A 56,734-nucleotide genomic window follows, 5' to 3' on the forward strand; every position below is an offset into this window, starting at 1 on the left:
ACCGACGCGGGATGAACGTCCGCTGGCTCCTGCGTGGAGAAATGCCAGGAAAAGCAGCGACAGGCCTCAATTCAGCGAGGCGAAGTCCCGGACGCTGACCGGGCGGTTCGAGTGATCACGCGTAAGGGTGATACGCACTCCGACAGGCAGCTTTTCTTCGGACCAAGCGGCGCGCACAGCACCGTCGGCATCGACATAAGAGAATTCCGCGCCGTCGAGTCCTTCGATCACCACCACCTCTGCGACGATGCTGGCACCGCCGGGGCGAGCAGGACGCAAGATCTCGATCAATGACAGCTCACCGCCGGCTCGCCGTGAGGCAATGGTGACCTCGCTCAGGCCATTCGTGCTGAAGCCGCGAGGTGTCACGGCGACGAAGCGCAGACCAGCGCCCTCGCCTACGAGGGCGGGCTGCCCGCGCGAGTTGGTGTCGGTTCCGGCACGGGCTTCCGGGGCGGAGAGAGGCATCGCACGCGCTGCCGAGATTGTCCGCGCCAGATGGTCGGCCGCTGCCGACAGTTCAGCGCGGATAGCTACCTCGTCACCGACACGTCCCACCGTGCGCAGCTGGCCAAGGAAGCCTGCCATAACCGCGGACATGATCGCCACGATCGATAGTGCCACAAGGAGCTCGATCAGAACCACGCCACTCTCCGACGTATCGTCTGATGGCGTCATGGCGTCGCCTCGCCGACAACAAAGCTGCGAAACACGTAGGATTGCGTCGCCCGTGGCGGCCACACTTCGATGGTTACGGCGAAAAGCGGGACAGGGTTGTCGTCAGGCAGTTCACGCGCGCTGAGCTGCCACGTTGCGCCACCTGGTGCTTGGCCGGAGAATTCCCCCTCCGCGGCCACCGCTCCGCCGTGTACCGCCGCAACCTCGCGGGCGACATGTGTGGCGGCGGTGGCCTCTCCAGCCCTGCGCATCGCGAGCGTTGCCTGGGAGACGGCGGCGATAGCAGCAGCCAGAGCTACGGACAGAACCACAAAGGCGACGAGGGTCTCCAGGAGAACGAAGCCGTCTTCTCCCTCCACTTTACCGACCGTCATGGCGCCCGCGCCGAGATCACGCGTGGCAAGCCGGTGAGCCAGCTGACCTCGAGCCGAGCTGAAGACCCTTCGGAGGAAAGTTCCAGCTCGGCTCCGGACGAGCTGCCGTCGGCGCGGAACACCAGGGCTGCCGTGCTGCCACCGGTGGCGGGCCGCGCAAGGCTTCCCTTGAAGCTCATTCCCGGCGGTAGACGCAGCGGAGTGGCGCCCGGCGGATAGGCAAACGTGCGCGCCTGCAGGTCGATCGCCACCGACGTGTCCCGGCCAGTCCGCAACGCGTCGGACCTGGCCTCGAGGATGATTGCCTGCAATTGCTCTGCGACCAATCGGGGCGCGGGGGTGGGGTCACGACGCCCCAGAGCGCCTGCGGCGAGACCAGCAATCACGGCGAGGATAGTCAGCGTGACGAGCATCTCGACGAGCGTGAATCCCGCCTCTCCGCTCCCGTCGTTCCTGGGCGGACTCGTCTTCATTGAATCGCGATCTCGTTGATGCTGAGCAGTGCGGTCATTACCGAAACCACCAAACCTCCCACCAGGCCACCCATCAGAAGGGTGATCACCGGGGTCAGGAAGGTCAGAAGCCGGGCCACCCGCCGTTGCAGCAGGCCGTCGATCATCAGGCCCGACCGCCCCAGCATTGCCGCCAGAATGTTCGATTTCTCTCCCAGTCTGAGAAGGGCAACGATGGGATCAGGAAACTGCCCGGTCGCGCCTATGGCCTGCCAGAACGGAGCGCCCTCGGAAACGCGCGTCCGCGCCGCCAGCAGAGTGCCATGCTGCGACGCCGTCGCCGCCGTTGCCGCCGCCAGGCGCATTGCCTCGAGCATCGGGACGCCGTTGTCCAAGAGCAGCGACATGGTCGTCAGATAACGTGCATTGACGCTGCTGCGGATTCCCGTGGAGAGGCCGGGAACGCGCAGCAGGGCCTCGGTCGCCGCATCCCGGCCGGCAGGCGTCATGAACCACAACAGCATCGGCAGCATTGCCGCCCCGGCTGCAGCGAAAAGCAACGGTCCGGGGCCGCCGACAAAGGCCCCGAAGGCGAGGAGCACGCGGACAACTGCCGGTGCTGGAACCCCGGCATTCTCAAAGACCGGCTTCAGTGCCGGTGCCAGGTAGAGCGACAGCAGAAGGAAGGCGAAGATCATCACGACCATGAGGAAGGCCGGGTACATCAGCGCCTCCGTCACCTCGCGTCGTCGGGCCGCGCGACGCATGAAGGTGTCTGCCAGGGTTCGCACCACCACATCGAGGCGACCACTGGACTCGCCGCTGGCGAGCAGGGCGGCGACGTCGTCGGTAATCTCCGGCGCGGCGGCAAAGGCCTGGGAGACTGAAAGGCCTTCGGTGAGCCTGCCATGGATCTCGGCCGCGCGGCGTTTCTGCGGGCGGCTCGTCTCGGCGTCAGCGACGGCCTTGATCGCCACGTCGATCGTGAAGCCAGCCTCGAGCATCACCGAGAGTTCGGTGAAGAACCGGCCCAGGTCGAGTCGCGTTTCCAGGGTGAAGCCGCGTGCTGCCACGCCATCTTTCGCAGGAGCCGGAATGGTGCGGCGCCCACCTGTGCCCCCGCTACCCAGTTCGAAGGGAATGCGACCGGACTGTCGCAGCTGGCGCACCGCATCTGCCTCATCGACGGCTTCCAGGGTGCCGGTCTCGATTTCGCCGTCCGGCCTGTAGGCCTTGAACCGGATGCGGCTAGTCGCGCGCATCGAGGCTCTCCCGAACCTGGTCGAGCACACGCCTGACTTCTGCTGGCGTCGTGATGCCTGCTGCGGTGAGTCCAGCAGCGTGATCGACCATTCGCACGAAGCCCTGTGCGACGCTGCGATCAAGCACCTCACTCTCAGCGGCCCCGGCGTTGATCGCCCCGGCAGTCTCGCGGGTGACGTCGAGGATCTCGTAGGTGACGGTCCGCCCCGAGTAGCCTGTGTCATGGCAGAGGTCGCAGCCCGCTCCGCGACACGAGAGGCAGGTCTTGCGCAGCAGGCGCTGCGCGATCACGGCCCTGATCGTGGCGCCGATCAGGTAGCTGTCGACCCCCATGTCGGTCAGCCGGGCGAGTGCGCCGGAGGCGCTGTTCGTGTGCAGGGTGGAAAACACCAGGTGTCCGGTGAGTGCCGCCTGTATGGCGATCTGGGCCGTCTCGCGGTCGCGGATCTCGCCGACGAGGATAACGTCGGGGTCATGGCGCAGAACAGAGCGCAGCGCGCGGGCGAAGGTGAGGTCGATGGAGGGGTCGACCTGGAGCTGGGTGATTCCGTCGAGGCGATATTCGACCGGATCCTCGACGGTGAAGATCTTGACCTGCTCGGACTGCCTCTCACGCAGAATGGAGTAAAGCGTCGTGGTCTTGCCGCTGCCCGTCGGGCCAGTCACCAGAATGATCCCGTTTGGTGTCTGGGCGAGGGCGCGCAAGTGTCCGATCGCGTCGGGCGCATAGCCGAGCGCTTCGAGGCTGAGCGTCACGCCGGAACGGTCGAGAATGCGCAGGACGAAAGACTCGCCATGCACGCTCGGCAGGACCGAGACGCGCAGGTCGATTTCCTGGCCGCGCACGGCGACCCGCATCCGCCCGTCCTGCGGCAGTCGGCGCTCGGCGATGTTGAGCTGAGAGAGGATCTTGATGCGCGTGGCGATACCCGCCAACATTGACCGCGACGTGGTTTCGACGAGGTCCAGCATGCCGTCGCACCGCATCCTGATGCAGACATGATCCGAGCGCGGCTCGATATGGAGATCGGTCGCGCCACGGTCCACCGCGCTCTGGATGATATAGTTGACGAACCGGATCACCGGTGCCTCTCGGGCAACGTCGCGCAAGCGCTCTACATCGTCGAAATCCTCGTTTTCGACCACGGCGGTCGCAGGTCGGTCCGTAAGCTCCGGTGCCGCGCCTGCATCGCCGCGCAAGGTCCGCAGCGTCTCGAGGATATGACTGCGGGTGCAGACGCGGAGTTCGACCGGGCGGTCCAGGCAATATCCGACAGCTTCCGCCGCGTTTGCCGAGAAGGGATCGGCCACGGCCACGACGACCGCTGCGCCGGCGAGTTCGATTGGCAGAACCTGGTTGGCCTCAAGGTAGGCCAGACCCACGCTGTCGAGGAGCGCGCGGTCGATGGCATCTGCGGCGACAGCCGTGGTGGAGAGGGATAGGTACTCGGCCATGTGCCTCGCCAGGTCGACCTCCCGCGTCAGGCCGAGTTCGATCAGCACGACGTCTGCGGCATGATCCGTCGAGGCGCGGGCGTTGCGCGCCCGCTTCGCCGCCTCGGGCGTCAACAGTCCGTGCACCTGGAGGAAGGACAGGAAGCCGTCGAAGTCGCGAGTCGGCGCCAGGTGTTGCTCCAGGGTGCTCATGCCGACAGACCTCGCAGATGCGCTGTTGCCCCGGCCCCGAAGAGCGTTTCGCAGGATGTCGCAATCGCGGCGGGCGCACGCTCCATCTGTCTGGCAGGTGCGATCCTGCGTTCAAGGCTTCGCAAGCGTCCGTCCTCCACGGCGAGGACGCGTTCCGAGAAGCCAAGCGTGCCCTCACCGCCACGTACCGAGACCTCGATACGGAAGGTAGTCGCGGCCGGTGCGTCGGCCGTGATGAACGGACGGAGCGGCGTCGGCTGTCGTGGCAGCACCGTCGCCAGTCCCGCAGGCATGTGTGGCCCCGCGATCTGAGCCTGTCGGGACTGCACGGTGAAGGTTTGGGTCAGGCGCAGCGGAGAAAGATCCTTCAGCGCCGCGAAGGCGTATAGCTCTTCGACGGCGGCGAAGGGTGCGCCGCTGAAGTCATCGAGCAGCAGCAGCGACGACAAGGCTGACGCAGCCACGCTGTCGGTCTCTGCTGTGCGGTAGGCCAGTATCGCGTCGGCATGCTTGCGGGCCACTGCGGCCGAGAGGCCAAGGGAACGCAGCGCCACGTCCAGAAGTTCGGCTTCGGCGGCATTGAGATCGACGAGGCCGTGTTGATCCTGCACCCTGACAAGGATCGAGAGGTCGCCCGCGCGGCACGCAGCGGGAGAAGCGTCAAGCGCGAAGGCCGGCACGGTCTCGCCTTGCCCCACCCGCGCGAGAGTGCGGCCCGTGACGGTCACCAGCCCGTCAGCGAGTAGGTCTAGCCTCTCTTCGGCGAAGCGATCCGACGCTAGGTCGAGGCTGGATCTTGCGGCAAGCGTGAAGCCGCTAACCAGAGTGGTGACCACCAACAGGAACCCTACCACAGCCAGCAGGGCGAAGCCGTCCTCCTCGGCAAGCTCCTGGCGGAGGTGAGGGGCCGGGCATCTCATCCGCCCGCGCTGTCCGGATAGAGGTTGAGCGGGACGACGTTCTCGGCGTTCTCTACCGTCACCGAGTTCCCATCGATCTCGCGCACCACCCAGGCCCAAGCGGTCTCGCCTTCGCTTACCCAGACCGTCTCGTAGCCGCCCGGATCGCCGAGAAGCGCTCTTTCCCGGCCGCTCGCGACCCCGATCCCAACGAGACGCGGGGCAGGGGGCGCCGGCTCCTGAATCGGCGCCGCGTTTGCGATGAGGGGGAGCACGACGGGTGCGGGCTCCGGCGGCGGCTGCCAGGCTCGCCGCGTCTCGGTAAAGAGCGGCCGGGCCAGGACGTGGTTGCGATCGAGAATCGGCAGATCAATCGGTCGCCCCGCCGAAGCAGCGGTATCGGGACCGGCATCGGCGGCGGCAACGGCCCGCGGAGGGGCTATCGGCGTCACCTCGAGCGGCCTGGTGCCCACGGCCCAGATCTCGGCGGCAACGACCGTGGCAAGGGTGAGAGCCAGAACGAGGCGAAGGGCCAACATCACAGCGCCCCCTCGTCACCGGGGCGAAGCGCCCCCTCGATCTGAAGCTGCATCAGGAGCTGCACGGGGTCGGCACTGCCGTCCGCATCTGCCGAGGGGCTGCTTGTGTCGATCCGCGCCGTGCGAATGGTCAGGTAGGGCACGGCGCTCTCGATGGCGAAGATGGTTTCGACGATCTCGCTGTTGGTTCCCGTCATGCTGACATCGAGCCTGGCGAACCGGGTCCCATCGCGCTCGACGACGGGAGAACTGCCGACCGAGAGGAGATTGACGCCGCTCGCCTCGGCAATCTCTCCGACACGACTCTGAAAGGCGGCCTGGATCAGAGAGGTGCTGGCGCCGGTAAGGAACTCGGGGCCACCTTGGGTCGGATCGGATGCAATGGCCGGACCGGGGGCCGCGGCGATGAGCAGGTTCAGGTTCCCCAGCTTCTGCCGCTCGGATGCGATCCGCTCTGCCTTGGCCTCGAACGCAGCGCCAACGACGTTCATCCCGCCGAACGCGAGACCGAAGACCAGCAGGGGCGCAACGACAGCTGCAATTTTCCGGCCGAGGCGCGGGGCATTCAGCAGGGTGGTGCGGCTATCCATCGGCACTCTCCGCCTGGAGCGCAATCGTGAAGCGTTCGCCTGCCTCTCCCGATGTGCGAAGTACAGGTTGAGTAAAGGTCGCCTCGCCGAACACGGGCGAGGCTTCGAGCAGGGGGATCAGGCCGGCGGCGGTTGTCGAGGTGCCCGTGAGCAGGACCGTGCTCTCGTCAACGTCGACACGGTTCAGCCAAGTCCCGTCCGGCAGGGTCAGCGCAAGTTCTTCCAGCACCCGTACCAAGGGCAGGGCTCCGGATTTGGCGCCGCGCACTGCCGCGATGCGGACGATCTCCTCGGCACGGGCATGCATGTCGGCACGCACCTGCGCCGCTTCGATCTCGGCGCGCGCGATCTCGCGGTCGAGCGCCGCCAAGGCTTGTTCTTGACGCCATGCCCACGTGGCGCCGAGGCCAAGAAGGCCGATCAAGGCCAGAACCGCCGCCATGCGAGCGCCACCACGCAGAAGGCGCTCCCGGCGGGGCCTGTTTCCGAGCGCTGCAAGGCTTGGCCCGTCGGCGCGGACGAGCCCGCGCGGCGTCGCCAGTGCAAGGCCGCACAAAGCAATGCGCGCCGAGGCGAGGCTTTCCACGAGGGGAGCGACATGGTCGCGCCGCAGGATGGCGTAGATGCTTTCAGGATCGTCGACGCGATAGGACGGCTTGACCAGGATGCACTCGTCCATCCGGAAGGGGGTCGCTGTCGCGAAGTCGAGCCGCGCCATGGCGTCTCGCCGACTCGCGGGGAGGCGCAGCGGCGAGAGCCTGCGCAAAAGGTAGCGGTCGGGTTCTACGACAAGATACACCATGCGGCGTCGACCGGAACGCAGGGCCTTTCCGGTTTCGGAGGGAGCAACGTGGATTGGTGGTCCGTCGCCCGTTTCGACGGTCACGCCGGATCGAGACAGGCGAAGTAGGGTCTGCGACTTTGCCGCGCAAATTGGCCGCTCCCGGAAAACGAGCGCCCCCGCTTCCCACGACCACCACCGGATCAAGTCCGTGACATACGGGATCAAACTTATACCCATGCCAGGTTCCGCCCCCCCGGAAACAACCCCTGGCGCCAGTATAGCCGATTTTTCAGCGCGGCTATCACCTAGTTTTGCCAATTAGGGCACGGATTGGTGATCTCCGACTAACATCGGCTGCAAGCGCCAGCCGCAAATTCCATAGCAGGCTGGGTCCTGCAGCTGACCGGGCGCAAAGGCAGGCGCTGCCATGACGCTCGTCTGCTAATCCGCCGTCATATGAATTCATGTCAGAATTTCGGACATTGGAGGGAGGCCCGTGAACGCTTCTGGTTCGGGACCCGGACCGGAAAAGCTTCACGGCTTCGTCTGGAACGACCTTCCTGTGCAATTTGGCCTCACTGCAGTCCAGTCATCTGCGTGCTGGTCCATTTGGAGTGACAGAATGCCCGCTTCTGTTACTCTGATGCAGAAAGATGCGGCAGAGATACTTGAAAAATAAGACAAAGCGTTCCGCAGCAAGGTTGAGGTAGGGCAACCTGCAAGGCAGGCTGAACTTTGAGTCGAGGATGGTGCATGCGTACAATGCCATCGCACGGAGTGACCCGCTGGCCGTGCGCCGTGTGCCGGGTCGGTTCCGGGCCGATTATAGTGAGAGCGGAATGAGTGTCTCGGTAGCGCGGAACGTGGCTCTTGCGGGTCTTGCCGCCGTCATTCTGCATGGTTGTGCAGCCGACAAGCCGAGGGATAGCCGCTTCGATTCTCTTCTGAGTCGCCTCGACTTGCGGAGCAGTGGCAGTGACACTGGCAGTGCCGGCTGGGGAGGGTTTCTTCCTGGCACGCGCAATCCAGTGATCCAGCAGGGCACCGGTGAGTTCCTCGATCCCGGCGTGCCGCCAATCAAGGTCGAGCCCACGCTGGCCGGAGACGAAGGCTACCAACTGAACCTCGTGGACGCACCAATACCGGCCGCGGCGCAATACGTTCTCGGCGACACGTTGAACCTCAACTACGTGGTCGATCCGAATCTGGCGGGGACGATAACGCTGCAGACCAGTTCGCCCGTGAGCCAAGAGGCCCTGGTCGACATCTTCGAAGCCGCGCTGGCAGCGAACGGCTATGCCATCGTGCAGAATGCAGGTGTATACAGGATCGTTCAGTCGAGCGCGGCGATCTCGGGCACGCCGCCCGTCAGCGTTCCCTCCGCATCTCCGAATGCACCCGGTATACGGGTCCTCGCGGTGCCGCTTTCCTACATCGCGGCCGAGGAGATGCGCGACATCCTCACCCCGATCAGCCCGCCCGGTTCCATACTGCGCTTCGATCCGGTGCGAAATTACCTTCTTCTCGCCGGGACCAGCTCGGACCTTTCAGCAATGCTCGACTCGATCTCGGTGTTCGACGTGGATTGGATGAGCGGCAAGTCGGTAGCCCTTTTCCCGCTCAACGACGCGTCACCCCAGGCGGTAGCGTCGCAGCTCGAGGAGATCTTTCGCGGTAATGACGCCGGCTCGGACGTGATCCGCTTCATCCCCAACGAGCAGCTCCGGTCGATCCTCGTGGTCACCTCTCAGCCTAGCTACCTTTCGCGTGCGGCCACATGGGTCCGCAAGCTCGACACCATCGGCGGGGCAGGACAGAAGCGCCTCTTCGTCTACTCCGTGCAGAACCGCGCTGCCGAAGAACTCGCCGAGGTGCTGCAGTCTGTTCTGAACGGAGGCGGAAGCCAGGTTGCGCCGGACCTCGGTGAAGTGCAGGTGATCACGGACGGTGAGATAGAGCCGACCCTTGCGGAGTTCGGTGCGGAGCCCACTTTCACCGCCAACGAGAACTCGAGCGTGGTCGCCGACAGCGAAAACAACGCCCTCTTGATCAGTTCCACCGCAGATGAATACCGCCGTCTCGAGCCGGTTCTGCGGCGCCTCGACACGATTGCCACCCAAGTCATGCTTGAGGCGATAATCGTGGAGGTCACACTCAATGACGAGCTGCGCTTCGGCGTGCGGTGGTTCCTTCAGAACGGCTCGGCGAGTTTGCGCCTCTCGGATGTCGCCTCCGGCGCCGTCGGCCCCAATTTCCCCGGCTTCTCCTGGAACAGCAGCTCCAGCGACTTCCAGATTACGCTCAACGCGTTGTCGAGCGTGACCGATGTGCGGGTGATTTCGTCGCCGACATTGATGGCCCTCAACAACCAGGAGGCCGTGCTGCAGATCGGTGACCAGGTGCCGATCATAACTCGCACTGCGGAAAGCGTGGATGATGCAGACGCGCCGGTGGTGAGTTCGGTGGAGTTGCGGGACACCGGCATCATCCTCAACGTCATACCTCGCGTGAATGCGGTCGGCGGTGTGCTGCTCGACATCGAGCAGGAGGCGAGCCGTGTGGTCGAGACGACCACATCGGGAATCGATTCCCCGACGATCCAGCAAAGACGTCTACGTACCAGGGTCTCTCTCACCGACGGTGAGGCGCTGGTACTTGGCGGCCTGATCCAAGAGGGGACGCAGCGCAATTCGGATGGCGTGCCGATCCTGAGCAAGGTTCCCGTCGTGGGCGGCCTCTTCCGTGACCGTAGAGATCGCCTCGATCGAACCGAACTGCTGATTTTCGTGCGTCCGCACGTTTTGCGCGACGCCCGCGAGGCGCGTTCGGTGAACGACGAGTTCCGCCGGCGTCTCGACCTCGGCGGCGAAACCGCCGGCCAGCGTATCGGCCGAGATCTTCAACGCTTGCGCTGAAACCGCCCGGAGATGATCGTCGCCTCAGGCCTTTCCGGACTAGTGCTTCTGGCAATCCTCGTCGCGATCACGGTGGCCGATATCAGGCACCGGCGAATCCCCGACCTCTTGAACCTGCTTTTGGGCGTCGCCGGAATGGCTACCAGAATCGTCGCCGAGGGACGCGTTCCTTTCGCTTCCGTGGTCGCAGGACTTGTGGCCGCGGGGCTGCTCTGGGCTGTCGCGGCGACCTTCCGGCATCTTCGAGGTATGGTGGGGCTGGGGATGGGCGACGTGAAGATGATTGGTGTGGCTGCGATCTGGATCAGCCCCTGGAACCTGCCTCTGCTGCTCGCAATTGCTTGTCTCACGGCGCTTCTGGGTGTCGCTGTGGCAGCCTTGTCGGGGCAGGGCCCGAACAAGCACACGCGAATTCCATTTGGCCCGTTTCTCGGACTGGGATTGATGTTAACATGGGGATTGGAGGTGTCGGGAGGACCGACTCTCGAATTGTCGGGTATGTGATCCATGAAGTACGAGCATGATCGGCGCAGCCGCCGGACTAATCCGCGACCGTCCGAGGAGGCCGCAGATGCGGGATTCACGCTTGTGGAACTTCTGGTGGTACTCTCGATCATTGTGCTTCTAGGGGGAATCGTGGCCCCGCAGGTGCTCCGCTACCTGGGGTCTGCCAGAAGCGACGCGGCCGCGACCCAGATCCAGAACATCGAAAGCGCGCTGGAGTTGTTCCTGATCGACAACTTCAGGTATCCGACCACAGAAGAAGGCCTTGCCGTCCTGTCCGAGCCGAATGCCCAACTTTCCGAGCGGTGGAACGGACCCTACCTGCAGAACGCCGCAGCTCTCACCGATCCATGGGGCACGCCCTATGTCTATCGCAACGAGGACGGCGAGGTGCAGATCATGTCATTCGGGCGCGACGGCAGCCCCGGCGGCACCGGCGAGGACCGCGATCTTTCCAATTCATGACCCGGAACGTGTCGCAGTCCCAAACTGTCTAGTCCGACTGGCCGATAGTCTGCTGCGGTCTCTACTGTAAGATTGTTCCAGTTGGGGAAAGACGTCGCGGCATGTGCTGCGGACGCCTGCATAACTGGGGGCCAGGGACATGTACCTTCCAAGAGATGCATCACGCACGCGAGTACGTGAGGCGGAGCACGCGCGGAGAAATCGGGCTGAAATCGTCAGGAGCCTGTCCAGCGGCGAGATCACTCGGCGCGACCTGTTCCGATGGGGGACGTTCACGTCCCTGGGGATGCTGGCGCATGTGAACGGGTTGAGCCCGTTCGCGTCCAGCGCCTTCGCACAGGATGTTCCGACCGGCACGCCGCGCAGTCCGCTGTTCGGGGCGCTGCCCTTTTCCCAGCCGATGCCAAGGCTCGATCTGCAGAAGCCGCGCCACCTCAAGGCGGTTGCGCGCGGCGCCGAAACGGACGTGCATTTCCCCGACGGGATGAAGCAGCCGCCGGGGCACCGGCTTTCCTATCACACCGACTTCACGGAATCCGGCGGCACAGCGTTCCGCAACCCGTATCATAATGTCGGGCCGATGGAAGGGCGTCCACCCGGCGAGTATTTCGCCCATCAGCGATGGGAGGAGTACCTGCCCGAGGTCGGCTACGTGATGACGCTTGGCCGCTGCGGGACGGGGGTGAAGTTCCACCCCGCAATGCCGGATCAGGGCATCGACCAGGTCTGGTCGCTGTCGCCCAACATGCGCGGCCGCTGCACCTTGCCGCCGCCGCTCATCAAGCTGCGCTATGGTGAACCCGCGCTGTTCAGGCTCTACAACCGCCTGCACCCCAACCCGACGAAGAATGGCGGGTTCGGCTCCAACAGCCAGTCCACACATAACCACAACGCCCACAACGCCTCGGGCAGCGACGGCGCGGCGAACACCCATTTCTATCCCGGCCAGTTCTACGATTATCACTGGACGACGACGCTTGCTCGCGCCGACCTGATCAACCAGGCCGCGACAGACCGGCGAGCCTCGGGGCCGGCGAAACGCGGCACCGGACTCGAACGCGTTCCCGGCGATTTCCGCGAGTTGCAGGGCACGCTGTGGTTCCACGATCATCGGTTCTTCTACACCGCCGAGAACGTGTACAAGGGCCATGTGGGGATGCTGAACTATTACAGCGGACCCGACCGCGGGCACGAGGGCCTCAGTGACGGCATCAACCTGCGACTGCCGTCGGGCACCGAGCTCGACTGGGGCAACATCGACTTCGACGTGAACCTGATCATCTCGGACGGGGCGACCGACCAGGACGGGCAGTATTTCTTCGACATCTTCGACACCCGCGGCTTCTGCGGCGACATGATGCTGGTGAACTTCGCCTACAAGCCGTACTTCGAAGTGCTGCCGCGCAAGTACCGCTTCCGGGTCCTTTCGGCGGGAATGTCGCGTTTCGTCGAGTTGGGCCTGCTTAACCCGCAAGGCAATCCGATGCCGTTCCAGGTGATCGCCACCGACGGCAATCTGCTCGTCAACCCGGTGACGGTCACCCGGCTCGACCCGATGGGGCCGGGGGAGCGGTTCGACATCGTTGTCGATTTCTCGGTATTCCAGCGCGGGTCCCGGATCACGATGATCAACACCTTGGAACACGCCAACGGGATGAAGCCCAAGGGCAGCGTCTCCATCGCCGACGCGCTGCGCGGCGTCCCAGACGACCCGGCCGTTGGCGGCGTGATGGAGTTCCGGATCGTCGACGCTGTGGAGAGCGTCGACAATCCCGGCAAGATCCACCGCCGCGGCGATCCGGACCGCAGCCGGGTACCCGGCCAGCTTACCCAGCCGATCCCGATCGTGCAGCCGATCCGCACCCGTGTGATCGAGTGGAAGGGCGAAGCGGACGTGGGAGTTGGCCAGACGGGCGAATGCTTCCCCGATTGTGGCGAGAAGGAAGTCTTCCCCTGGACAGTCCGGATCAACGGCGTGTCGCAGCACTTCCTCAATGCCAACCGCTCCTCGCTGCTGGTCCCACGGCCGGGAGAAGTCGAGCACTGGACGCTGGTCAATACCAGCGGAAGCTGGTCGCACCCCGTCCACCTGCATCTGGAGGAGGGGGTCACGATCGACCGCGCAGGCGGCCCGATGACCGCCATCGAGCGCGCGAACCCGCGCAAGGATGTCTGGCGGCTGGGCCCGGATGGGGGCACCACGGTGAACGTGCAGGTACGCTTCGGCGAGTTTGGCGGCGCCTATGTCAGCCATTGCCACAACACGGTCCACGAGGACTTCGGGATGCTGTTCCGCTTCGACGTATTGACGGATCCAGCCAACCCCGAGAATTCCCAGGTGCATGTGAATGTGATCCCGACGCCGAAGCCGTCGCCGGAAGGCGTTACCTACGTCACGCCCGAGATCCTGCCCGAGGGGAACCCCTTCGATCCGACCTTCAACCCGTTCCCCGGCCGCCCGGTATGAGCGCGGGAAGCATCCGGTCTGCGCTCGCGGCCAGCGCCGCGAGCCTCGCGCTGATCCTCGGCCCTGCCATCGGGATGGCAAGGCCTTGGGACGAAAGCTATTTTCCGAACGTGCCCCTTCTCACCCAGGATGGCGAGACGGTGAATTTTTACGACGACCTGATCGATGGCCGCATCGTGGTCGTCAATTTCGTCTATACCGACTGCCCGGACATCTGCGGCTTGTCGACGGCGCGCCTGGCGCAGGTGGTGGACTGGCTTGGCGACAGAGTCGGGCGCGACATCTTCGTCTACTCGATCAGTCTGGATCCGGAAACCGATACGCCGAGCCGGCTGAAGGCATATGCCGCAGCGTTCGGCGCACCGTCGGGATGGACCTTCCTGACCGGTACGCGAGAGAACATCGACCAGGTGCGCTTCAAGCTGGGCGAGCGCAGCGAGAGCTTGTCCGATCATCGCAGCGACATGGTGATCGGCAACGCTGCCACCGGCGAATGGCGGCGCACCTCGCTGATGGGCAGCCTCGTCGTGGCGACGACGGACGTCCTCGAACTCGATCCGGCCTGGACGCCACCCCCCCAGCAGGCATTACTTGACCACGCGCCGATGACCGTGACCGATGAGAAGGGCGAAAGCCTGTTCATAACCGGCTGCGCAGCGTGTCATACGATAGGCCGGGGGGTGCGGGTCGGCCCCGATCTCGCCGGCGTCACCTTGAGGCGCGAGCGCGGGTGGCTCGAGACGTACCTGGCCGACCCGAGCCTGATGCTGGATCGCGGTGATCCGGTCGCGGTGGAGCTCGACACGTCGTTTCCAGATGTGCGCATGCCCGATCTGGGGCTGGGGACCGAAGACATCGCCGATCTGCTCCATTATCTCGAGTCGCAAACGTCTCGCTTGGGCTCGCCGCTGTCGGACGTGGAATCGGCGGCGCATGATCATGCCGGACATCATGGCCATTCAGAGGACCAGGCGCATGATCATGAACACGAGCACGAGCATGATCATGGCTCGCCGGCCTCGGGTGAGGACCGCGATGCGCGGGTCACCCCGGATGGCCACGGCCATACGCATCACGCCGGAGCCGGTGCTGCCGCAACCAACTGAATATGTCCGGGTGCGCGCCCGCTTTGGCGGATCGCGCACCTGAGCGACATCCAAGCCAATCACAAGACGACTTGAATGCGTTCGGACAATCCAGGCCGAGTGCCCATTGATTGCCGACGCCTGTCGTGATTCAGGCTCCTCTAGCAGACTGCATGCGTGGGCAACCTGTTCTGGCTGAGAGAGGCTCAGATGGCGCGCCTCCGTCCGGATTTCCCGAAGAGCCATGGCCACTACCGCGCGACGGTGACAGACGGGTGCAGAGGGCCATAATCTTCATCAACGGCAACGGGTAAGTGACGGTCCGGGCCAAAAGGGCCGGTTAAACGTCCAGTGGACGTTTCACGGCATGAACGGGCGGAGCTCAGTCCAAGCTGGTGCGGTATCCCTAGCGATTACAGCCCGCCGAAGACGCTCTACAACCGATGCAAGCGGTGGGGCGACGTGGCTGTGTTTCGTATGATGGTTTGCTGCTCGGAGCGCCCGAACTGCGATGCGCACTCGCGCTCTACAATCGCCGCTCTCGGGAGGGGTAAATGGACGCAAAAGAAGAGCCGCAGAGGAAATCTCTGCGGCTCTTCTCCCTTCTGCGTATATCGGGACTAGGGGAACGGGTTGGTAAGCTCGCCCACCCGGGACGGGGAGGGGGCGGACGAGCGCCCGAGCTCTACGCGAAGTCTGATGCCGTGAGCGTGTGTTCCCCTAGCAGGAGTATCTGCGCCTCTGGACCGCGGTCGTCGTCGATATCGAACAGCACCACGGTGTACTCGCCGTCGAATTCGAACCGGATCTGGTTGGCGGCGCCAATGCCGAAGGCGGTCGCCGCGCCCAGGTATTCGAAGGCGTTGCCGACCAGACCCGACACATCGAGCACGTCACCTCCGGCTACACCTGCTCCCTCGAAGTCGAGGATCACATCCGACACCGCGCCGCGTGAGTCGCGGACATCGGTGAAGACGAAGGTGTCGTTGCCAGCTCCACCGGTCAGCACATCGGCTCCGCGTCCACCGATGATGACATCGTCACCATCGCCGCCCTGCAAATCGTTGGCGTTGCCCCGGCCGATGATCGTGTCGTTGCCCGCGCTGCCGATGGCGTTCCAGATGCCGGACAACGTGTCAGACGTCGCCGCGGTGGTGCCGGATCCAACGACGACCGCGTCAACGACCGACAGGTCGATGTTGAGGCCGGTCGTATAGGCAGAGTAGTCGACGGTGTCGATGCCGCCGCCGCCGCTGAAGCTGTCCCTGGCATCGTCGGGCAAGGCGATGAAGATGTCGTCCCCCCGACCGCCGCGCAGGACGTTGGCCCCGGCATCACCGGTCAGGATATCGGCGAAGTCGCTGCCATCGACGTTCTCCACTCCCGAAATGGCAGCGAAGCCTGATCCGGTGCCGGCGGTCAGATCCACCTCCACCCCGGTGCTCGAGTCGCGGTAGGAGAGCGTGTCGACACCGCCGCCAAGATCGAGTTCGAAGCGCTCGACATTGGCGGTCTCGCCCGCGCCGGCGACGGCGATCCCGGATCCGTCGAAGTTCACGAACAACAAGTGATTGCCGCCGTTGGCGATCACCCGCATCGTGTCGTTTCCGGCACCGCCGTCGACGATGTCTTCGCCGTCGCCGAAGTTCCAGACGATCGTGTCATCGCCCGCACCGCCCAGCACCATGTCGAAGCCGCGGCCGCCGGCCAGCAGATCGTTGCCCGTCTCGCCTACGAGCCGGTCGTTGTCGTTGCCGCCGAAGAGGACGTCGTCACCCGCCCCGCCGATCAGGATGTCGTTCCCGCCAAGTCCGTAAAGGGCATCGTCGAGCGATGTGCCGGTGATGTCCTCGCCCACGGAATATCGGCCGATGCGGATGTTGACCGCCTCGGTGGAGGTGCCGGAGGGGGTGGTCAGCTCGACCTGGAGCAGGTGGGTGGACGCCTGCCGCAGCGCACCGCTGACAGTGAGTTCCCCGTTGGCAGCGAGAGCGAATGCCGTGCTGCTTCCGGCTGCGAGCGCGAAAGTGCCCGCGGCGCCAGAACTCATCCGACCCATCAGTTCGCCGACTCCGGGCAAGACGTTGCCCGTGTTGACTTCTGCGGCGAAGGCAATGTCGGAAGCTACCACCTCGTTGACGACATCGTTGAGCAGAATGGTGAACGCGCGGCTCTCTTCGACCACGCCGCCTAGCGAGGGATCGAGGTCATAGGTGTCGATCACGATCTGGTACTGGTTGTCGATCACCTGTGCCGCGTCCTGCACCTCGTAATCGAGCGGCCCGCCCGCGACCACCAGCTGGAACAGCGGGTTGCCGAAGGTATCGATACCGCTCTGGACCACGTCGAACCTGCCGCCGGCATCGAAGCCGGCGCGGATCTGGTGGTACTGACCTTCCGACTCGTGACTCGGCGGGATCTGAGTGGCGATGACGGTGCCTGGAACCGCATTCTCGTCGACCTCGAACGGTGCCGTGGGCGTCGCCGTGGCGGTTGAATACAGCCGCTCGGTAATCCCGTTTTCGTCTTTGAAGGTCGCGACTGCGCGCAGGCCACCTTCCACGTCCGCGTCCCGCACCGTGTACTGGGTCTGGTTGACGGCGACGGTGGTCCATCCGACCTGGCCGCCGAACTGGGTCTGCCATTCAATCTGGAGTCCCACCGGCTGGCCGTTGGAGTCGAGCGGCACACCGTCGGCATCGGCGAAGGAGTCGAGCGTGGCGCTCAGCACCTGGCCCACGAACGGTGTGACCTGGCCATCGAACGGCGTTGGATCGGCGATGGTCACGGTGCCCGTGGCTTGCTGGTTGTTGCTGTTGCTGGCGACCCGGATGTCCACGGTCTGATCCGAGAACTGCAGCATCTCGATGTTCTTCAGCAGATCCGTGTTGTCCGTGAGCGCTCTGCGGCTGTCGAGCTGCACGCCGCCGACGATCGCCCCGTCCACGCCGTTGTCGCGGTCGGTGACGGAAATGAAGCCGTCGCCGTTCACGTCGAAGGCCGTCTGGGCGAGATCCTCGCCTGCGTCGTCGAAGTCACCGTCCTCGTTGAAGTCGACGAAGACGCCGGCACCCTCGATGTTGTATTCCGCGAAGGTGCCGCGGAACACCGCTGTGTCGATGTTGTCCTGCGGAGTCTGGTCGTACCTGATCTCGCGCACGATGCTCATCTCGCCAGGCCGGATGGTCCGGTCGAGCAGCAGCGAGGTGAGGGCGCGGCCCTCGAAGGCCACCTCACCGGTCTCGAAGTTGTAGACCTTGCCGGCACGGGGCCCCGCCTGGGTCGGATCCGAACTGAGCGATTCCGCAGTGTACTCGACTCCGTCGACCACGATGCGGATCCGCACGTTGAGCCATGCATCGCCATCGATCAGATCGAAGCCGCCGCGGCCCATGATGGTGTCGTTTCCGTTGCCGCCCATCAGGATGTTGCCGTCCCGGAAGCTGCTGATATCCGCGCCCGGGACCGAGCCGAACAGCGTCACAAGGGCACCGTCGAGCCATTCCTCCAGACCCTCGATCCGGTCGATCCCTTCCTTGGTAAGGATGTGGTCGGCGAACCGGGCCTCAGCTTCCGCGCCTGGCCCTCCGCCGCCGAGAAGCTGGCCGCGGTCGTCGCCGGAGAGCGTGTCGTCAAATGTCCACCCTGACAGCGCCTCGATCTGATCGAAGCGGTCGCGCAGGATCTCCTGCTGATCGGTGGTGAAGAACGGGATCTCCATGTCGTGGTTGACCCCGGCCACGTCGTACTTGGCCGAGCTCCAGTCGAAACCGAACATGCCCTCCATCCGCTGGACGCCGATCCCCGACAGGGCAATGTCGTCGCCCGATTCCATGTCGTAATCCTGGTCGTTGCCCTGACCCCAGAGGACATCGTGGCCGATGACGGTGGAGTTGAAGAACAGCTCGGAGTTGTCGCCCGAGATGACATCGAAACCTTCGCCGCCTTCGATCCAGTCATTGCCTTCGTTACCGTTCAGCAAGTCGGGTCCGGAGCTGCCCAGCATGAAGTCGTTGCCTTCGCCGCCGAAGCCTTCGGACCCGTCCTGTCCGAACAGGATCACGTCGCTGCCGTCGCCACCGAAAGACAGGGTGAAGCCGCGAGCGGACGAGATGACGTCGTTGCCGTTCTGCCCGCGCAGGAAGTCGGCGCCGAGGCCAAACGGGTCTTCGATGATGTCGTCGCCATCGCCGCCGAAGACCTCGTCGGATTCCTGTCCGCCGTTGAGGTAGTCGTCGCCGTCGTCGCCCCAGAGAACGTCCATGCCGAGATCGCCGATCAGCGTGTCGTTGCCCTCGGTTCCGCCGAGAACCACGTGCTCGCCGCCACGGAACTTGAGGTAACCGCCGAAATCATGGTTGCCGTCCACCGTGGTGCTTTGGGAATAGTCGCGCACCACCTTGGGGTTGATCAACTCGAGCATCGGGTCGTCCCAGACGGGGTCGGATCCGGTGCGGGTGCTGGACGTGTCGTCGGCGTTATAATCCTCCTGCGCGATGCCCCGGTCGAGTTCCAGGATCAGGTCGGGCGTCCCGAAGAGGTGCCCGCTCAGGTGCGTTGCGTACTGGTCGCTGAGATCGGTGTTGCGCATCACGATGTCGGTGAAGGTGTTCTGCTCGAGTTGGTCGAGCATGTTCAGACCCTGCGTCCGGGACAGGTAGTAGAACCGGTCGCCGTTCTGCAGGCGCTCCATCTGGTATTCGAAGATGAAGTTGAAGGTCGAGCCGAGCATGCCGCCGAATTCGTTCAGTCTCTCCGCCAGGCCGCCGATCCAGAGGTCGACATTGTCGAGACCGCCCTTCTCTTCGGCATACGCGCCTTGGGCGCGCAGGAAGGCGAGCCGGTCGGTTGGCCCGGTTTCGGCGACACCGTCGCCGTCGATGTCGACGTTACCGAGTACCAGCAAGGTCGCCGCGTTGCGCTTCGCGTCCAGCGTATCGGCGCCGGTGACCGAGTCGTGGGTGCCGTAGGCCGCGATGAAGTTGATGACGGAAAGCGGGTTCTTGATGTTCTGGACGAAATCGTTCCAGCTCTCGTAGGGCTTCAGATCCGCAAGGTTGAAGTCGTTGTAGAGCTGGGCGCGGGTTTCGTTCAGCGAGGGCACCCCTGTCTCGCGGCCACGCGCGATGTTGATCGCGGCGAGGTCGAGCGGCAGGCCCAGAAGGTTCGATTGAAGCGCCGGTACGACGAACTCGTCGATTTCGTTGCCGACATCACGCGACATGCCGCGCAACAGCGCGCCCTGGATGGAGGCGATGTCGCTCCCGCCCTCGAGGTACTCCGCCGGATTGAGGAAGGCCTCGATCAGCGATAGCTGATCCCCGCCGCCGGCGACGTTGAGATCGTTGTCGAGCCGGTCGACCGAGCCGTTCAACATCGAATGGCCGAACCGGTACACGGTGTGCGCGAACTCGGCGATGATCGATCCGTCGATGTCGGCGGTGTGGGTGAAAACGAAGGGATCCACCATGGGCTGGATGCTCCGGGCGAACTCCTCGAACACCATGTGCTGATACTGCATTTCGGTCGAGAACCGGCCCGCCTGGAACAGCCGCGCGCCGTCCCAGACGACGTCGTTGATACCGGGGATCGGGTCGTTCGCCCCGAGATCCACCAACAACCATTCGTTGATGAAGGCGCGATCGCCGCTGGCCAGGATGGTCTCCTTGTTAGCCTCGATGACGCGGTTGTGCTCTGAATGAAATATGGTGTGGATCGCGGTCAGTCCGATATTCTCGTTGCCGCGGCCGTCGCCCGAGATGAAGTGCGCGTTGAGCAGTTCGTCATCGTACAGCGTGATCTGGCCGCGATTGTCGACCGGCACTGGATTCCCGCTGATATTGTCGCCGTCGGCCGCGATCGCCGTCACAGGAATTTCGGGGGTGCCGGGATTGCGGTCATGATCGACAGTGCGAACCTGCCCGTTCGCGTCGAGCAGATCCGTGGGCACGGCGGAATGGGCGATGTCCACCAGGAAGGCGGTGCCGCTGGCCAGGCTGCCTTCAGTCGTGATGCCGGCTGCGGTGCCTTCCTTCAGCCAGTTCTCGTCATGCGAGCCGTCGGGCGCCATGACCATCTGAGCGTAGCCGTTCGGTCCCAGAACCAGGTTGCCGTACTGGTCGGTGAGCAGCAGAGGTATGCGGTGCACGTCGGTGTCCTGAAGGCGGATGCCGAGCATTTCCAGCGCTTGTGCCTTCACCTCGCCCCAGTTGGCGAGGGCGCCGTCCTTGGATCCGGAAGCCGCCTTGCCGTCGAGAAGATGGCCCGTGGAGTACGTTCGCTCGCCGTCGCCGATATCCTGGCGCACGTATTCGCGCATGAACACCTGCTGCGAGGAGTGCGAGCCATAAGTCTGGTTCTGGTCGATCCAGGGCGTGGTCAGGTTCGTGTGCTGCGCGGTACCGTTGGCGTCGAAAGTCGGGGTCGCGCGGGTGACCACCATGAACCGGAGATGCGAGGGCAGATCGTCGCTGGTGCCGAAAATCTTGTCGGCGCCTGCGATCAATGGGTCATCCGCCTCGAGCGGAATGTAAACGGTGCCGTTGCCGCCCTTGTTGACGAGGTCGAGCCCGTGGTCGAAGAACTGCCCGAAGATCGTCATCGCGGTGTTGAACGACGGCGACAGACCGATATCGGGAGACACGTTCTCGATGATGAGGCCACCATCCTCGCCAACCTCGAGACCGTAATCGGCCAATGTTTCAGCAAGGAAAGCAGCGGCCTGCGCCGGAGTGCCGGAGGTCCCGGCAAACAAAACCGCTCTGTCGTAGGCGACTTGGGCCGCTTGGACCTCCTCGCGGGTCGGCTCCGCAGCGTCGATTGCGGCGGCCTGGGCCGCTTTGGCGACCGACTGGCCGACCGTCGATGCCGCGATGCTGGCATCGGCGGCGATCACCGCGTCCGTTGTCAGGTAGTTGCCATCGCCCACGAAGGCGCGCCGGGCTTCCACTGCCGCGGTCAGATCGGACCGGGTCAATCCGTCGTCATCCAAGGGGTTCAGCGCCGCCACCAGGTTTTCGGTCATGGTCGCGAGCGCGGTCGCCTGCGTGGTGTTGTAGCCACCGAGCGCGGTCTGGACCGCGCCGGCGGCATCGTCGGCGGCCTGCGCGGCGTTGAGAGCGGTGACATAGGCCTCCTGCGCCGCCGCGACAGCATCAAAGTATGGATGTTGTTGGTAAGCAGTGAGGGCATTCTCGTAGGCCAGGTTCGCTGCCTGCCAATCATCGATCGCCTGCTGCTCCTGGGGCGTCGGGCTGCCCGGTATGGCGGCGGTCGGCTGGGGGTCAGTAAACGGCGCCGGTTCGACAGGCACCGTATGCGGAATCGCCCGCAACGCCTGGTTCAGCAGGTTGGCAGTGAGCTGCGCCTCCAGGATCAGCGGTCGCACCGCAATCGCGGCATCAAGTCCGGAGGTGAAATTCGCGACCTTCGCGTTCTCGGCCACCACCACATCGACGAAGGGCTGGTGAGCCTCCATGGCCGCGGTAAGGGCGGACTGCGCGTTCTGCACATGCATGTTGGCGCCGTTCGCGTTCAGCGTCGCTCGGTAGGCCGAGGTGATCGCGTTGACCGCGGTGGTCTGATCCACGCCCTCTATGCCTTCGGCCTTCAGCGCTGCGCGGATTGCGGCAGGGTTGGAGACGTCCTGGGTTACGATGAGGTTCGAGATGGTGCGCGGGTCGGCGTCAACGACGGAGCCGGTGCCGACGTTGCCGTTGCCGTCCACGACACCGTAATTGGTATTTGTGATCGCGGGACTCGGGCCGGCCCCGTCAAAGTCGATCGAATCGCCGTCGGCGTCGTCGGTATAGACCGGATCGAGCAGGCGCGGAAAATCGGTCTGAGCGGCCCCGGAATCCTGGCGACCGGGCAGCAGGTTGTTGTAGGTGCCATCTACGGTGCGCAGCCCCGCAGGCAGCAGGGCCGCATCCTGGGCATCGATTTCATAGACCTTACGGATCGCCTCGATCAGATCCGTTCCCGAGGCGTGATCTTCGGAAATCTTGATCTGCTGAAGAATGAATTCGAGATCATGCTTGTTGACATGAAAATTAGTCGTCATCGGTTATCCCCCCGATAATGCGGACAGAAAAATATCGGACCCCGGAATAATCTCCGTGGCATCTGTCCCGCTGTCCCACTCGCGCAAAGCGCTACCCACAAGTGCGGTCACATTATGCGACGGGGGCGGAAGAACTACTCGGCCGTACGGATTAGACCGGACCGCTCAGACAAGGCTCCTGAAGGACCTTGCGGGTGTACCGCATCCCAGCGGCATCCTTCGTCCCACGATGGATCAGCGGCGTTTCACTGTCGGAGTGGTCATGGTGGAGGTTCGCCGCCGGTTATCGAGTTGGTTCTCATGGAGGCCCGGCAGGTAGAGGGCGGCTCTATCGGCAATTTCGATTGATCCCGACCGGCACGAGGCGCGGGATCGGTTTTGGACCCCCGGCGTGTTCAGGGGTTCGGGCCGAAGTTCGGAAAGATCAGCAAAGGCGGCTTCGTCGGATGGGCGCAGGAACTGGCCAGCGGCAATCCGACGTTCGAGCGGGTAAGGGCGGCGATGCTGCGCGCTCGCAACGCACTGCGGGCGGAGATGACGGCGCAAGACAAGAGGGTGCGCAACCTTGCCAAGGGTGAGGTAATTTGCCGCCAGCTGATGACGGTGCCGGGCGTCGGTCCGCAAACGGCGCTTACCTTCACGTCCGCGTGGACGGCCTCGGCCGCTTCCGCTCATCGAGGCGGGTTGCAGCCCATTTTGGCCTGACGCCGAAGAAGCACCAGTTTGGCGAGATGGCCATCACCGGCGGGATCAACAAAGCCGGAGCCGGGATGGTGCGCTCGATGCTCTACGAGGCCGCGCTGGTGATCTTGATCCGGAAGCGGGCGCAACCGGGCGATGATTGCCGTTGCGCGGGATCTGGCCACCGTGCTCCATCGCATGAGGCTCGACGGAATGACATTCCGCTTCGGAAAGGGGATGCGCGGGCAGCCTGAGCAATCCGTCTCGAGTTCGTGCCGGCGCACGGCCGCCGGCTCGGAGGACCTGTCGACGCGACGGGCACCCGGATGACACCGGCCGAGTGCTTGTGAGCCGTTCTCGGACTTGCAGCACGCCCTCCTGAACGGTGCTCGGGGGGCACTGGACGGTGTGATGCGGCCGAACGCCGCTAACCGTCGGAAGCAATGAAGCCGGCGACGTGTGACACTGGGGATGTTCTGCCGCCGCCCCTCAGGATATTACGCGACCCCTTGTTTCTCCTCTATGTGCTGCTGGAATCCAGACCGAAGCGAAGGGACTGGATATGAAGCGAAGCAGGTTCAGCGAAGAGCAGATCATCGGGATCTTGCGAGCGAACGACGCCGGGGCGACCGTCGCGAATCTTTGCCGCAGGCACGGGATGTCGTCCGTTGCCCGGCAGGCGATTGCGAAGCAATCTGCCGAGAGGGGACGACGTTTTTCGCCTGGAAGGCGAAGTATGGCGGCATGGACGTGTCTGACGCGCGCCGCCTGAGGGTTCTGGAAGACGAGAACGCAAAGCTGAGGCGGCTTTATGCGGACGCGATGCTCGACAATGCCGGGCTGAAGGATCTGCTGTCAGCAAAGTGGTGACGCCACCGCCAAGCGGAACGCGTTCGCACATTTGAGGACGAGCCTCGATGTGAGCGAACGGCGGGCGTTCGCCGTGATCGCCGTGGATCGGAGCTCGATCCGCTATCGCGGCAGCAGGCTCGATGACGCGGACCTGCGGGCGCGGCTGCGGGAGCTGGCCGATCAACGGCGACGGTTCGGAGACCGCCGCCTGCATGTCCTTCTGCGCCAGAAAGGGCATACCGTGAACCGCAAGAAGATCCAGCGGCTTTATCGCGAGGAAGGGCTTACGGTTCGGCGACGAAAGTCCCGCCGACGGATCGCGGTGGCGCGAACACCGATCCCGCTGGCGACGGGTCCGAACAGCCGCTGACTTTTGATTTCGTCCACGGCCAGCTCGCCGACGGCCGACGATTTCGAGTGCTGAACGTGATCGAAGACGTAACGAAAGAATGCCTGGCCGCCATCCCGGATACGTTGATCTCGGGCAGGCGCGTCGTGCGCGAAATGCGAGCGATCATCGAACGTCGCGGTATGCCAGGCGCAATTGTCAGCGACAACGGAACGGAGTTCACGCATACCGCCATGCGAGCCTTCAGGCAGGAGCTCAGGCTTGACTGGCGCTACATCGCACCCGGTAAGCCAACCCAGAACGCCATGGCCAAGAGCTTTCAGGGCCAGATGCGAGACGAATGCCTAAATGAGCACCTGTTCTTCGCGATGGATCATGTCCGAGCAGTGATTGCTGCCTGGCGTGCCGACTTCAACACCGCACTACCGCATTCGTCGCTCGGCGACATGACCCCGGCCTCCCTGAACCGCAATGGCCATCGACGCTACACTCGATGGATGGCTCCGCGCCGATGGGCATTGCCCACGTCGCGCAAAGGCGCAAATCTCACCCCGCGATTCCGGTCGCAGGTGGATGAGCGACGGGGGTCACGTCAGATATCACCCTGTCACGTCGCCAGAAGATCCGTATTGAACATATTCTATCGCGGCTCCAGAGGCCCGCTGCACTTTCCGGTCGACAGCACGAGCATCGAGCTCCTCGGCGAGTGCGAATGGCAGACCAGCAAGCACGAGCCTCAAGACCCGCCGCCAATGGCACAAGGTGCATCTCGCCACGGATATGGCCACCTCGGTGAACATCGATGAGATGCCGGGAAGCCCAAGCCGTTCTAACCCGCTGAAGCAACATCGACAGGTATCCACTCTCGTGCACTATCAGACTTGGTGATAGCGAAATTGCCCGGAACCAGCTCGCCACTCTCTCAGGATCGGCGGGGGACACGCCTCCGGCAACGGTCTTGCCGTCTGGATAAGCAATGCAGATCGAGGTTTCTTTCATTGAAACGTCCCAAATCAGAATAGTAGTAGATGGTCGTCCCCCTCACGGCAGTTTCTCAACGGGTCCATTATATCAAACCTCGTGCTCCACCCGAGAGCGGCCGCCGCAATCAGAACGTGTATGGAATAGCGTGCCACAACTTATACGCAGTACTGCAAAGCCGATAGGATGGCACAGGCGGTCACGGGCGCAGCCTTGATAGGTTCTTTCCGTGAGCCAACGTTGATTGCCCGGTCGTTCGACGACTACGCGGAGTCCGGAAGATTTCAAAATCTCCTCAACGACTTATCCGGCGCCGAAGCGAATCTGCGAGTGCCGTGCAAAAAAGGTACACTATGGTCGCCAAAGTGTGGTAAATGTATGGCATAGAGATTGTCGCGAATCTTTTTATTCGCAGTGGAAGTTTAGTCTGATGGCATATGAAGATATCTCCACGTTCTATGTTTCTGAAACTACTTCGCTTTTTGGCGAAGCGCAGATTTCGCAAGTGGGTTCCAGAACGGGTACGCCCAGGCTGGAAGGCCAGATGCCAGTTGTTTCACCGGATCTGGTGCGTCTTGTCGTATCCAAGCTGCCGGATTCCATGGGCGAACTGGGCGACATCCTCGCCGTAGTCAGGGCCGAGTATCCTAATGCTCAAGTCCTTTTCGTCGCCCCTCCCGGCCGAAGCAACTCATCCAAAAAGACGTCTTGCGGGCTTGGCGATGCACAGGAACCGCCAGGATTGGTAGATGAAGCGCAGGCCTGCTGCTCGGATCGTATCTCCGATGCACCGCTCTCGCCCGGGGCGGGGCAGCTGGATCGGCCGACGAACCTAAAGCGTTTCTCGCCTCGCCAGGCTGAAGTAGTTCGAGGTTTGGCGCGGGGATTATCCAACAAAAGCATTGCCCGGGAGCTGGGTCTCTCGGAATCTACCGTAAAGGTTCACGTGATCTCCGTTTTTCGCGCCCTCAACGTGCATAGCAGGGCAAGTGCGATCTCGGCAGTGTTCGGCTCTGAAGCCCTGCGGGCAGAACTCGATGTTTGAAGCGTCGCCGTTCTGAACAGCGACGGAACATCTGCCGCCAGCTGATATCAAAGGCTGCAGCCATCAGTGGCTATCCCTGCCTCTCAAGTGCGTCTGCGGTGCCGATCGGATGAAGCAATGTTAGGTGAAGCCGGGCCGGTTCAGACTGCACCAAACAGGCGGGTAGGGCCATTGGCCGCAGTCGGCGCCGGGGCTGTGAATGCGTCGGCCGAAACCTGCGTTAATCAACCGAAGAGTTCAGAGATGGTTCGCGCGTTGAAGGTCGATAACCTCGGTCGTGCATCCTGACCTACATGCACCTGATTTGTATGGATTGTCTGGACCCTCCTTGCAATGACTAGCGGCCGGTCATGCGGCACGATTAAATCGATCTCGGATAGGCGTTCGCGCGCCTCGGAAGCCTGCACGACCGGTCCGCCGATCTGTCGTTCGAGCCGTGCGGCTTCGCGGCGAAGCGGCAGGACCCCGCTCGCCTCACCCCGACCTCGGTCCGACAGAGATTGTTGCCCCTCGAGCTTTTCACCGATGAGTTCGACTTGAGATTCAAGGCCCGCCTGTTGCGCTTCGATGCCCTCGATTCGGTGGCAGATCTGCTGCTTTCGAGCGGAGAGTTGTTTGACATTGGCTTCGACCGTCTCGTTTTCGGGCACCGAACAGACTTGGCTAGTCCTCGATGAGTTCTGCGAGTTCGAGGTCCGGCTCGGCCCATTCCAGAAGATCGGGATCGAAGGTCAGATCGTCAGCCCGATCGCGATCGGCCGTCAGGCGGCTCTGTTGCGCGAGTAGCTCGCCGTGTTGGCTGCGAGGAGAGATCATGCGGCTCTGCAATTGCGTGGTGTCTAGACGGATCAGCGGATCGCCTGCCTCGACCATATCGCGTTGCTGCATGAGAAATTCTTTTCCCATGCCGCCATCGGGTTGTTGGACAACTTGGCGGTTCTAATTGCCCTCGATCTGGTCAGTCGAGAAGAGGGTGGTCACGCACCCTTGTGTCGCACTGCAAATCCGACTCCCTGCCGCATCAGGGTTTCAGCTACTTATCATTGCCTTACGATAAACTTGGCTGGGGTGGTAGGATTCGAACCTACGATACACGGTACCAAAAACCGATGCCTTACCACTTGGCTACACCCCAACGGTGACGCGGTTTCTAGAAGGAGCGCGCGGGGGGTGCAAGAGGGGCGGGCGGAAAAAATCCGCCCCCCCTCGGAGCTAGCTCGAGACCTGTTCGCGCAGGATCGAGGCGGTCAGAGACGACATGAGGTAGATGCCGGAGAAGATCAGGAACGCCAGGAGCGTGTTCTCGAAGGCCCGGGGATAAGTGGGCTCGTCCGGTGCGATGGGGGTCACCCCGAGCGAGAGGTAGCGCACCTGCCGGTTCGCCTCGATCCGCGCGGTTTCGAGCTGTTGCAGCGCCTGCTGCATCAGCGCAGTGCGGGTCTGCAGGTCGGTCTCGGCGACGCGCTGCTCGGCCGAGACACGCGCAAGTGAGGCCACGTCGCCACTGCCATCCGTCATCTCGCCGCGCAATTCGTCGATCATCGCCTGCAGACGACCGATGTCGCCCCTGACGCCCGCGACGCGTGCCTCATTCGGACGCCGGTTCGACAGCAGCTGTTCAAGCTCGAGCCGCCTCTCGCGCAGCTGGGTCTCGAACGCGGTGACCTGGGTCATGACGGAGCCCGATTCGGCCACCGGATCGAGAACGCCCAGCTGCTCCTGTAGCTCCAGTACCCGGTTCTGAGCCGAGAGCATCTTCTGCTCGGCCTCTTCGAAGCTGTCCCGCGCGCCGGCCATCTGATCCTCGCGCAGGCGCTGGGTCAGCTGGTCGACCCGTTCCTCGGCATACTCGATCAGCAGGTGGCTGTACTCGGCCGACGTGGCGGGGTCGGCGGCAATCACCTCCATCTTCACGATGCCCTCGGTCGGATCGTAGCCGATCTGAACGACGTCGCTATAGAGGTCGTACGCCTCTTCGTTCGTGGCGTCGTCGGACAGGCGCTGGATCGGGTCGATGAAGGGCTGGCTGAAATGCGCCTTGAAGCCGGCATCCTCGTCTAGGCGCAGCATTGCGTCGCGCGAGGTCAGGTAGGACTGCACCGTCATGGAATCCTGCGAGGTCGCGAAGCCGGTGCCCGAGAACAGGCCGCCAAGGGCGGTGCTGCCAGCGCCGTCGGCCTGCTGGATCACGAATTCGGTGTCTGTCGCGTACATGGGCGTGGCGATGTCGTAGTAGTAGTACCCAGCCACGAAGCTCGGCAGACCCACGAAGAACAGCAACCTCGCCCCCAGATAGGCCAGCTTTCGGCGACGGCGGCGGGCGATGTCGCGCTGGATCACCTGGATCTGGGACAGTTGCCCGCCGCCGTCCGGGTCAGTCTTCGACGGCACCTCGGACGCTGGCACCTTGTTCGGCTCGGCCTTCCGGGGCAACTGGACCTTGTCCACCGGTTTGACCTGGCGGGCCGCGTCGGGGACGATCAGCTCAAGCATGCTGGACCGCTCGAACGGGTCGACCCCCTTCAGGCGGAGTTGGCGCACCGCGTCGTGATCCGAAGTGGCCGCAATGTCGTGCTTCTGCGCGAGGCGGCGCGCCATTCGCAGCTGGCGGGCGGTCAGGCCCTCGTTCTGGATCGCCGAGAGGTCCGTCTCGGGCGGGTTGGGTGCGTCCTCGACCTTCGCGCGCTTGACCACCCGGATGCCAACGGCGCCCGCGGTGTCCTCGACTGGCGCCGCCGGTTCCCCGTGCACAAGCGGTTCGTCCTTGCGAAGGCGAAACCTCTTAGGCTTTGAGTTCGTAGTCATAAAGACGTTTCGCCTCCTCGAGGGATTCGAACATGTGAAGCTGCCCTTTCATCAGCACGGCGGCCGAGCGGCAGAATTTCTCGAGCACCTCTGGTTGGTGCGAGACCACGATGATCGTCGCGCTTTCCAGCCGCTGGCGCAGGAGCTGGCCGGCTTTCCTGTTGAACTCGACATCCGTGGTCGAGGGCATCCCCTCGTCGATCAGGTAGAAATCGAAGTCGAGGGCCAGTAGCAACGCAAAGCTCAGCCGCGCACGCATTCCAGCAGAATATGTGCCGACAGGCATGTCGAAATACTCACCCAGGTTGCAGAGCCACCTGCAGAACGCCTCGAGGTAGTCGGGGTCGAGCCCGTATAGCCGCGCGATGAAGCGCGCGTTCTCGTTGCCCGACAGGCGGTTGATGACACCGCCCATGAAGCCGAGCGGAAACGATATGCGCGAGGTGCGGCGAATGTCGCCCTCGTCGGGTTTCTCGAGCCCCGCCATCATGTTGATGACCGTGGTCTTGCCGGTCCCGTTGGGCGCCAGGATGCCGAGCGAGTTGCCTTGCTCGACGCGAAACGACGCCCGGTCGAGGATGACCTTGCGTTGCGTGCCCGTCCAGAAGGACTTCGAGACTGTGTCGAACTCGATCATCCGCGCCTGCGTCGAGAGAATACGAAAGCCGCTGCCCGATCTGGCTTGGCCGAGTAAAAGTGAGCCCCGGGGAGTAGTTCCGGTTTCTGGCCACAATATGACCGAGAGTCTTACCAATCGAAAAAGCTCGGGACAGTTTTCGCATCATTCCACGAAACGTGATCGCGACGGGGACCCGGCCCAGCTTGCCCGCACCCATGCCCGATCGTAGGGGCTGCACATGGACGACCTGATCCCCCGCCTTGCCGCCTGCGAGATCTGCGCCGAGCGGTTCGCCGCGACCCGGACTGCGCACCGCCCGAACCCGGTCGTCTGGTTCCGCCCCGGGGCCCGGCTGCTGATCGCCAGCCAGGCGCCGGGGATGCGGGTGCACGAGGCCAACACGCCATTCTGGGACCAGTCGGGCAAGCGCCTGCGCGCGTGGCTGGGTCTCGACGAGACCGCCTTCTACGACCGCAGCCGTGTGGCCATCGTGCCGATGGCCTTCTGCTTTCCCGGTTACGACGCCAAGGGCTCGGACCTGCCGCCGCCGCCCGTCTGCGCCAGAACATGGCGCACGCCGATCCTGCAGGGCCTCGACAGGGTCCGCTGCACGATCCTGATTGGTGGCTACGCGCAGAAGTGGCATCTCGGCACCAAGGCCGGCGTGACCGAGACGGTCCGCGACTGGCGCGCGCACGCACCAGAGGTCTTCCCCTTGCCGCACCCGTCCTGGCGCAATACCGCATGGCTGAGGAAGAACCCGTGGTTCGAGGCCGAGCTGCTGCCCGTCCTGCGCGCCCGGGTGAAGGAGGTTATGAATGACGACGCCGCTCGATGACGCACACGCCGCGATGGAGGCCGCTCCGGACGATGACAACGCGCGGCTCACGTTCCACGACCGCATCGCGTCGTCCGAACTGTTCTTGCTGCTCACGAAAGAGCCCGAGCGTGGCGGCGCCCTTGACCCGCGCCTCTTCGACACGTCCGAGGGGCGTTTTGTGCTGGCCTTCGACCGGCTGCCGCGATTGAACGAGTTTGCCGACGGCGGCGCGCCCTATGCCGCGTTGCCGGGCCGGACGCTGGTGCAGATGCTGTCGGGGCAGGGGATCGGCCTTGCGCTCAACCCCGGCGTGGCACCCTCGTCGCACCTGATGGGACCCGATGCGGTGACCTGGCTTGCCGAAACCGTCGCCGACGCGCCGACCGAGGCCGAAGAGGTGCCGCAGGACCTCACCGCGCCGAAGGGCCTGCCCGAACAACTGCTGACCGCGCTCGACGGCAAGCTCGCCTCGGCGCAGGGGTTGGCGCGGATGGCCTATCTGACGGGGGTGACGTGGAAAAGCGGCGCGAAGGGTCACCTGCTGGCCTTCATCGAGCCCGCGCCAGGTGCCGAAGGGGCGCTTGCCCGCGCGGTGCGTGAGGCGCTGGTGTTCTCGGGCCTCGAAGCCGGCGCCCTCGACGTCACCTTCTTTCCCGCGAGCAGCCCCGTCTCGGCGCGTCTCGCCCGCGTCGGCCTGCGCTTCGACATTCCCAAATTCGAACCGGCCGAGCGCAAGGCGCCCGGAAGCGACCCCGACGTCCCGCCGCGCCTGCGCTAGGCCTCAGTACCCCCGCGCGCGGTCGACGAGATGCAGGATGGGCTCGCCCGCCATGGCGCGGGCGGTGTTTTCGGCCACCACGGGGGCGGCAGTCTCGGGGCGGGTGGCCGACGCGATATGGGGCGTCACGGTCACGCCGGGATGGGCCCAGAATGGGTGTTCCGCGGGCAGGGGCTCGACCCGGAACGTATCCAGCGTCGCGTGGTGCACCGCCCCGGTTTCGAGGGCCGCCAGAAGGTCGGCATCGACGATCAGTCCGCCCCGCCCGGGATTGACGATGACCGCGCCGCCCGGCAGGTGACCCAACGCGGCGGCGTCGATCAACCCGTCGGTTTCGGCGGTCAGCGGTAGCAGCAGCACCAGGATCTCGGCCCCGCGCAGGACCCGTGTGAGGCCATCGGCCCCCGCGAGGCAAGTGACGCCGGCGATCTCCTTGGGCGAGGCGGACCACCCGGACACCCGGAACCCCAGCGCCGCAAGCTGCGCGGCGCAGGCGGAACCCAGCGCGCCCAGCCCAAGCACGGTGACTCCCCGGTCGCGTGCCAATGGCGGCACAAGTGGGTCCCAATGACCATCCTGCGCCTTGAGAACCGCGTCCATCCCGAGGTGATGGCGCAGAGCATGGCCCGCCACGTATTCCACCATCCCCTCGGTCAGGCCCGGGTCGACCATGCGCGCAAGCGGCTGGGTGAGGGTCGTGTTGCCGACGATCCCTTCGACCCCGGCCCAGAGCGACTGGACCAGCCGCGCGCCCTGATAGGGAGCGAAGTCCTGCACCGGGCCGTTCGGCGCGCAGACTATCACGTCCACCTTGTCCGGGTGGTGATGGCGGCCCAGATCGACCTCGAGCCCGCGCGCGGCGAAGCTGCTGCGGAGCGGTTCCTTCCACTCGGGCCACGCGGCCTCGGCGGCCGAGAAGAGAACCCGGATCATCGGCTGCGCAGCCGGTGGACATGGGCGGACTGGACCAGTCCGAAGCCGCACATCAGGACCAGCATCGCCGAGCCTCCATAGCTGACTAGCGGCAGCGGCACACCGACGACGGGCGCAAGGCCCATCACCATCGCCATGTTCACCGCGAAGAACAGGAAGAACGTCGTGCCGATCCCGAGCGTCACCAGCGCGCCGAACCGGTCGCGGTTCTGCATGGCAGAAACGATGCAGAACACCACGATGCCGATATAGACTGCCAGCAACGAGACGGCGCCGACGAAGCCGAACTCTTCCGCCAGCGTGGTGAAGATGAAGTCGGTGTGCTTCTCGGGCAGGAAGTTCAGTCGTGACTGGGTACCCTGCATGAACCCGCGCCCGGTCCAGCCGCCCGATCCCAACGCGATCTTTGACTGTGTGATATGATAGCCCGAGCCCAGAGGGTCGGATGCCGGGTCGAGGAACGTGTCGATCCGGCGATACTGATAGTCCTTCAACAGCTGCCACGGGGTGCCCCGGGACGAGAATACGGCCGTCACCGTGCCCACTCCGCCGGCAATCGCGATGCCCCAGTACCACCAGGAGACGCCCGCGCAGAACATCACCGCGCCGCCTCCCATGATCAGCAGGAGCGCCGTACCGAGGTCGGGTTGCTTCAGCACCAGAAGCGTCGGCAGGGCGATCAGGATCAGCGGCGGGATCACCCAGATCGGATTCGACACCTTCTTGACGTCGAGCCAGTCGTAATAAGCCGCCAGGATCATCACGAGGGCGATCTTCATCAGCTCGGACGGTTGCAGGCGCATGAAACCCAGGTCGATCCAGCGTTGCGCGCCCATGCCGACGGTTCCCGCCACCTCGACCCCGACCAGAAGGGCGAGCGATGTCAGGTAGGCCAATCCTGCCATGTTCCGCCAGAACCAGATCGGCACCATGGCGATCAAGAACATCGCGGCACAGCCCACGGCGAACCGCTCCATCTGCGGTTCGGCCCAGCGGTCGATCGATCCGCCGGCGACGGAATAGAGCATCAGGAAGCCGGCGCAGGCCACTGCGCAGAGAAGCAGGAACAGCGGCCAGTTCAGGTAGAGCACCTTGGAGAGGCCGGTCGGAACCCGCTTGAGGTTGTTCTCGAGGTAGCTCACACGCGGCTCCGGCGATTTTCCGACGGGCGGAAGTCGCTGCGCAGGTCGAGCCCGGCGAACAGCTCTTCGATCTTTCCGCGGTCGTTCGAGGGGTAGGACTCGAGCGGCGGAAGCTCGCCGTGCAGCGCGAACAGCATGATGTCCCGGGCGACCGGGGCTGCGGCGCTCGAGCCGCCGCCGCCATGTTCGACGATGACCGAGACCGCGTATTTCGGGTTGTCGTAGGGCGCGTAGCACACGAACAGGCCGTGGTCGCGCTCTTCCCACGGCACATCCGCGTTGTTGACCACGACCGAGCGGACCTGGCTGGTGCCGCTTTTTCCGGCCATCGTGAAGCCCTCGCGCTCGATGCGCGAGCCATAGCCCGTGCCCCGCCCGGTATTCGAGACCGCGTACATGCCCTTGCGGATCAGCCGCAGGTGCCCCTCGTTGAGATCGAGCGGTTCGGCGCCGACCACGGGCGTTTCCACACCGTCGATCGACTTCACCAGCCTCGGCTTGATGCGGGTGCCCGATGCGATCCGCGCCGTCATGACGGCCAGCTGCAGGGGCGAGGACAGCACATAACCCTGTCCGATCGCGGCGTTGAGGCTGTCGCCGACCCGCCATTCCTGACCATAGCGCTCGCGCTTCCATGCCTTGTCGGGCATGACCCCGGAGGTCACGGCCGACATGGGCAGGTCGAACTCTTCGCCGATGCCGAACTTGCGTGCCTGCTCGGCAATGCGGTCGATGCCCACGCGCTGCGCAAGCTCGTAGTAGAACACGTCGCAGGATTGCTGGAGGCTTTGTTCCAGGTTCATCCGGCCGTGCCCGCCGCGCTTCCAGCAGTGGAAGCGGCGGTTGCCCAGCTCGGTATAGCCGCCGCAGTAGATCGTCTCGTCCGAGGACAAGAGCCCGCTTTCCAGTGCGGCGAGGCTGACCAGCATCTTGAAGGTCGAACCGGGGGGGTAGGCGCCCTGAACCGCCTTGTTGGCCAGCGGACGATACTTGTTGCCGGTCAGGTCACCATAGTCGCTGACCGAGATGCCGCGGACGAACTTGTTCGGGTCGAAGGTCGGCGCGTTGCCCACGGCCACGAGGTCGCCGGTCTGCACGTCCATCACGACGGCCGCCGCCGACAGGCCAAGCGCCAGCCGTGCCTCGGTGAAGTTCTGCAGCTTGCTTTCGACCGTCAGTTGCAGATCGGTGCCCGGTACGCCCTCGTCGCGGTCGAGCTCGCGCATGACGCGGCCGGCGGCGTTGACCTCGATCCGCTTCGCGCCGGCCTTGCCGCGCAGGTCATGCTCGTATTTCTGTTCGACCCCGGTCTTGCCGATCTGGAACTTGGGGATCTGCAGCAGCGGGTCGTCGTCGTCGATCTTGCTGAGGTCGTAATCCGAGACCGGGCCGACATAGCCCACCACATGCGCATAGTCCGGCCCCAAAGGGTAGTTCCGCGTCAGGCCCACATCGGGCGTGATGCCGGGCAGGGCGGGGGTGTTCACCGCCACGGCCGCGAGATCGTCCCAGCTGCGCTGGTCGGTGACGGTGACGGGCACGAAGGACGAGCGGCGGGCGATCTCCTTCAGCGTCCGCTCGATCTCGTCGTCGCCGATATAGATCAGCTGCCGCAGCTTCTCGAGCGCGGCCTCGACGTCGCCCGCGTCCTCGCGCACGATGACGATCCGGTAGTTCTGCGAATTCTCGGCCAGGGGAATGCCGTTGCGGTCGAAGATCATCCCGCGGGCCGGCGCCAGAAGGCGCATGTTGATGCGGTTCTCTTCGGCCAGCAGGCGGAACTGGTCGGCCTGCTCGACCTGCATCTGCTGCATCCGCCAGCCCAGCACGCCGGCGATGCCAAGCTGCACGCTGCCGAGGACGAGGCTGCGGCGCGTGACGCGGCCTGCCGAGGTCTCGGTATCGCGATTGGTACGCTTCATGTGCGGGCCTCTGCATCACGTTCGTTGGGGCTGGGCGGCCGGACGCCGAAGACGAAGGCCGTCGCCATCACCGCCAGCGGGTAGACCGCCACGGTGGTCAGATATTCCAGCAGCGTGGCCCCGAGGCCGGGCTGCGGCACCATAGTCACGGCCAGCATCAGGGCCTCGCCCGCATGCATCGCCAGCAGGACCGTCGCGATGAGCAGCCATTCCAGCGGGAACGGCTTTTCCAGCGTCAGGTGGCTGCGGCGGCGCAGGAATTCAGTTCCCAGCACCGTCGCCAGCGCCCACAGACCCAGGGGGCGCATGAACACCACGTCGGCGAACAGCGCGACACAGGCGAGCAGCCACAAGGGCAGGTAGTCGGGACGTCGCAGGATCCAGGCGAATGCCATCACGACGATCAGGTCCGGGGCCGGCCAGCCGCCCGATGGTCCCATGAAGGGCAGGATCCGCACGAAGACGAAGACGAAGGCGACCGCGACGAACAGGGCGCGGAAGCTGGTGCGGCGCAGGGTGATCGGGTCAACCATCGGCAGCCTCGGGTGGAAGGGCCACGATATCGGAGGCATCGGACGGAAGCGCCACGGTCTGTTTCTCGCGCGCGGGGGCCACGAGGCCTCCGGTCGCCGCAATCCCCTCGGCCGGCGCGGACCGCAGGACCCGCAGGAACTCGAGCCGCTCGTAATCGGCCGCGAGCCGCACGCGCAGCCGGTCGTCCGCCCCCTCGACGGCGGTGCCCACCAGCAACCCCGCCGGCAGCACGCCGCCGTCGCCCGAGGTCACGATACGGTCGCCGGGGCGGACCCTGTCGTGGCTCTCCAGGAAGTCGAGCGGCGGGGCAGGCGAGTTGTCGCCCGCCACGATCGCCCGCTGTCCCGAAGGCTGGATCGCCACGGGTACGCGGCTGTTCGAATCCGTCAGCAGCACCACCCGGCTCGAGGTGCGCCCGACGCCCGAGATCCGACCGACCAGCCCCAGCCCGTCGGTCGCGGCCCAGCCATCCTGGATGCCGTCCCGCGCGCCGATGTTCAGCAGCACCGACTTGCGGAAGGGCGAACCGCTATCGGCCAGCACGACGCCGGTAATGAAGGTCAGCTTCGGATCCAGCCGCACCTTGTTCAGGTCCAGGAGCTTCGCGTTCTCCTGCTCGAGCTGGAGCGCGGCCTCTTTCCACGCCTTCATCTGCTGCAATTCGCGACGCAGCTGGCGGTTCTGCTCGTGGATGCGGGCGTAGCTGTGGAAGTTGTCGACCATCCCCGACAGGCGCGTGACGGGCAGCAGCGCCCAATCCATCGAGGGGACGACCTGGTCGACGATCTGCGCCCGGATCCGCTCGGCCCGGGGGCCGTCGATGCGCCAGAACAGGAAGATCGCGAGGAACAGCACGACCAGCGTTCCGACGAGGATACGTCGAACCGGCCGCGTGTACTGCTCACGCTCGTGGGTGTGTCTGGCCATGCGGTGCGTATCCCCAACCGCAACAGAAAAAAATCAGCTGTCGTAGTCTATCACATGCCGGAGCTGTTTTTCATATTCGAGGGCCTTCCCGGTCCCCAGCGCCACACAATTGAGTGACTCGTCGGCAATCGACACCGCCAGCCCCGTCTGCTCGCGCAGGGCGAGGTCCAGTTCGCCCAGAAGCGCCCCGCCCCCGGTCAGCATAACGCCGCGGTCCACGATATCGGCGGCAAGATCGGGCGGCGTGGTCTCGAGCGCGGTCATCACCGCCTCGCAGATCTGCTGCACCGGCTCGGCCAGCGCCTCGGCGACCTGGGCCTGGGTGATCTCGATCTCCTTGGGGACGCCGTTCACCAGGTCACGGCCGCGGATCTGGATCGCGGTGCCGCGCCCGTCATCGGGCATCCGGGCCGAGCCGATGGTCGTCTTGATGCGTTCTGCCGTCGCGTCGCCGATCAGCAGGTTCTGCTGGCGGCGCAGGTAGCTGACGATAGCCTCGTCCATCCGGTCGCCGCCGACCCGGACCGAGCGCGCATAGACGATGTCGCCCAGCGACAGCACCGCCACTTCGGTCGTGCCGCCGCCGATGTCGACGACCATGTTGCCCGTGGGGTCGGTGATCGGCATGCCCGCCCCGATGGCCGCGGCGATGGGTTCGGGAATCAGCCCGGCGCGGCGCGCACCGGCCGAGATGACCGATTGCCGGATCGCGCGCTTCTCCACCGGCGTCGCGCCGTGAGGCACGCAGACGATGATCTTCGGCTTCGAGAAGGTCGTCCTGCGATGAACCTTGCGGATGAAATGCTTTATCATCTCTTCGGCCACGTCGAAATCGGCAATCACGCCCTCGCGCATCGGCCGGATCGCCTGGATCGAGCCGGGCGTACGGCCCAGCATCAGCTTGGCGTCCTCGCCCACGGCCAGCACCTGCTTGCGCCCGTCCTTGACGTGGAAGGCGACCACCGAAGGCTCGTTCAGGACGATTCCGCGCCCCTTCACGTAGACGAGGGTGTTCGCTGTCCCTAGGTCGATCGCCATGTCAGACGAAAAAAGACCGGTGAAGCTGCTCATATTCTATTCCCACTTCCACGCTGCGGCACGCCACAAGTCCGGGCCTTATAACAGCAGAGCGGCGAGGGAAAAGGGTCGCGGCGCGCTAAAAAATGGGCCATTTACCACAATCTCGCTTGCGCAGCGCCGCTCGGCAGGAACCGGCTCACGATCCCTCAGAATCGCGACGCGGTGAAGGCCATCCGCAGACCGCGCCCGGTCCAGCCGATTTCCGGCTCTGCCCCCGTGGCGGACAGCATGCGTCGGATCAGGTCCAGCCCCGATCCTCCGGACAGCCCGGGATCGGGGGCGGTGCGGCCGATATCCTCGTCCCAGACGATGTGCAGGTCGTCGCGTTCGGACCGCAGGTCCAGCGTGATGCGACCCTCGTCGACGGACAGCGCGCCGTGCTTGATCGCGTTCGTCCGCAGCTCGCCCAGCACCAGCGCCAGAAGCTGTACCGACCGGTCGCCGATCAGCCCGGTGGGCAGGGGGCTCACGGTCAGGCGCGGATCGCGGCCCTCGCCCTCGAGCACAACCGAGACCACCTGGCCGAGAGTGCCGGAATTTTCGGCCCCGTCAGTCAGAAGCCCCTGCGCCCGGTCGAGGTTGAGAAGCTGGCGCTGGAAGCTCCGCTCGAACTCGGCCAGCGAGGTGCTGCGCCGGGCGACCAGCTTCGCGATCGACGCGACCACGGTGATCAGGTTCTTCAGCCGGTGCTGCGCTTCGCGCGCGACGGCTTTCTGCATCTCGACGTCGCGCTCGGCCGCTTCGAGCCGGGCAGTGGCGTCGGGGTCGGGGCGCGCGGTCGAGACGACATGCGTGATCCGCCCCGCCCGGTCCCGCACCGGCGAGATCGAGACGTCCCACAGCCGGGTCGCCCCCGTGTCGCACCGCGCCTCGAACCGGGGATGAGCGCCATCCAGGGCGCGGGACAGCGCGTCGAGGGCGTCCGCGCGGCTCTCGTCGGACCAGAGCCTGTGCCACGGCTCGCCCAGTACCGATTCGTCGGTGCCCAGGCCAGCCAGGCCGTTGTCATTGACGAAGGACAGGGCGCCGTCGGTTTCGATTACCGCGATGCAATCGCGGCTGTGGTTCAGGATCGCCAGCAAAGCGCTGTCGAGACTGCACTCGAGAGCGTGCACAAAACCGCCGTCCACTTTGGTGCCCCCTTGATGCGGATGGTCCCCGATCCCGCCCGCGCAGGATACCACGCGGGCGGGCTGGCGCCATCCTGATCGGAAGGGCTAGCCGGTTTTCGCTCATGGCCCGGGGAAGGGGCTCAGACCGTGTCCTTGTAGCTGACCGCCCGCGTGTCCGAGCCTTCGGCCGTCGTCCGCCGCTTGACCAGCAGCCGGTTCAGCGCCGCGATATAGGCCCTCGCGCTGGCCACGACCGTATCGGTGTCGGCCGACTGCCCCGAGGCGAGCCGCCCGGCTTCCTCCAGCCGCACGGTCACGGTAGCCTGCGCGTCGGTTCCTTCCGTCACGGCGTGCACCTGGTACAGCTGCAGCCGCGCCGAGTGATCCACCAGCGCCTTGATCGCGTTGAAGGTCGCGTCCACCGGCCCGTCGCCCTGCGCCGTCACCTGCTTGTCCACGCCGTCGATCGTCAGCGTCAGATCCGCCGATTGCGGCGCCTCGGTCCCGCAGATCACGCGCAGGAACTTCAGCTCCAGCGCGTCCTCGGCCGCCCCCTGCGCCTGGACGAGCGCCTCGATATCCTCGTCGTAGACCTCTTTCTTGCGGTCGGCCAAGGCCTTGAACCGCACGAAGATGTCCTGCAGCTGGTTGCCCTCGACGTCGTGGCCCATCTCTTTCAGCTTCGCGCGCAGGGCCGCGCGGCCCGAATGCTTGCCCATGACGAGGCTCGTCTGGCTCAGGCCGACATCTTCGGGGCGCATGATCTCGAAGGTCTCGGCGTTCTTCAGCATCCCGTCCTGGTGGATGCCGCTTTCGTGGGCGAAGGCGTTCTTGCCGACGATCGCCTTGTTGAACTGGACCGGGAAGCCCGCCACCGTCGCGACCCGGCGCGAGATGTGCATGATCTTCTTCGTGTCGATCCGCGTCGAATAGGGGATGATGTCCCCCCGCACCTTCATGGCCATCACGACCTCTTCGAGCGCGGTGTTGCCCGCCCGCTCGCCCAGGCCGTTGATCGTGCACTCGATCTGCCGCGCGCCGCCCTCGACGGCCGCCAGACTGTTCGCCGTCGCCATGCCGAGGTCGTTGTGGCAGTGCGTCGCGAAGATCACGTCCTCGCCGCCCTCGACCTCGGCGATCAGGCGCCGGATCAGGTCGGCGGATTCGACGGGCGCGGTGTAGCCCACCGTGTCGGGAATGTTGATCGTGGTGGCTCCCGCCTTGATCGCGATCTCGACCGTGCGCTTGAGGTAGTCCCACTCGGTCCGCGTCGCGTCCATCGGCGACCATTGCACGTTGTCGCAGAGGTTGCGGGCGTGGGTCACCGTCTCGTGGATGCGGTCGGCCATCTCGTCCTGGGTCAGGTTCGGGATGGCGCGGTGCAGGGGCGAGGTGCCGATGAAGGTGTGGATGCGGGGTGAGCCCGCGTGCTTCACCGCCTCCCAGCAGCGGTCGATATCCTTGAGGTTCGCGCGTGCCAGCCCGCAGATCGTGGCGGTCTTCGACCGCTTCGCGATCTCGCTGACGGCGGCGAAGTCACCCTCGGAGGCGATGGGGAAGCCCGCCTCGATAATGTCGACGCCCATCTCGTCCAGAAGCTCGGCGATCTCGAGCTTCTCGGCGTGGGACATGGTGGCGCCGGGCGATTGCTCGCCGTCACGCAGGGTGGTGTCGAAGATCAGCACGCGTTCGGGTTCGCGGGCGACGGCGGCGGTATCGGGGTTCATGGGGGTGGTCCTTGATGATGCTTCGTCTTGTCTCGTCCGGCGCTTTGTCCACCCCTGAGCGGCGCGCCGGAAGGGCACGCTCAGAGGCGGGTAAGAAGAAGCAGGCCGGTGTTGCGGGTCATCATCATGAGGCGCATGATAGCGGGCGTGCCCGGGATGAAAAGCCCCGAATTGCCGCGATGTCAGATCAGGCAGAGGCGACCGACCGCCCGCGCGCGTCGATCTCCCACGTTCCGGGGGGCGCCGTGCGGTCGCGCAGCCGCTCGATACTCCAGGCGTCGCGCTCGGGCGCGCAGGCGGGGGACAGCGACCAGCGGCTTTCGACCCCCGGTGCCGCGCCCTCGGGCGTCATCAGAAGGGCCACCGGCGCGCATCCCTTCTCGGCCCCCGTCTCGGCGGCAAGGTGCAGCCGCCGCACCGGCGTCAGGCCGGGCGGCCCCGGAAGGTCCGCCACCACCAGCGGCACCGCGCCCGAACGCAACACCTCTTCCACCGTCCATAACACGTCCTCGGCCCGCTCGGGCGAGACGAAGGTCAGCCGCCCGGGATCGAGCCAGCGCGAAAAGCCCGGCGGGTTCGGCCGCACCCGGCACCACGCCGGCGCGATCCAGAAGACCGGCCCACGGCAGGCCGCCGCCGTCAGAAGCGCGAAATAGCGCCGCGAGGCGCCGCAGACTTCATGCGCCCGGGCGGTGGCAAGCTCTGCCCCTTCGGCCGGGACAAGGGGCGGCGTCGCGGCCCGGCTGGGGCGGTTCGACAGAAGGTGAGGGGCAAGCGCGTTCATACCCGTGACTCTAGGATGTTCCTTATATGTTCTCAAGCGGCGCAGGGTCACATATGGCCCTTGAGTTTTCCGCCCCGAACCCTTCCCTTGCGGGCGACGAAAAAAGGGGACCGACATGAAGCGCATCGAACTTGGCCGGAGCGGGATCGACGTACCGAACTGGTGCCTGGGCACGATGACCTGGGGGCGCCAGACCCCGGAAGACGACGGCCACCGCCAGATCGACATGGCGCTCGACCACGGGATCGACTTCCTCGACACCGCCGAGATGTACCCGGTGAACCCCGCCAGGGCCGAGACCGTGGGCGCGACCGAGACCATCATCGGCAACTGGATCCGCCGCACCGGGCGCCGAGACGAGCTGACCATCGCCACCAAGATGCTGGGCCCGTCCGAGATGGTCCGCGACGGTGCGCCGATCACCCCCGACCACCTGCGCGAGGCGCTCGACGGGTCGCTGACGCGGCTGGGCACGGATTGCGTGGACCTCTACCAGTTCCACTGGCCGAACCGCGGCTCGTATCACTTCCGCCAGAACTGGACCTACAACCCGACCGGGCAGGACCCGGCCGAGGTCAGCGACAATATCGACGCGGTGATGGACGCGCTGAAGGACCTCCAGTCCCAGGGCAAGATCCGCGCCTTCGGCCTGTCGAACGACTCCGCGTGGGGCGTCGCCCGCTGGTGCCAGGCCGCCGAGGCCCAGGGCGGGCCCCGCGTCAGTACGATCCAGAACGAATACTCGCTGCTCTGCCGCCTGTTCGACACCGACCTCGCCGAGGCCTGCCACCACGAGGGGGTGACGCTTCTGGCCTATTCGCCGCTCGCCTGCGGCCTGCTGTCGGGCAAGTACCAGGGCGGCGACATCCCCGAGGGATCGCGCCGGTCGATCAATGACGGGCTGAACGGCCGGGTCGGCCCCCGCTGCGACGCCGCCATCGAGGCCTATCTCGAAATCGCTCGCCGTCACGGGCTCGACCCGGTGCGCATGGCGTTCGCCTGGGTCACGACGCGCCCGGTGCCCTCGATCCCGATCTTCGGCGCAACCACGACCGAGCAGATGGAGCACGCCATGGCCGGCCTCGACACCACGATCCCGGAGGAGGCGCTGGACGAGATCGAAGCCGCGCATCGCGCCAACCCGATGCCGTTTTGATGCCGCACATCCTGATCTTCGGCGACAGCAACACCCATGGCAGCCAGCCCGTCGGGGCCGCGCTGTCGCCCGACACCCGCTGGGCCGGCCACCTTGCCCGCGAGTTGGGCGCGGACTGGCGGCTGACCGTGGACGGTCTCCCGGGGCGCACCTGTGTCCATGACGATCCGGTCGAGGGCGCATGGAAGAACGGGCTGACGGTCCTGCCGGCCAGCCTCCAGACCCACGCGCCGCTGGACGGGGTGGCGATCATGCTGGGCACCAACGACCAGAAGGCGCGGTTCGGGCTGTCGGGGCTCGAGATCGCGCACACCCTCCGCCCGCTTCTGCAGATGATCGCCCGCCTCGCGCCCGGTGCGCGCCGCCTCGTCATCTGCCCTCCGGCTGTGCGCGAAACCCCGCTTTCGACCCCGATCTTCCTCGGGGCCGAAGCGCGCTGCGCCGACCTGCCGGCCCGCATGACCGAGATCGCGGTCGAAGAGGGGGCCGCCTTCTTCGACGCCAACACCGCGATCGGAACCGACCCGAACGAGGGCGTCCATTTCGGCCCCGAGGCCCATGCCGCCCTGGCTCGCGCGCTCGGCCCAGCGTTCCGCGAGCAGTTCGCATGAGGCGCATCGTAGCCGGCCTTGCGCTGCTGGTCCTCGCCGCCTGCGCGAGAGAGATGCCTCTGGCGCCGGTCCCCAGCTACCGCGACAGCAACGTGATGATCGCCTCGATCGCGTCGTTCGATCCCGCGCGCTTTGCCGGGCGTTGGTACGAAATCGCATCCTTCCCGACGCCTTCCCGACAGGGCTGCACAGATGCGCAGTCCACCTACGCTTTGGTGGCCGAGGGGCTGCGGGTCGTGAATACATGCCTCCGCGGCGGTCGCGCTGAGCGGATCGTGGGCACGGCGCGCGTGACCGGTCCCGGCCGGCTCGACATGCAGCTCGACGGGGTGCTGGGCACGTATTGGGTGCTCTGGGTGGACGAGGGCTATCGCACGGCGGTCATTGGGATGCCCTCCGGCCGGGGCGGCTGGATTCTGAACCGCGACCCGACGATTCCGCCCGACCGGCTGGCTGCGGCGCGCGAGATCCTCGACTTCAACGGGTACGACCTGTCGCGCCTGCGGATGACCCCGCAAAGCCGCTAGCCAGGCGGGCGAGCCGCATCCTTCACAGCCTCTTCGGGGCCGAGGAACGGCACGCGGTCGGGCGCGGACAGGTCCGGCAGTCGCGCCGCGATCTCGCCCAGGGCAATGGCGGTGACGAAGGGCAGGTCGAGCTTGCGTGCCGCGTCCAGTTCTACCCAGGCCAGGTGGCGAAGCTCGCCGTCGCCGCGGGAGACGTCGTCGGGATCGCCGGCCAGCCGCTCCGCCGGAAGCACGAAAAACCGCGCATCGAAGCGCCGCGGGCGACCCGGCGGGGTGATCGCCCGGAAGACATAGCGCAGGTGGCGCGCCTCCGGCCGGTGCCCGGTCGCCGCGAAGTCCCGCCAGCCCGGCGGAGCATCGGACCATGTTCCCCGGGCGCCGGCGATCTGCCCGGTTTCCTCCCACAGCTCGCGGATGGCGGCGGCGGCAAGCGCCTCGGGCGTGGCCTCGCCGGCCCGGTCGAGGCGGCTGCGGCAGGGATCGGGCAGGGGTGAGGCCAGCGGAACCTCCGCGTCGCCCGGATCGACGGAGCCTCCGGGGAAGACCACCTTGTTCGGCATGAAAGCCGCCGCCCCGCCGCGCCGACCCATCAGCACCCTCGGCCGGGTAGCCGCGTCACGTACCACGATGACGGTGGCGGCGTCGCGAATCCGGTCCGCCGTCAGAATCCGTGCATCCTCTTGGCCCACTGGAACCCCACGATCGCCCCCTTGATCCGCGGCAAGAGGTAGAGCGACAGCCCAACGCAGGCGGTACAGAAGATCGTGGCCAGCACGACGGGTTCAGGACGGAAGGCGACGAAGATCCAGTGCATCAGCGGCGCCATCAGGTGCCCGACGATGAGGATGGTGAGGTAGGCCGGCCCGTCATCGGCCCGCGCCGGCGAGAAATCTTCGCCGCAGATCACGCAGTTCTGCCGCAGCTTGAGATAGCCCCGCAACAATGGCCCCGATCCGCAATGTGGGCAGGTGCGACGAAATCCGCGCATCAGCGCCGGCCGCACGGTGCGCTCGACGTTGGTCTTTGTGTCGCTGGTGGAGCTGTCGAACATGGATCGCCTTCCGCTATTGCAGCCCGAGCTAAGCCATGGCGGGCGTCAGAACCAGAGGGCGCGATGTCCTTGCGCGCCTTTGTCGCGAACGGGTCTTCTAGGATAGTTTCTGGGTGAACCGGCGCAGTAGGGGGTCGGTGGCGACGACCGGACGTGCCCGCTCGGGTGCATCCTCGCCTGGCTCCGGCTCGTCGTTCTCGGCGAGGAAGGAGCGATTGCGCCCCTCGCGCTTGGCCCGGTAGAGCGCGCCGTCGGCCCGCGCGATCACCTCGGCCGGCTGACGGATTCCGCAAGCCACGCCGAGGCTGACGGTCACGTCCATCGCGATGTCGTTCGCCCGGAATGCAGGGGCCTGGATGGCGGCGCGCAGGCGTTCGGCCGCGATCATCGCCTCGTCCGGAGCCGTGTCGGACAGGATCACGAGGAACTCCTCGCCCCCGAAACGCGACACGAGGTCGTGCTCGCGCAGGTTCGCCTGCAACCGTCGCGCCACCTCGGTCAGGATCTGGTCGCCCGCATTGTGGCCGAGCCGGTCGTTGATGCGCTTGAAATGGTCCACGTCGATCAGGACGACGCCGAAATGACGGCCGGCGGCGTAGGTCCGGCTGGCCAGATCCTCGAGATACTGCATCGCGTACCGGCGGTTGAACAACCCGGTGAGGTGGTCCTTGGCGGCCATGCGAAGGCACTCGGCCAGGCGCAGGCGCATCTCGTCGATCTTGCGCTTCTGGCCGAGCGCTCGGGTCAGGACGGCCGTGCGCTCACGAGAGCCGGCGTCGCTTGGAAGCACGCCGTTCGCCCCGGTATCCAGCGCGCGGCCCGCCGTCGCGGTGTCCGTCTTGTCGCATTCCACGATGATCCCCGTGCGGCGCGTGCGCGGGTTCGACCGAAGCTCGGCCAGCAGCCAGAGGCCCTGTTCCGGGTCGCGGTCGCAGGACAGGATCAGCACGTCGGGCGGGCGGCCGGTGGTGTCGGACAACACCTCCTCGGCCGTGGAATGCACGAAGGGCGTGCCCGCAATCTCGGGCACGCCGCGCAGCAGCCGTTCGGCGGCGAGGCGGTCGGGCGCGACGACCCCGAGGCTCAGCGGGGGAAGGAAGGGAAGGGCGGTCTCTGCGAACCCGAGACGCTCGGCTGTCTCGACCTGGCGGGCCAGTTCCTCTTCGGCGTCCTGCTGGCGCAGAAGCGCGCGCAGGTTGGTCAGGAGCCAGCCGCGATCGACCGGGCGCGGCAGCACTGTCGCCGCCCCAAGCTCGAGCCAGTCGGCCCGACGATCGGTGTCGTCGGCATCGGCGATGACGATTGCCGGCGTCTGCTCATCGCGCGACCGCCCGACCCGCCCGAGCAGCGGTGCGCTGGTCAGGTCGGCCAAGGCGGCATCGGCGATCACGACATCAGAGCCGCGCGCCGCGATCTCGCGTGCGGCATCGCTCGCCGAAGCCACCGCGGTGACGTCGTAGCGGGCCGAGGACAGCGCGGCCCGCAGGGCGATCCGGTTCGTTGCCGTACCATCAGCGATAAGGACGCGTCTGGGCATTTCCTCTCCTCGGAAGACCGCACCTTGCGGTCTCGCCAGGTAAATACGAGTTACTTCCTGATCCCTAACGATTCACTAACCATTTTCCGTCGGTGGCGCCATGCAGCAAGATAATGCCGAAACTCTGGCACAAGACGTCGTGATCTGGCTATCCGGCCAGGAAGACCTGTTGTTGGTGTTCATGAACTCGACCGGTGGCGATGCCGAGTCCATTCGAAAGGGCATGACCGACCCGCATTTCCTCGGCGCTGTGCTCGATTTCCTGATGATGGACGACGCGTGGGTCGTCGCATATTGCGACGCGGCCGGGCTGCCCTATGACCGGCCGGGTCGCGCGCGGGCGGCGATTCCGGGCGGATCCGACATGCATTGGACGTGAACGAAGCAGGAATATCTTAAGGCCTGGGCGCTAGGACGGTCCTATGGGGGGTGGGACATGAACGGCGTAACGGCACGGGCACTACAGAGTTTTATCCAGACGACATACGGCGACGCGGTCTGGGCCGCCGTGCTTGCGGACTCGCGGGTAGAGGTGCCCTCGTTCGAGTTGATGCTGAACTACGCGCCACAGCTGACGGAACGGGTGCTCGGTGCCGCGGCAAAACATCTGAACCGGGCACCGGACGAGGTTCTGGAGGATCTGGGCCTCTTCCTCGTCTCGCACGCGGACATGCAGCCGCTACGCAGGCTCCTGCGGTTCGGGGGCGTCGACTTCGCCGCTTTCGTTCAGTCGATGGGGGATCTTCCCGAGCGTGCCCGCATGGTCCTGCCCCATGCGACCATGCCGCCGATTCGCCCGGTCGATGAAGGCGATGGTCGGTGGGCGATTTTCTGCGGCCGCCGCCCCGAGGGCATGGTCCACGTGATCCGCGGCGGAATCCGCGCCATGGCGGACGATTACGGAGCCCTCGCTACGGTGGAGCTTGGACCGGACGAGGGGCCGAACCACCGGTTGGACGTGACAATCCTGTCCGACCATTTTTCGGAAGGCAGGGTCTTCGACCTTGCGGCGCAGGCCGAATGATGTTCGCGGGTGACATCACCCTCGACCCCGGCGTGCTGGGCCAGCTTCTCCCGATGCATCTGCGCACGGAACTCTCGGGCCGGGTGCTGTCCATGGGCGCGACCTTCGCCCGAATCGCGGGAAGCCGGGCGACCCCGGACATGTGGCTCTTCGACCTGTTGGCCTGCGAATTGCCGGACGGGGAGGTCGAGGTCGCCCCATTGGTCGGCGCCCCCGTCGTGCGGCTGCGCTTCCGCGACGGGCGACGCGTGGGCTTTCGCGGCCACGCGGTGGCATTGCCTGACGGAACGGCGTTGTTCGACCTCGCGTTCGATTTGGTGGATCTCGCCGACCTCGGCGGCGCCCGCCTGACGGCGTCGGACTTCCCGCCGACGGACCGCACGCTCGACATGCTCTACCTGATGGAGGCGAAATCACTTGCCATGCGCGAAGCGCTGCGCCTCGTCGATCGCCTGCAGGACGCGCGCGACCGGGCCGAGGCGGCGGCGCTGACCGACACGCTGACGGGCCTGCAGAACCGCCGCGGCCTCGACCACGTCTTGCAGCGCACCTCGCTCGGCACGCCCTTCTCGATCTGTCAGGTGGATCTGGACCATTTCAAGCGGGTGAACGACAGCTACGGTCATGCCGCCGGAGACGCCGTCCTGCGCGCAGTCGCCCGGCGACTGATGCGGAACGTGCGGACCAGCGACACCGTTGCCCGCGTCGGCGGGGACGAGTTTCTCATCATCCTCCCCGAGCTGACCGACATCGCGGTCCTGGACGAGATCGCGTTGCGCATCGTGGCCGAACTTGAGAGGCCGGTGGTTCACGGCGGGCAGCAATGCAGGATCTCGGCCAGCCTCGGCATCGCGGTGTCGACCGACTACGGGTACCCCGATGTGAAGCTCATGATCGCCGATGCCGATGCCGCTCTTTACCGGTCGAAATCGGGTGGGCGGGCGCGTCACACGATTCATGCGCGCCCGGAACAGGCCCCGGCACCGCCGGGGCCACCCGGCACTAGCCGTCGATCTGCGAGGCCATGATCGCGATCGCTTGCTGATAGACCCCGGCCGCGTTCCACTCCTGGATCACGCGATAGTTCGGTTGGCCCTGCTGGTACCCTGCTCCGGGCTGCCAGCCCTTCTGGCGCAGGAAGTTGGCGGTCGAGGCCAGCGCGTCGGTCTCGTTGGTCAGATCCACCCGACCGTCGCCATTGCCGTCCACCCCGTATCGCACGACGTTGCCGGGCAGGAACTGGGTGTGCCCCCACTCGCCGTGCCGCGCCCCGATGGAATTCGCGCTGAGGGCACCGCGATCCACGAGCTGCAGGGCCGCGAGGGCGTGCGGCGTGAAGAATCCCGACCGGCGGCAGTCATAGGCCAGCGTCAGGATCGACGACACCACCGGGCTGTCGCCCATGAAGCCGCCGAAGCCCGTCTCCATCCCGTGGATCGCCAAGAGGACACCTGCGGGGACGCCGTAATTCTGTTCGAGCGACTGGTAGAAGCCGGCATTGGCCGCCTTCCGCTGGCGCCCCTGCGACACGATCGTGTTGGCGCCACGGACCTGCATGAACTTGTCGAGCGAGTAGTTGAAGCTCTTCTGGTTGCGGTCGGCGTTGATCGTGCCCTGCGAGTAAGAGCTGTTCATCAGGGCCTGGATGCCACGTTCACCGATGCCGGCGGCGCGGGCCTCCTGCGCGAATTGCGGTTTCCACTGCTCGTACTGGCCGCCATCGTTCGAGCAGGGCGCGGCGAAGGCGGGCAGGGCGGCGGCGGACAGGGCCGCAGCCAGGCGAAGGACGAAACGGGGACGCATGGCAAACTCCAAACAGGGAATAACGAAGGTGATGGGCCGGAAGTAGGTCACGAGGCGGCCCCGGCCACTCTTGCCGCGTCGCCGGTCGGTTCTGGGCAAACGCCCCGAAACGCGCTAGGCCGCGCCCATGCCCTTCGCGCCCCACGATCTTTCGGCCATTCCCGCGGCCGGGTTCGACACCATCATCGACGTGCGATCGCCGTCGGAGTTCGCCGAGGATCACGTCCCCGGCTCGATCAACCTGCCAGTCCTCGACGACGAGGAGCGGGCCCGCGTCGGCACGATCTACGTGCAGCAGAGCGCCTTTCTCGCCCGCAAGCTCGGCGCCGCGATCGTCGCGCGCAACGCCGCGCGGCATATCGAGGGGCCGCTCTCGCATCACGACGGTGGCTGGCGGCCGCTGGTCTATTGCTGGCGGGGGGGGCAGCGGTCGGGCAGCTTCGGCTCGATCCTCGCGCAGATCGGCTGGCGGGTCGAGGTGCTGGACGGCGGCTACCAGACGTATCGGCGGCTGGTGAAAGAGACGCTCTACGATCGTCCGTTCCCCTGCCGCGTCGTGCTGCTGGACGGATTCACCGGGACCGCCAAGACCGAACTGTTGCAGGTCGCGGCGCGTCACGGGGCGCAGGTGATCGACCTCGAGGGTCTGGCCAACCACCGAGGCTCGCTTTTCGGCGCAATGGGCGCCCAACCTGCGCAGAAGGGGTTCGAGTCGGCCCTCGCCGAGGTGGTGCGCGGGCTCGACCCGGCGCGGCCGGTGCTGGTCGAGGCCGAGAGCAGCAAGGTCGGCGAGCGGGTCGTGCCGCCCTCGCTCTGGAAGGCGATGCAGGCCGCGCCGCGCGTGACGGTCGAGTCTCCGCGGGACGTGCGGGCCGGGTACCTGGTGCGGGCCTATGCGGATATCGTCTCCGATCCCGACAGGCTCGACGACATCCTGGGCAAGCTCGTGCGGCTGCAGGGGCACGAGCGGGTGGACTTGTGGCGGCAACTGGCGCGCGAGGGGCGGATCGAGGCGCTCGCTAACGACCTGATGGAGCATCATTACGACCCGCGCTACGCCAAGCAGGCGGGGCGGCACGAGACTCTGGATGTCGGGGTGCTGCGGGCCGAGCGGCTGGACGCGGCCGAGATCGAGCGCCTCGGGGCCGAGCTGGCCGGACGGCTGTCGCAGATGTGACCGGTCAGGTCACGATGATGAATGGCGGGCCTTCGGTCAGGCGGCCGATGCGGGTACCGGGAAAGCCGTCCACGCGATCTGGCGGGACGGCGCACAGGTAGCCTCCGGCGGTTTGCGGATCGAACAGGATCTCGGCGCGCGGGTCATCGGGCAGCGTCATGGTTGCGGCCGTTTCGCGGTTCTGGTCGTGCAAGGTGGACCGTGTGCCGGCACGCATCAGCCGCTCGGCGCCGGGAAGCAGCGGCAGCGTGTCCAGCGTGATCTCCGCCCCCGTACCCGACGCATCGCAGAGGCCCATCAGGTGCCCGGCGAGGCCGAAGCCCGTCACATCCGTCACCGCGTGGGCGGCCGACAGATCGAGCGTCAGCTGGCTTTCGGCCATGGCGGCCCATGTCGTGGCCACCTCGGGCCCGCGCGCATCGAGCGCCATCTCGCCGGCAAGCACGAGCCCGGTGCCGAGGGGCTTGGTCAGCATCAGGACGTCTCCGGGTCGCCCGCCGCTCAACGGGGTGCCCCGACCGTCCAGCAGCCCCGTGACCGTCAGGCCGATCTGCATCTCGGCCCCGGTGGCCGAGTGCCCCCCCGCGATCGCAGCTCCGCTGTCCTGCGCCACGGCAGTGAGTGCGGACATGATCTCGGACAGGGTCCGCGCCTCGAGTCGGGGCGACAGGCGCGGCAGGGTCAGCACCGGCAGCAGGGCCTGCGGGGTCGCACCCATCGCGTGGCAGTCGCCAAGCGCGTGCAGCGCGGCGATCCGCGCAAGAAGGCCCGCGTCGTCGGTGAAGGCGCGGAGCTGGTCGACGGTGATCACCTGGCGCGCGTTCCCGAGGCGCAGGATCGCCGCGTCGTCACCCGGTCCGGCCTCAAGGTCGCTTCGCGGAACGGAAGGCATCCGCGCCAGCGCCGCCGCAAGAGTGCCGCGCCCGACTTTCGCGCCGCACCCGGCGCAGGGTGCCTGGCGGGTGAGGCGATCCAGCCCCTCGGCCTGATCCTTCGGCAAATCGGGCTGAGCCATCCGCGGCAGATCGTCGAGCTTGCGCATGAACTTCCGGTCGATCCGATCCTTCCACGTCCAGAGCCACGGACCTGCAATGGCGAGACCGAACTTCTCGGCCACCGCCGATTTGCGTCCCGTCGAGATGAGTTTCAGGTAGTCCTTCTGCGGCCGGTAGCGCGTCAGCGTTCCGCCCGCGACGGCGGCGCGCAGGTTGTCGAAGAGGACGGGGGCCTGCCGCACGGCGAAGACCCCCGCCTTGGGCCGCGGCGCGTGGGACAGGTGCGCGCAATCGCCTGCGGCGAAAATCGCGGGGTCGGAACTGCGAAGCCACGCGTCGACGGTCACGAAGCCGTCCGTCAGGTCCAGCCCGGTCGTCCCGAGCCAACCATGCGGACGTGCCCCCGCCGCGCCGGTGACGAAGCGCGCGGGGATGCGGCGGCCGTCGGCAAGGTCGAGGCCCTCTGCGTCGATGGACGACACTTCGGCGCCCTCGATCAGGGTGACCCCGTTGCGCGAGAGTTCTTCCAACAGGCGGGCGCGGGCCCGCTCGCCCAAGCCTGACAGGGTGCGGCCGCGGTCGATCACCGTGACCGGGGCGCCGCCCATGCCGTGGCTCATGGCCATGGCAAGCTCGCAGCCGCCGACGCCCCCGCCGATCACGGCGATGTCCGCGTCGCGGTCGCCTCGGGCGCAGTGCTGCGCCCAGGCCTCGGCAAAGCGGCCAAGGGGCTTGGCGGCGACGGCGTGTTCGGCAAAGCCCGGGATGTCGGGCATCTCGGAGTGGATGCCGATGTCGATCGAGGCCGCGTCATAGCCGATCCGGCGGCGGCCGATCAGGCTGTCCTCGATCACCGCCTCGCACGCCTCGCGGTCGAGGCCGATGGCTCGCCCCAGGATCAGCCGGGCACCGGCGAAACGGGCGAGACGGATCAGGTCGATCTCGAGCGTCTCGCGGTCGTAGTGGCCGGCGGTGAAGCCCGGAAGCATCCCGGTATAGGGCGCCGTGGGGCCGGGGTTCACCAGCGTCAGCCGCGCGCCCGCCAGCGGCTTCATGCCCCATTTGCGAAGCAGCAAGGCATGGGCATGGCCGCCGCCGATCAGGACGATGTCGCGGGTCGCGGGGAAGGTCTGTCTCATGGAGGGCGGGATAGCGGCGGCGGGCCTAGGGCGCCAGCCACATCCCCGCGAAGCCGTCCTTCGACTCGAACAACGCGCGGCGGTGCATCTTACCCAGATGCACCACGTCCATCGAGGTGACGTGCCCGACAAGGACGGCGAAGCGGTCGCGCTCGGTGGTTTCCTCGTAGTCATGGGCGGACGTCATCGGGGTGGAGGGCGGAGGCCTGCCGCCGTAGTTCCGTGCGGCGGGCTCCGCCAGGGCGTTCCAGCGATTGTCGAGGGCCGGCCCCGTCAGGATCTCGACATCGACCCGGGCGCGGATCTGCAGGCTCTGGACCGGGTCCCAGAACAGAAGCGTCGCTTTCGGCTTGGCTTGCAGCTCGTCCACCTTGCGCGAGGCGCGGTCGGTGTGGACCTCCAGAGACGCGTCGGAGGGGGAGGCGCCGCGCAGCACCACCATCCGTGCTTCGGCTGCGCCTCCCAGGCCCGTGGTCGCGAGGGCGGCCGTGTGCAGTGCGCTGTCCGGGTCGCACGCGCCTTGCGACAGCATCCGCCATACCTGGCCGCGAAGCCCGCCCAGCGTCTCGAACCAGTCACTCATAGCCCGTCATCTCCAGGTATCCCATTCCGTCATGCGAGCCCGAGACGCGCACCGGCCCCTCCCAGTACGCGTAGAGAAGATCCATCCACGCATTCGGATTCACCGCCGCGACCTCGACGTCCAGCCCGCGCGCGGGCAGGCGCAGGCGCCAGCGGGTGGGCACATCGCGATCCGCGACGCGGGAGGTTTCTAGCGGTTCGGCCGTCAGCGCTCCGTCCTCGTAGGGGGACGGCGTGCCGTCGGGGAGGATCCAGGTTGCCGAGGTGAAGGGCGGGCCGTCCCGGTCGCGCAGGCGGAACCCCATCAGCTTTTCACCGGTGGAGAGGTGCAGCGAGAACCAGTCCCAGCCTGTCTGCGTCTCGGCCAGCGGGGACGACGACCACTCGCGGTCGAGCCAGGCGCGCCCCGTGACGGGAATCTCGCCCGTGGGCAGGATCAGCGTGCCCTCCACTGCGTAGAAGGGCTGCGAGTAGTAGTAGCTCGCCTGTCCCTCGGCTGACTTGACCGAGTAGCCGCCAACGCCTTGGGGGACGAAGGGCATGTCCGTCCGCAGGCTGAGGTCATAGGCGAAATCCTCGCCGGCTGCGGTCAGGCGCACGTCCGTCAGCGACGGCCCCGCCATCTGCCAGTCGTCGATCCACGCTTCGAACGGGTCGACCGTGACGCCCGCCTGGCCGATGCCGCCGCGGCCCAGGCGCTCGGTCGCGCGGTGGGTGTCAGGTGTGGTCAGGGCGGCGTGGCCGAGCCAGGCCTGCGGGGTGCTCCACCCGCTGCCGTCCCGGGGGGCGAGAGCGGATCGGAACAGCGTCCACTGGATGCCGTAATCGGTGCCGTCGGGTCCGGTGAGGTTCGCGGTGACGTACCACCATTCGATGCGGAAATTAGGATGGGGGCCGTGGTCGGCGGGGAAGCGGAAGGTCGGGTCGGGGGCGGGTTCGGCGAAGCCCCGCGACGCTGTGCCCAGGCCCGCAAAGCCCTGCGCGTGCGCAAGTCCCGGCAGAGCGGTCAGCATCAGGGCGCGGCGGGTGATCCTAGCGTTCATGGGCGAAGACCTTCAGCAGCTCCGACGGCGGGGTGCGGGCGAGCCGCAGCGCGGGCACGAGGGCGGCGAGCGCTGCGGCCAGAAGCGACAGGACCAGCAGGCGCAGCCAGTCGAGCGGGAAGAGGCGCAGGGGCAGCTTCCAGCCGAAGGCCTCGACATTGATCACCGACAGCAGCACCCAGGCGAGCGCGATGCCCACTGGCAGCGACAGCACGAAGGTCAGCGCCGCCAGCATCACCGCGCGCCCCAGGTCGAGCATGGCAAGGCGCCGCCGCGTGAACCCGAGCGCCCAGACAGGGGCAAGCTGCGGCAGGCGCATGGTGGCGATCGTCAGAAGCGACGTGAGGATCGCCAGCCCCGCCACCCCAAGGGTTAGCACGTTCAAGGCGCCGGTGACGGTGAAGGTCCGCTCGAATATCGCCAGTGAGGCGCGCTTGACCGAGGCCTGGTCCATGATGTTGCTCTCGGGAAGGTCGAACCGGTCGCGCAGGTCCCGGGTCAGGTCCTCTATCCCGGCCGGGTCGAGGCGCAACGAGAAGCTGAGCGCCGGTATGTCGGGGAACAGGGTGTCGAAGCGCTCGAGGCCCACCATCGCCTCGCCCCGCGGGTTGCCGTAGTCGCTGTAGACCCCGGCGATGAGCATGTCGCGCCCGGCGATCTCGAGCATGGCGCCGGGCCAGAGGTCGTTGCGACGGGCGAGCTGTGCGTTGATCAGCGCGGCGTCGCCGGCGTTCACCCGCTCCCACGTGTCGGGCTGGCGGGCGATCAGGGGCCAGGTCTCGCTATAGGTCGGGTGGTCCGCGACGCCGACAAGCTGGGCCGGGGCGCCGGCAAGGGGTAGCTCGGTCGAGCGGATTGGCAGGATCGCGTCCACCCGGGGTCCCAGAAACGCGAGGATCTCGTCGGCCTGCACCTCGGTCTCCGCCCTCAGGTTGAGCTCGGCCGCCAGCCTCTGATCCAGCCAGCCGGTGAAGGTCAGCCGAAAGGACGAGACCATCGTGCCAACCCCGATATTCGCCGCAAGCGCCAGAAGAAGGGCCATCAGCGCCAGCGACAGGCCGGGAAGCTGTTGCTCGGCATCGGCCCAGAACCATTGGGCACGCGGGCCTTGGGCGGTGCGGGACGCGGCGCGCAGCACGATCCGCAGGATCAGGGGCAGCGCGAGGGCGGCGCTCAGAAGGAGGCCGCCCAGCAGGACGAAACCTGCCGCAAGCCCCCCGATCCCCCACGCGACCGCCGCCACCGCAAGGCACAGGGCCGCAGCCCCCGCCTGAAGCCACAGCGCCTGCGCCGAGGCGCGGGACCAGGCGCGCGGGTTCGCCGGCGCCAGCAGCGGCATCCGCGCGGTCTGCCATAGCGACGCCGCCGCCGCGATGGCCGTGCCGAGCGTGGCGATGGCGAAGCCCGACAGCCACCAGGCAGGCCGCAGCGTCAGTTCGCCCGCGACCTCGGCCCCGTAGAGGCCACGCAGCGTGGCGGCCACGTCGGGGATCAGCAGCGTCGCCACCAGGTAACCAAGGGCGATACCGATGGCCCCCGCCACCAGCGACAGGATCAGCAACTCGGCCGACAGCAGCGCCAGGAGCGTCCCCCGCGGCAATCCGAGCGCGCGCAGCGTTCGAAACACGCCGCGTCGCTGCTCGAACGCGAGCCCGATGGCGCCGCGGACGATGAAGAGGCCGACCGCGAAGGACAGGAAGCCGAACGCGGTCAGGTTCAGGTGGAAGCTGCCGGTCAGGCGCGAGACGTCGGTGGTGGTGGTGCCTCCGGTCCGGCGCAGCGTCGGTGCGATGTCGGCGATGGGCGGCGCGGTCATGGATGACGGGCCGGCGATGATCAGGGCGGACAGTTCACCGGGACGGTTCAGCACGCGTTGGGCGGTGCCGATATCCGCATAGGCGGCGCCCGGGGGGATGCCCTCGGCCTCGGTGGCAGGGGGAAGGCTATCGGGCACCTCGGTCCCCGGCGCCACGAGGAGCTGTCCGGGCTCACCGATGAAATCCGGGCCGATGCTGCCTGCTCCGGTGTCCTGCGGCAGGTCGTCGGGGGGCAGCGTGAACGGGTCGATCCCGATGATGCGCAGGCCCGCCGCGCTGCCTTCCAGCACCGGGCTGACGTCGTGGCCGGCGCGACGCAGGGCGATGTAGGTCCGCTGGGGGATCGGCCCGTCCGCGACCAGCCGGGGTCGCGCGCCGGCGGCCAGGGTGGTCGCGGCGCGATCGTAGCTGGCCCGCGCCTCGGCATTGATCGCCTGCACCCCGGACCACAGCGCCG

48 protein-coding genes, 1 tRNA gene and 2 pseudogenes (1 of these 51 cut by a window edge) are annotated in these 56,734 nt (G+C 66.1%); 19 read left to right on the forward strand and 32 right to left on the reverse strand.

All coding sequences use genetic code 11. The features are described 5' to 3' along the window. Positions 1-66: 66 nt before the first annotated feature. From PAM7066_RS13310 to PAM7066_RS13350, 9 genes are read right to left on the reverse strand one after another with little or no spacing between them, the layout of a single operon-like run. A complete protein-coding gene (locus tag PAM7066_RS13310; protein ID WP_085854718.1) occupies positions 67-645 on the reverse strand; it encodes a hypothetical protein in 579 nt (192 codons plus the stop codon). A gap of 29 nt (positions 646-674) precedes the next feature. Then, positions 675-1,052 carry a hypothetical protein gene (locus PAM7066_RS13315; protein WP_085854719.1) on the reverse strand — a complete coding sequence of 126 codons (378 nt, stop codon included), beginning with the start codon at positions 1,050-1,052 and terminating at the stop codon, positions 675-677. Next, positions 1,049-1,525, reverse strand: a complete 477-nt coding sequence (locus tag PAM7066_RS13320) for a GspH/FimT family pseudopilin (protein WP_085854720.1) — start codon at positions 1,523-1,525, stop codon at positions 1,049-1,051. Before PAM7066_RS13320 ends, PAM7066_RS13315 begins: the two co-directional genes overlap by 4 nt. Then, positions 1,522-2,766 carry a type II secretion system F family protein gene (locus tag PAM7066_RS13325; RefSeq protein WP_085854721.1) on the reverse strand — a complete coding sequence of 415 codons (1,245 nt, stop codon included), beginning with the start codon at positions 2,764-2,766 and terminating at the stop codon, positions 1,522-1,524. The genes PAM7066_RS13320 and PAM7066_RS13325 overlap by 4 nt, the downstream gene beginning before the upstream one ends. Next, entirely contained in the window at positions 2,753-4,414 is a 1,662-nt protein-coding gene (locus PAM7066_RS13330) for a GspE/PulE family protein (RefSeq protein ID WP_085854723.1), read from the reverse strand. Before PAM7066_RS13330 ends, PAM7066_RS13325 begins: the two co-directional genes overlap by 14 nt. Continuing rightward, entirely contained in the window at positions 4,411-5,334 is a 924-nt protein-coding gene (locus tag PAM7066_RS13335) for a hypothetical protein (protein WP_085854724.1), read from the reverse strand. The genes PAM7066_RS13330 and PAM7066_RS13335 overlap by 4 nt, the downstream gene beginning before the upstream one ends. Then, complete coding sequence (locus tag PAM7066_RS13340) at positions 5,331-5,852, reverse strand: hypothetical protein (RefSeq protein ID WP_085854725.1); 522 nt, start codon at positions 5,850-5,852, stop codon at positions 5,331-5,333. Before PAM7066_RS13340 ends, PAM7066_RS13335 begins: the two co-directional genes overlap by 4 nt. Then, positions 5,852-6,442 (reverse strand): type II secretion system protein GspM, encoded by a 591-nt coding sequence (gene gspM, locus PAM7066_RS13345; RefSeq protein ID WP_085854726.1) that lies wholly within the window; start codon positions 6,440-6,442, stop codon positions 5,852-5,854. Before gspM ends, PAM7066_RS13340 begins: the two co-directional genes overlap by 1 nt. Continuing rightward, positions 6,435-7,160, reverse strand: a complete 726-nt coding sequence (locus PAM7066_RS13350) for a PilN domain-containing protein (RefSeq protein ID WP_175484648.1) — start codon at positions 7,158-7,160, stop codon at positions 6,435-6,437. Before PAM7066_RS13350 ends, gspM begins: the two co-directional genes overlap by 8 nt. A 929-nt stretch (positions 7,161-8,089) precedes the next feature. Here PAM7066_RS13350 and gspD point away from each other — a divergent pair. From gspD to PAM7066_RS19350, 6 genes and pseudogenes are all read left to right on the forward strand, one after another. Further along, positions 8,090-10,141, forward strand: a complete 2,052-nt coding sequence (gene gspD / locus PAM7066_RS13355) for a type II secretion system secretin GspD (protein WP_217639966.1) — start codon at positions 8,090-8,092, stop codon at positions 10,139-10,141. A 12-nt stretch (positions 10,142-10,153) separates the two neighbouring features. Further along, positions 10,154-10,645, forward strand: a complete 492-nt coding sequence (locus PAM7066_RS13360) for a prepilin peptidase (RefSeq protein ID WP_085854731.1) — start codon at positions 10,154-10,156, stop codon at positions 10,643-10,645. Between the two features lie 3 nt (positions 10,646-10,648). After that, positions 10,649-11,110 (forward strand): type II secretion system major pseudopilin GspG, encoded by a 462-nt coding sequence (gene gspG, locus PAM7066_RS13365; RefSeq protein ID WP_085854732.1) that lies wholly within the window; start codon positions 10,649-10,651, stop codon positions 11,108-11,110. A gap of 307 nt (positions 11,111-11,417) precedes the next feature. Further along, positions 11,418-13,577 carry a multicopper oxidase family protein gene (locus tag PAM7066_RS13370; RefSeq protein WP_217808387.1) on the forward strand — a complete coding sequence of 720 codons (2,160 nt, stop codon included), beginning with the start codon at positions 11,418-11,420 and terminating at the stop codon, positions 13,575-13,577. Further along, positions 13,574-14,683, forward strand: coding sequence for an SCO family protein (locus PAM7066_RS13375; protein WP_085854734.1), 1,110 nt, complete (start codon positions 13,574-13,576; stop codon positions 14,681-14,683). The genes PAM7066_RS13370 and PAM7066_RS13375 overlap by 4 nt, the downstream gene beginning before the upstream one ends. A 156-nt stretch (positions 14,684-14,839) precedes the next feature. Continuing rightward, a pseudogene (locus PAM7066_RS19350) lies at positions 14,840-15,148 on the forward strand (hypothetical protein); the annotation flags it as partial. A 199-nt stretch (positions 15,149-15,347) separates the two neighbouring features. Here the strand turns inward: PAM7066_RS19350 and PAM7066_RS13380 are convergent. Further along, the gene (locus PAM7066_RS13380; RefSeq protein WP_085854735.1) at positions 15,348-22,724 is read right to left on the reverse strand and encodes a peroxidase family protein; all 7,377 of its coding nucleotides are present in this window, start codon (positions 22,722-22,724) and stop codon (positions 15,348-15,350) included. Between the two features lie 378 nt (positions 22,725-23,102). On the opposite strand from PAM7066_RS13380, the gene PAM7066_RS18995 reads away from it, so the two are divergent. From PAM7066_RS18995 to PAM7066_RS13395, 4 genes and pseudogenes are all read left to right on the forward strand, one after another. Then, entirely contained in the window at positions 23,103-23,429 is a 327-nt protein-coding gene (locus PAM7066_RS18995) for a hypothetical protein (protein ID WP_175484646.1), read from the forward strand. Next, positions 23,372-23,659: a transposase gene (locus PAM7066_RS19650; protein ID WP_175484649.1), complete on the forward strand. Its 288-nt coding sequence runs from the start codon at positions 23,372-23,374 to the stop codon at positions 23,657-23,659. The genes PAM7066_RS18995 and PAM7066_RS19650 overlap by 58 nt, the downstream gene beginning before the upstream one ends. Positions 23,660-23,967: 308 nt before the next feature. Further along, positions 23,968-25,061 (forward strand): annotated as a pseudogene (locus PAM7066_RS13390) (IS3 family transposase); the annotation flags it as partial. Between the two features lie 956 nt (positions 25,062-26,017). After that, on the forward strand, positions 26,018-26,632 hold the full coding sequence (locus PAM7066_RS13395; RefSeq protein WP_085854739.1) for a helix-turn-helix domain-containing protein: 615 nt from the start codon (positions 26,018-26,020) through the stop codon (positions 26,630-26,632). A gap of 224 nt (positions 26,633-26,856) precedes the next feature. On the opposite strand, the gene PAM7066_RS18685 is transcribed toward PAM7066_RS13395, so the two are convergent. From PAM7066_RS18685 to PAM7066_RS13415, 5 genes are all read right to left on the reverse strand, one after another. After that, positions 26,857-27,282: an HlyD family secretion protein gene (locus PAM7066_RS18685; protein WP_139215005.1), complete on the reverse strand. Its 426-nt coding sequence runs from the start codon at positions 27,280-27,282 to the stop codon at positions 26,857-26,859. Between the two features lie 13 nt (positions 27,283-27,295). Continuing rightward, a complete protein-coding gene (locus PAM7066_RS13400; protein ID WP_085854740.1) occupies positions 27,296-27,520 on the reverse strand; it encodes a hypothetical protein in 225 nt (74 codons plus the stop codon). Between the two features lie 172 nt (positions 27,521-27,692). After that, positions 27,693-27,767 (reverse strand) — tRNA-Gln (locus tag PAM7066_RS13405). A gap of 77 nt (positions 27,768-27,844) precedes the next feature. After that, a complete protein-coding gene (locus PAM7066_RS13410) occupies positions 27,845-29,437 on the reverse strand; it encodes a KpsE/RkpR family capsule polysaccharide export protein (protein WP_085854741.1) in 1,593 nt (530 codons plus the stop codon). Next, complete coding sequence (locus PAM7066_RS13415) at positions 29,415-30,074, reverse strand: ABC transporter ATP-binding protein (RefSeq protein WP_085854742.1); 660 nt, start codon at positions 30,072-30,074, stop codon at positions 29,415-29,417. The genes PAM7066_RS13410 and PAM7066_RS13415 overlap by 23 nt, the downstream gene beginning before the upstream one ends. A 220-nt stretch (positions 30,075-30,294) precedes the next feature. Between PAM7066_RS13415 and PAM7066_RS13420 the strand changes: the two genes are divergently transcribed. Then, positions 30,295-30,894: a uracil-DNA glycosylase family protein gene (locus tag PAM7066_RS13420; RefSeq protein WP_085854743.1), complete on the forward strand. Its 600-nt coding sequence runs from the start codon at positions 30,295-30,297 to the stop codon at positions 30,892-30,894. Next, a complete protein-coding gene (locus PAM7066_RS13425) occupies positions 30,875-31,654 on the forward strand; it encodes an SseB family protein (RefSeq protein WP_085854744.1) in 780 nt (259 codons plus the stop codon). Before PAM7066_RS13420 ends, PAM7066_RS13425 begins: the two co-directional genes overlap by 20 nt. Positions 31,655-31,657: 3 nt before the next feature. Here the strand turns inward: PAM7066_RS13425 and PAM7066_RS13430 are convergent, their stop codons facing one another. The 9 genes from PAM7066_RS13430 to PAM7066_RS13470 all read right to left on the reverse strand — a co-directional run bounded on the left by PAM7066_RS13430 (position 31,658) and on the right by PAM7066_RS13470 (position 41,815). Further along, a complete protein-coding gene (locus PAM7066_RS13430) occupies positions 31,658-32,587 on the reverse strand; it encodes a 2-hydroxyacid dehydrogenase (RefSeq protein WP_085854745.1) in 930 nt (309 codons plus the stop codon). Beyond that, positions 32,584-33,729 carry a rod shape-determining protein RodA gene (gene rodA / locus PAM7066_RS13435; RefSeq protein WP_085854746.1) on the reverse strand — a complete coding sequence of 382 codons (1,146 nt, stop codon included), beginning with the start codon at positions 33,727-33,729 and terminating at the stop codon, positions 32,584-32,586. Before rodA ends, PAM7066_RS13430 begins: the two co-directional genes overlap by 4 nt. Beyond that, complete coding sequence (mrdA, locus tag PAM7066_RS13440) at positions 33,726-35,651, reverse strand: penicillin-binding protein 2 (protein WP_085854747.1); 1,926 nt, start codon at positions 35,649-35,651, stop codon at positions 33,726-33,728. The genes rodA and mrdA overlap by 4 nt, the downstream gene beginning before the upstream one ends. Then, complete coding sequence (locus PAM7066_RS13445) at positions 35,648-36,184, reverse strand: hypothetical protein (RefSeq protein ID WP_085854748.1); 537 nt, start codon at positions 36,182-36,184, stop codon at positions 35,648-35,650. The genes mrdA and PAM7066_RS13445 overlap by 4 nt, the downstream gene beginning before the upstream one ends. Beyond that, positions 36,177-37,112: a rod shape-determining protein MreC gene (mreC, locus tag PAM7066_RS13450; protein ID WP_085854749.1), complete on the reverse strand. Its 936-nt coding sequence runs from the start codon at positions 37,110-37,112 to the stop codon at positions 36,177-36,179. Before mreC ends, PAM7066_RS13445 begins: the two co-directional genes overlap by 8 nt. Positions 37,113-37,145: 33 nt before the next feature. After that, complete coding sequence (locus tag PAM7066_RS13455) at positions 37,146-38,183, reverse strand: rod shape-determining protein (protein ID WP_085854750.1); 1,038 nt, start codon at positions 38,181-38,183, stop codon at positions 37,146-37,148. 155 nt (positions 38,184-38,338) lie between these two features. Beyond that, a complete protein-coding gene (locus PAM7066_RS13460) occupies positions 38,339-39,322 on the reverse strand; it encodes a PAS domain-containing protein (RefSeq protein ID WP_175484650.1) in 984 nt (327 codons plus the stop codon). 122 nt (positions 39,323-39,444) lie between these two features. Further along, positions 39,445-41,031, reverse strand: a complete 1,587-nt coding sequence (locus PAM7066_RS13465; protein ID WP_085854752.1) for a 2-isopropylmalate synthase — start codon at positions 41,029-41,031, stop codon at positions 39,445-39,447. Between the two features lie 187 nt (positions 41,032-41,218). Beyond that, positions 41,219-41,815, reverse strand: a complete 597-nt coding sequence (locus PAM7066_RS13470; RefSeq protein WP_245749686.1) for an ImuA family protein — start codon at positions 41,813-41,815, stop codon at positions 41,219-41,221. A 115-nt stretch (positions 41,816-41,930) separates the two neighbouring features. On the opposite strand from PAM7066_RS13470, the gene PAM7066_RS13475 reads away from it, so the two are divergent. From PAM7066_RS13475 to PAM7066_RS13485, 3 genes are read left to right on the forward strand one after another with little or no spacing between them, the layout of a single operon-like run. Continuing rightward, positions 41,931-42,971, forward strand: coding sequence for an aldo/keto reductase (locus PAM7066_RS13475; protein WP_085854753.1), 1,041 nt, complete (start codon positions 41,931-41,933; stop codon positions 42,969-42,971). Beyond that, the gene (locus PAM7066_RS13480) at positions 42,971-43,582 is read left to right on the forward strand and encodes a GDSL-type esterase/lipase family protein (protein WP_085854754.1); all 612 of its coding nucleotides are present in this window, start codon (positions 42,971-42,973) and stop codon (positions 43,580-43,582) included. The genes PAM7066_RS13475 and PAM7066_RS13480 overlap by 1 nt, the downstream gene beginning before the upstream one ends. Next, a complete protein-coding gene (locus PAM7066_RS13485; protein ID WP_085854755.1) occupies positions 43,579-44,109 on the forward strand; it encodes a lipocalin family protein in 531 nt (176 codons plus the stop codon). The genes PAM7066_RS13480 and PAM7066_RS13485 overlap by 4 nt, the downstream gene beginning before the upstream one ends. Here the strand turns inward: PAM7066_RS13485 and PAM7066_RS13490 are convergent. The 3 genes from PAM7066_RS13490 to PAM7066_RS13500 all read right to left on the reverse strand — a co-directional run bounded on the left by PAM7066_RS13490 (position 44,106) and on the right by PAM7066_RS13500 (position 46,697). Further along, complete coding sequence (locus PAM7066_RS13490; RefSeq protein WP_276326080.1) at positions 44,106-44,798, reverse strand: NUDIX hydrolase; 693 nt, start codon at positions 44,796-44,798, stop codon at positions 44,106-44,108. The two genes, PAM7066_RS13485 and PAM7066_RS13490, sit on opposite strands and share 4 nt — an antisense overlap. Beyond that, positions 44,771-45,160, reverse strand: coding sequence for a DUF983 domain-containing protein (locus PAM7066_RS13495; protein ID WP_085854756.1), 390 nt, complete (start codon positions 45,158-45,160; stop codon positions 44,771-44,773). Before PAM7066_RS13495 ends, PAM7066_RS13490 begins: the two co-directional genes overlap by 28 nt. A gap of 97 nt (positions 45,161-45,257) precedes the next feature. Beyond that, positions 45,258-46,697, reverse strand: a complete 1,440-nt coding sequence (locus PAM7066_RS13500) for a diguanylate cyclase (protein WP_085854757.1) — start codon at positions 46,695-46,697, stop codon at positions 45,258-45,260. A 100-nt stretch (positions 46,698-46,797) separates the two neighbouring features. On the opposite strand from PAM7066_RS13500, the gene PAM7066_RS13505 reads away from it, so the two are divergent. Genes PAM7066_RS13505 through PAM7066_RS13515 form a run of 3 tightly spaced genes read left to right on the forward strand, consistent with a single transcriptional unit; the run spans position 46,798 to position 48,749 of the window. After that, a complete protein-coding gene (locus tag PAM7066_RS13505; RefSeq protein ID WP_085854758.1) occupies positions 46,798-47,076 on the forward strand; it encodes a DUF3572 domain-containing protein in 279 nt (92 codons plus the stop codon). A gap of 57 nt (positions 47,077-47,133) precedes the next feature. Next, positions 47,134-47,721, forward strand: a complete 588-nt coding sequence (locus PAM7066_RS13510; protein ID WP_085854759.1) for a heme NO-binding domain-containing protein — start codon at positions 47,134-47,136, stop codon at positions 47,719-47,721. Beyond that, entirely contained in the window at positions 47,718-48,749 is a 1,032-nt protein-coding gene (locus PAM7066_RS13515; RefSeq protein WP_085854760.1) for a GGDEF domain-containing protein, read from the forward strand. Before PAM7066_RS13510 ends, PAM7066_RS13515 begins: the two co-directional genes overlap by 4 nt. On the opposite strand, the gene PAM7066_RS13520 is transcribed toward PAM7066_RS13515, so the two are convergent. Continuing rightward, positions 48,724-49,524, reverse strand: a complete 801-nt coding sequence (locus PAM7066_RS13520; protein ID WP_085854892.1) for a lytic murein transglycosylase — start codon at positions 49,522-49,524, stop codon at positions 48,724-48,726. The two genes, PAM7066_RS13515 and PAM7066_RS13520, sit on opposite strands and share 26 nt — an antisense overlap. A 127-nt stretch (positions 49,525-49,651) precedes the next feature. Here PAM7066_RS13520 and mnmH point away from each other — a divergent pair, with 127 nt between their 5' ends. Beyond that, positions 49,652-50,701 carry a tRNA 2-selenouridine(34) synthase MnmH gene (gene mnmH, locus PAM7066_RS13525; RefSeq protein WP_085854761.1) on the forward strand — a complete coding sequence of 350 codons (1,050 nt, stop codon included), beginning with the start codon at positions 49,652-49,654 and terminating at the stop codon, positions 50,699-50,701. 4 nt (positions 50,702-50,705) lie between these two features. Here the strand turns inward: mnmH and selD are convergent, their stop codons facing one another. The 4 genes in view from selD to PAM7066_RS13545 are tightly spaced (at most 25 nt apart) and all read right to left on the reverse strand, a layout consistent with a single transcriptional unit that may run on beyond the window. Next, complete coding sequence (gene selD / locus PAM7066_RS13530) at positions 50,706-52,835, reverse strand: selenide, water dikinase SelD (protein ID WP_085854762.1); 2,130 nt, start codon at positions 52,833-52,835, stop codon at positions 50,706-50,708. A 25-nt stretch (positions 52,836-52,860) separates the two neighbouring features. Next, complete coding sequence (locus tag PAM7066_RS13535; protein WP_085854763.1) at positions 52,861-53,418, reverse strand: pyridoxamine 5'-phosphate oxidase family protein; 558 nt, start codon at positions 53,416-53,418, stop codon at positions 52,861-52,863. Beyond that, on the reverse strand, positions 53,411-54,460 hold the full coding sequence (locus tag PAM7066_RS13540) for a lipocalin-like domain-containing protein (RefSeq protein ID WP_085854764.1): 1,050 nt from the start codon (positions 54,458-54,460) through the stop codon (positions 53,411-53,413). Before PAM7066_RS13540 ends, PAM7066_RS13535 begins: the two co-directional genes overlap by 8 nt. After that, positions 54,450-56,734, reverse strand: partial view of an FtsX-like permease family protein gene (locus tag PAM7066_RS13545; protein WP_085854765.1) — the 3' portion only. It continues 91 nt past the right edge of the window; only the last 2,285 of its 2,376 coding nucleotides appear in the window; its start codon lies beyond the right edge, outside the window; it ends in the stop codon at positions 54,450-54,452. The genes PAM7066_RS13540 and PAM7066_RS13545 overlap by 11 nt, the downstream gene beginning before the upstream one ends.

This window comes from Palleronia marisminoris (genome assembly GCF_900172315.1).
GTDB lineage: Bacteria > Pseudomonadota > Alphaproteobacteria > Rhodobacterales > Rhodobacteraceae > Palleronia > Palleronia marisminoris.

Excerpts from the sequence above, each read along its gene's own strand:
- gspG (WP_085854732.1), top strand. The coding sequence starts at position 10,649 with ATGAAGTACGAGCATGATCGGCGCAGCCGCCGGACTAATCCGCGACCG.
- PAM7066_RS13500 (WP_085854757.1), bottom strand. The coding sequence starts at position 46,697 with ATGCCCAGACGCGTCCTTATCGCTGATGGTACGGCAACGAACCGGATC.
- gspM (WP_085854726.1), bottom strand. The coding sequence starts at position 6,442 with ATGGATAGCCGCACCACCCTGCTGAATGCCCCGCGCCTCGGCCGGAAA.
- PAM7066_RS13470 (WP_245749686.1), bottom strand. The coding sequence starts at position 41,815 with ATGAACGCGCTTGCCCCTCACCTTCTGTCGAACCGCCCCAGCCGGGCC.
- PAM7066_RS13480 (WP_085854754.1), top strand. The coding sequence starts at position 42,971 with ATGCCGCACATCCTGATCTTCGGCGACAGCAACACCCATGGCAGCCAG.
- PAM7066_RS13415 (WP_085854742.1), bottom strand. The coding sequence starts at position 30,074 with ATGATCGAGTTCGACACAGTCTCGAAGTCCTTCTGGACGGGCACGCAA.
- PAM7066_RS13330 (WP_085854723.1), bottom strand. The coding sequence starts at position 4,414 with ATGAGCACCCTGGAGCAACACCTGGCGCCGACTCGCGACTTCGACGGC.
- PAM7066_RS13335 (WP_085854724.1), bottom strand. The coding sequence starts at position 5,334 with ATGAGATGCCCGGCCCCTCACCTCCGCCAGGAGCTTGCCGAGGAGGAC.
- PAM7066_RS13535 (WP_085854763.1), bottom strand. The coding sequence starts at position 53,418 with ATGAGTGACTGGTTCGAGACGCTGGGCGGGCTTCGCGGCCAGGTATGG.
- PAM7066_RS13485 (WP_085854755.1), top strand. The coding sequence starts at position 43,579 with ATGAGGCGCATCGTAGCCGGCCTTGCGCTGCTGGTCCTCGCCGCCTGC.
- PAM7066_RS13315 (WP_085854719.1), bottom strand. The coding sequence starts at position 1,052 with ATGACGGTCGGTAAAGTGGAGGGAGAAGACGGCTTCGTTCTCCTGGAG.
- PAM7066_RS13540 (WP_085854764.1), bottom strand. The coding sequence starts at position 54,460 with ATGAACGCTAGGATCACCCGCCGCGCCCTGATGCTGACCGCTCTGCCG.
- PAM7066_RS13360 (WP_085854731.1), top strand. The coding sequence starts at position 10,154 with ATGATCGTCGCCTCAGGCCTTTCCGGACTAGTGCTTCTGGCAATCCTC.
- PAM7066_RS13495 (WP_085854756.1), bottom strand. The coding sequence starts at position 45,160 with ATGTTCGACAGCTCCACCAGCGACACAAAGACCAACGTCGAGCGCACC.
- PAM7066_RS13350 (WP_175484648.1), bottom strand. The coding sequence starts at position 7,160 with ATGGCGCGGCTCGACTTCGCGACAGCGACCCCCTTCCGGATGGACGAG.
- PAM7066_RS13340 (WP_085854725.1), bottom strand. The coding sequence starts at position 5,852 with ATGTTGGCCCTTCGCCTCGTTCTGGCTCTCACCCTTGCCACGGTCGTT.
- PAM7066_RS13455 (WP_085854750.1), bottom strand. The coding sequence starts at position 38,183 with ATGAGCAGCTTCACCGGTCTTTTTTCGTCTGACATGGCGATCGACCTA.
- PAM7066_RS13510 (WP_085854759.1), top strand. The coding sequence starts at position 47,134 with ATGAACGGCGTAACGGCACGGGCACTACAGAGTTTTATCCAGACGACA.
- PAM7066_RS13380 (WP_085854735.1), bottom strand. The coding sequence starts at position 22,724 with ATGACGACTAATTTTCATGTCAACAAGCATGATCTCGAATTCATTCTT.
- PAM7066_RS13445 (WP_085854748.1), bottom strand. The coding sequence starts at position 36,184 with ATGGTTGACCCGATCACCCTGCGCCGCACCAGCTTCCGCGCCCTGTTC.
- PAM7066_RS13400 (WP_085854740.1), bottom strand. The coding sequence starts at position 27,520 with ATGCAGCAACGCGATATGGTCGAGGCAGGCGATCCGCTGATCCGTCTA.
- PAM7066_RS13465 (WP_085854752.1), bottom strand. The coding sequence starts at position 41,031 with ATGAACCCCGATACCGCCGCCGTCGCCCGCGAACCCGAACGCGTGCTG.
- mreC (WP_085854749.1), bottom strand. The coding sequence starts at position 37,112 with ATGGCCAGACACACCCACGAGCGTGAGCAGTACACGCGGCCGGTTCGA.
- PAM7066_RS13475 (WP_085854753.1), top strand. The coding sequence starts at position 41,931 with ATGAAGCGCATCGAACTTGGCCGGAGCGGGATCGACGTACCGAACTGG.
- PAM7066_RS13430 (WP_085854745.1), bottom strand. The coding sequence starts at position 32,587 with ATGATCCGGGTTCTCTTCTCGGCCGCCGAGGCCGCGTGGCCCGAGTGG.
- PAM7066_RS13420 (WP_085854743.1), top strand. The coding sequence starts at position 30,295 with ATGGACGACCTGATCCCCCGCCTTGCCGCCTGCGAGATCTGCGCCGAG.
- PAM7066_RS13515 (WP_085854760.1), top strand. The coding sequence starts at position 47,718 with ATGATGTTCGCGGGTGACATCACCCTCGACCCCGGCGTGCTGGGCCAG.
- PAM7066_RS13520 (WP_085854892.1), bottom strand. The coding sequence starts at position 49,524 with ATGCGTCCCCGTTTCGTCCTTCGCCTGGCTGCGGCCCTGTCCGCCGCC.
- PAM7066_RS13320 (WP_085854720.1), bottom strand. The coding sequence starts at position 1,525 with ATGAAGACGAGTCCGCCCAGGAACGACGGGAGCGGAGAGGCGGGATTC.
- PAM7066_RS13395 (WP_085854739.1), top strand. The coding sequence starts at position 26,018 with ATGGCATATGAAGATATCTCCACGTTCTATGTTTCTGAAACTACTTCG.
- PAM7066_RS13375 (WP_085854734.1), top strand. The coding sequence starts at position 13,574 with ATGAGCGCGGGAAGCATCCGGTCTGCGCTCGCGGCCAGCGCCGCGAGC.
- PAM7066_RS13325 (WP_085854721.1), bottom strand. The coding sequence starts at position 2,766 with ATGCGCGCGACTAGCCGCATCCGGTTCAAGGCCTACAGGCCGGACGGC.
- PAM7066_RS13410 (WP_085854741.1), bottom strand. The coding sequence starts at position 29,437 with ATGACTACGAACTCAAAGCCTAAGAGGTTTCGCCTTCGCAAGGACGAA.
- PAM7066_RS13425 (WP_085854744.1), top strand. The coding sequence starts at position 30,875 with ATGACGACGCCGCTCGATGACGCACACGCCGCGATGGAGGCCGCTCCG.
- PAM7066_RS13505 (WP_085854758.1), top strand. The coding sequence starts at position 46,798 with ATGCAGCAAGATAATGCCGAAACTCTGGCACAAGACGTCGTGATCTGG.
- mnmH (WP_085854761.1), top strand. The coding sequence starts at position 49,652 with ATGCCCTTCGCGCCCCACGATCTTTCGGCCATTCCCGCGGCCGGGTTC.
- selD (WP_085854762.1), bottom strand. The coding sequence starts at position 52,835 with ATGAGACAGACCTTCCCCGCGACCCGCGACATCGTCCTGATCGGCGGC.
- mrdA (WP_085854747.1), bottom strand. The coding sequence starts at position 35,651 with ATGAAGCGTACCAATCGCGATACCGAGACCTCGGCAGGCCGCGTCACG.